Annotated in this window: 50 protein-coding genes and 1 riboswitch (1 of these 51 running past the window's edge); of the genes, 24 read left to right on the plus strand and 26 right to left on the minus strand. The window is 60.5% G+C overall.

All coding sequences use genetic code 11. From position 1 onward, the window contains the following. Positions 1–33: 33 nt before the first annotated feature. On the plus strand, positions 34–258 hold the full coding sequence (locus tag J0909_RS18580; protein ID WP_353616782.1) for a DUF6538 domain-containing protein: 225 nt from the start codon (positions 34–36) through the stop codon (positions 256–258). 1,088 nt (positions 259–1,346) lie between these two features. Further along, entirely contained in the window at positions 1,347–2,942 is a 1,596-nt protein-coding gene (locus tag J0909_RS14260; protein ID WP_502757446.1) for a sensor histidine kinase, read from the plus strand. Positions 2,943–3,046: 104 nt separating this feature from the next. On the opposite strand, the gene J0909_RS14265 is transcribed toward J0909_RS14260, so the two are convergent. Together J0909_RS14265 and J0909_RS14270 are read right to left on the minus strand one after the other, a co-directional pair. Next, a complete protein-coding gene (locus J0909_RS14265) occupies positions 3,047–11,236 on the minus strand; it encodes a hemagglutinin repeat-containing protein (RefSeq protein WP_207263856.1) in 8,190 nt (2,729 codons plus the stop codon). Positions 11,237–11,246: 10 nt separating this feature from the next. Beyond that, positions 11,247–12,992, minus strand: a complete 1,746-nt coding sequence (locus tag J0909_RS14270; protein ID WP_207263858.1) for a ShlB/FhaC/HecB family hemolysin secretion/activation protein — start codon at positions 12,990–12,992, stop codon at positions 11,247–11,249. Between the two features lie 444 nt (positions 12,993–13,436). Between J0909_RS14270 and J0909_RS14275 the strand changes: the two genes are divergently transcribed. From J0909_RS14275 to J0909_RS14280, 3 genes are all read left to right on the plus strand, one after another. After that, the gene (locus tag J0909_RS14275) at positions 13,437–14,063 is read left to right on the plus strand and encodes a response regulator (protein WP_207263860.1); all 627 of its coding nucleotides are present in this window, start codon (positions 13,437–13,439) and stop codon (positions 14,061–14,063) included. A gap of 655 nt (positions 14,064–14,718) precedes the next feature. Next, positions 14,719–14,832, plus strand: a complete 114-nt coding sequence (locus tag J0909_RS18585; RefSeq protein ID WP_353616783.1) for a DUF6538 domain-containing protein — start codon at positions 14,719–14,721, stop codon at positions 14,830–14,832. Positions 14,833–14,858: 26 nt separating this feature from the next. Continuing rightward, a complete protein-coding gene (locus J0909_RS14280) occupies positions 14,859–15,278 on the plus strand; it encodes a hypothetical protein (protein WP_207263862.1) in 420 nt (139 codons plus the stop codon). Here J0909_RS14280 and J0909_RS18590 read toward each other — a convergent pair. Both J0909_RS18590 and metE read right to left on the minus strand, forming a co-directional pair. Beyond that, the gene (locus J0909_RS18590) at positions 15,252–15,623 is read right to left on the minus strand and encodes a methylenetetrahydrofolate reductase (RefSeq protein ID WP_207263864.1); all 372 of its coding nucleotides are present in this window, start codon (positions 15,621–15,623) and stop codon (positions 15,252–15,254) included. The genes J0909_RS14280 and J0909_RS18590 overlap by 27 nt on opposite strands. Before the next feature lie 57 nt (positions 15,624–15,680). Beyond that, a complete protein-coding gene (metE, locus tag J0909_RS14290) occupies positions 15,681–17,951 on the minus strand; it encodes a 5-methyltetrahydropteroyltriglutamate--homocysteine S-methyltransferase (protein ID WP_207263865.1) in 2,271 nt (756 codons plus the stop codon). Positions 17,952–18,068: 117 nt separating this feature from the next. Continuing rightward, positions 18,069–18,254, minus strand: a riboswitch (cobalamin riboswitch). Between the two features lie 572 nt (positions 18,255–18,826). Between metE and J0909_RS14295 the strand changes: the two genes are divergently transcribed. The 9 genes from J0909_RS14295 to J0909_RS14335 are packed head-to-tail and all read left to right on the plus strand — an operon-like array spanning position 18,827 to position 28,140. Beyond that, positions 18,827–21,049, plus strand: coding sequence for a heavy metal translocating P-type ATPase (locus J0909_RS14295; protein ID WP_207263866.1), 2,223 nt, complete (start codon positions 18,827–18,829; stop codon positions 21,047–21,049). Between the two features lie 9 nt (positions 21,050–21,058). Beyond that, entirely contained in the window at positions 21,059–21,373 is a 315-nt protein-coding gene (locus tag J0909_RS14300) for a hypothetical protein (protein ID WP_207263867.1), read from the plus strand. Then, on the plus strand, positions 21,370–21,954 hold the full coding sequence (locus J0909_RS14305; protein ID WP_207263868.1) for a hypothetical protein: 585 nt from the start codon (positions 21,370–21,372) through the stop codon (positions 21,952–21,954). Before J0909_RS14300 ends, J0909_RS14305 begins: the two co-directional genes overlap by 4 nt. 27 nt (positions 21,955–21,981) lie before the next feature. Next, the gene (locus J0909_RS14310; protein WP_207263869.1) at positions 21,982–22,521 is read left to right on the plus strand and encodes a magnetosome protein MamC family protein; all 540 of its coding nucleotides are present in this window, start codon (positions 21,982–21,984) and stop codon (positions 22,519–22,521) included. 21 nt (positions 22,522–22,542) lie between these two features. After that, positions 22,543–22,929 carry a YtxH domain-containing protein gene (locus tag J0909_RS14315; protein WP_207263870.1) on the plus strand — a complete coding sequence of 129 codons (387 nt, stop codon included), beginning with the start codon at positions 22,543–22,545 and terminating at the stop codon, positions 22,927–22,929. A gap of 4 nt (positions 22,930–22,933) precedes the next feature. Next, positions 22,934–23,173, plus strand: a complete 240-nt coding sequence (locus tag J0909_RS14320; RefSeq protein WP_207263872.1) for a hypothetical protein — start codon at positions 22,934–22,936, stop codon at positions 23,171–23,173. Between the two features lie 4 nt (positions 23,174–23,177). After that, positions 23,178–25,316, plus strand: coding sequence for a heavy metal translocating P-type ATPase (locus J0909_RS14325; protein ID WP_207263874.1), 2,139 nt, complete (start codon positions 23,178–23,180; stop codon positions 25,314–25,316). Next, positions 25,316–26,047, plus strand: a complete 732-nt coding sequence (locus J0909_RS14330; RefSeq protein ID WP_207263876.1) for a FeoA family protein — start codon at positions 25,316–25,318, stop codon at positions 26,045–26,047. The genes J0909_RS14325 and J0909_RS14330 overlap by 1 nt, the downstream gene beginning before the upstream one ends. A gap of 5 nt (positions 26,048–26,052) precedes the next feature. Then, positions 26,053–28,140 carry a heavy metal translocating P-type ATPase gene (locus J0909_RS14335; RefSeq protein WP_207263878.1) on the plus strand — a complete coding sequence of 696 codons (2,088 nt, stop codon included), beginning with the start codon at positions 26,053–26,055 and terminating at the stop codon, positions 28,138–28,140. A gap of 101 nt (positions 28,141–28,241) precedes the next feature. Here J0909_RS14335 and J0909_RS14340 read toward each other — a convergent pair whose 3' ends face one another. The 11 genes from J0909_RS14340 to J0909_RS14390 all read right to left on the minus strand — a co-directional run bounded on the left by J0909_RS14340 (position 28,242) and on the right by J0909_RS14390 (position 35,818). Next, entirely contained in the window at positions 28,242–28,478 is a 237-nt protein-coding gene (locus J0909_RS14340; protein WP_207263879.1) for a hypothetical protein, read from the minus strand. A 64-nt stretch (positions 28,479–28,542) separates the two neighbouring features. Continuing rightward, complete coding sequence (locus tag J0909_RS14345; RefSeq protein WP_207263880.1) at positions 28,543–28,890, minus strand: hypothetical protein; 348 nt, start codon at positions 28,888–28,890, stop codon at positions 28,543–28,545. A gap of 555 nt (positions 28,891–29,445) precedes the next feature. Continuing rightward, a complete protein-coding gene (locus tag J0909_RS14350) occupies positions 29,446–29,886 on the minus strand; it encodes a flavodoxin (RefSeq protein WP_207263881.1) in 441 nt (146 codons plus the stop codon). Between the two features lie 145 nt (positions 29,887–30,031). Beyond that, positions 30,032–30,886 (minus strand): DUF4198 domain-containing protein, encoded by an 855-nt coding sequence (locus tag J0909_RS14355; RefSeq protein ID WP_286182047.1) that lies wholly within the window; start codon positions 30,884–30,886, stop codon positions 30,032–30,034. Between the two features lie 2 nt (positions 30,887–30,888). Further along, positions 30,889–31,077 (minus strand): FeoB-associated Cys-rich membrane protein, encoded by a 189-nt coding sequence (locus J0909_RS14360; protein ID WP_207263882.1) that lies wholly within the window; start codon positions 31,075–31,077, stop codon positions 30,889–30,891. 22 nt (positions 31,078–31,099) lie between these two features. Next, positions 31,100–31,489 (minus strand): HD-GYP domain-containing protein, encoded by a 390-nt coding sequence (locus J0909_RS14365; protein ID WP_207263883.1) that lies wholly within the window; start codon positions 31,487–31,489, stop codon positions 31,100–31,102. 91 nt (positions 31,490–31,580) lie between these two features. Then, entirely contained in the window at positions 31,581–32,408 is an 828-nt protein-coding gene (locus J0909_RS14370) for a DUF4198 domain-containing protein (protein WP_207263884.1), read from the minus strand. A 92-nt stretch (positions 32,409–32,500) separates the two neighbouring features. After that, positions 32,501–32,818, minus strand: a complete 318-nt coding sequence (locus J0909_RS14375) for a hypothetical protein (protein ID WP_207263885.1) — start codon at positions 32,816–32,818, stop codon at positions 32,501–32,503. A gap of 13 nt (positions 32,819–32,831) precedes the next feature. Continuing rightward, complete coding sequence (gene feoB, locus J0909_RS14380) at positions 32,832–35,333, minus strand: ferrous iron transport protein B (RefSeq protein WP_207263887.1); 2,502 nt, start codon at positions 35,331–35,333, stop codon at positions 32,832–32,834. Continuing rightward, complete coding sequence (locus J0909_RS14385) at positions 35,333–35,554, minus strand: FeoA family protein (protein ID WP_207263889.1); 222 nt, start codon at positions 35,552–35,554, stop codon at positions 35,333–35,335. The genes feoB and J0909_RS14385 overlap by 1 nt, the downstream gene beginning before the upstream one ends. A gap of 39 nt (positions 35,555–35,593) precedes the next feature. After that, on the minus strand, positions 35,594–35,818 hold the full coding sequence (locus J0909_RS14390; protein WP_207263890.1) for a FeoA family protein: 225 nt from the start codon (positions 35,816–35,818) through the stop codon (positions 35,594–35,596). Positions 35,819–36,020: 202 nt separating this feature from the next. Here J0909_RS14390 and J0909_RS14395 point away from each other — a divergent pair, with 202 nt between their 5' ends. Both J0909_RS14395 and J0909_RS14400 read left to right on the plus strand, forming a co-directional pair. Then, positions 36,021–36,500 (plus strand): Fur family transcriptional regulator, encoded by a 480-nt coding sequence (locus tag J0909_RS14395; protein ID WP_207263892.1) that lies wholly within the window; start codon positions 36,021–36,023, stop codon positions 36,498–36,500. Beyond that, positions 36,497–36,643, plus strand: coding sequence for a hypothetical protein (locus J0909_RS14400; protein WP_207263894.1), 147 nt, complete (start codon positions 36,497–36,499; stop codon positions 36,641–36,643). Before J0909_RS14395 ends, J0909_RS14400 begins: the two co-directional genes overlap by 4 nt. 79 nt (positions 36,644–36,722) lie before the next feature. Here the strand turns inward: J0909_RS14400 and J0909_RS14405 are convergent, their stop codons facing one another. Genes J0909_RS14405 through J0909_RS14440 form a run of 8 tightly spaced genes read right to left on the minus strand, consistent with a single transcriptional unit; the run spans position 36,723 to position 43,253 of the window. Next, complete coding sequence (locus J0909_RS14405; RefSeq protein WP_353616781.1) at positions 36,723–37,160, minus strand: Fur family transcriptional regulator; 438 nt, start codon at positions 37,158–37,160, stop codon at positions 36,723–36,725. 35 nt (positions 37,161–37,195) lie between these two features. Then, a complete protein-coding gene (locus J0909_RS14410) occupies positions 37,196–37,657 on the minus strand; it encodes a hypothetical protein (RefSeq protein ID WP_207263895.1) in 462 nt (153 codons plus the stop codon). Between the two features lie 8 nt (positions 37,658–37,665). After that, entirely contained in the window at positions 37,666–38,973 is a 1,308-nt protein-coding gene (locus J0909_RS14415; RefSeq protein ID WP_207263896.1) for a vWA domain-containing protein, read from the minus strand. Positions 38,974–38,979: 6 nt separating this feature from the next. Continuing rightward, the gene (locus J0909_RS14420) at positions 38,980–39,960 is read right to left on the minus strand and encodes an AAA family ATPase (protein ID WP_207263897.1); all 981 of its coding nucleotides are present in this window, start codon (positions 39,958–39,960) and stop codon (positions 38,980–38,982) included. After that, on the minus strand, positions 39,957–40,355 hold the full coding sequence (locus J0909_RS14425; protein ID WP_207263898.1) for a DUF1987 domain-containing protein: 399 nt from the start codon (positions 40,353–40,355) through the stop codon (positions 39,957–39,959). The genes J0909_RS14420 and J0909_RS14425 overlap by 4 nt, the downstream gene beginning before the upstream one ends. Before the next feature lie 10 nt (positions 40,356–40,365). Then, positions 40,366–40,914, minus strand: a complete 549-nt coding sequence (locus tag J0909_RS14430; RefSeq protein ID WP_286182048.1) for a SiaB family protein kinase — start codon at positions 40,912–40,914, stop codon at positions 40,366–40,368. Between the two features lie 18 nt (positions 40,915–40,932). Beyond that, positions 40,933–42,096: a PP2C family protein-serine/threonine phosphatase gene (locus J0909_RS14435; RefSeq protein ID WP_286182054.1), complete on the minus strand. Its 1,164-nt coding sequence runs from the start codon at positions 42,094–42,096 to the stop codon at positions 40,933–40,935. Positions 42,097–42,101: 5 nt separating this feature from the next. Beyond that, positions 42,102–43,253 carry a GGDEF domain-containing protein gene (locus J0909_RS14440; protein WP_207263902.1) on the minus strand — a complete coding sequence of 384 codons (1,152 nt, stop codon included), beginning with the start codon at positions 43,251–43,253 and terminating at the stop codon, positions 42,102–42,104. A gap of 993 nt (positions 43,254–44,246) precedes the next feature. On the opposite strand from J0909_RS14440, the gene J0909_RS14445 reads away from it, so the two are divergent. Next, a complete protein-coding gene (locus tag J0909_RS14445; protein ID WP_207263904.1) occupies positions 44,247–46,052 on the plus strand; it encodes a methyl-accepting chemotaxis protein in 1,806 nt (601 codons plus the stop codon). A gap of 468 nt (positions 46,053–46,520) precedes the next feature. Here the strand turns inward: J0909_RS14445 and J0909_RS14450 are convergent, their stop codons facing one another. Further along, positions 46,521–47,360, minus strand: a complete 840-nt coding sequence (locus tag J0909_RS14450; RefSeq protein WP_207263905.1) for a class I SAM-dependent methyltransferase — start codon at positions 47,358–47,360, stop codon at positions 46,521–46,523. 289 nt (positions 47,361–47,649) lie between these two features. Between J0909_RS14450 and J0909_RS14455 the strand changes: the two genes are divergently transcribed. From J0909_RS14455 to nhaB, 6 genes are all read left to right on the plus strand, one after another. Continuing rightward, the gene (locus tag J0909_RS14455) at positions 47,650–49,038 is read left to right on the plus strand and encodes a sigma-54 interaction domain-containing protein (protein WP_207263906.1); all 1,389 of its coding nucleotides are present in this window, start codon (positions 47,650–47,652) and stop codon (positions 49,036–49,038) included. 9 nt (positions 49,039–49,047) lie between these two features. Then, positions 49,048–49,386 (plus strand): NifB/NifX family molybdenum-iron cluster-binding protein, encoded by a 339-nt coding sequence (locus tag J0909_RS14460; protein WP_207263907.1) that lies wholly within the window; start codon positions 49,048–49,050, stop codon positions 49,384–49,386. Positions 49,387–49,694: 308 nt separating this feature from the next. Further along, on the plus strand, positions 49,695–50,216 hold the full coding sequence (locus tag J0909_RS14465) for a CBS domain-containing protein (protein ID WP_207263908.1): 522 nt from the start codon (positions 49,695–49,697) through the stop codon (positions 50,214–50,216). Positions 50,217–50,243: 27 nt separating this feature from the next. Further along, entirely contained in the window at positions 50,244–51,719 is a 1,476-nt protein-coding gene (locus J0909_RS14470) for an SLC13 family permease (RefSeq protein WP_207263909.1), read from the plus strand. A gap of 91 nt (positions 51,720–51,810) precedes the next feature. Then, a complete protein-coding gene (locus tag J0909_RS14475; protein ID WP_207263910.1) occupies positions 51,811–53,232 on the plus strand; it encodes a transferase in 1,422 nt (473 codons plus the stop codon). A 51-nt stretch (positions 53,233–53,283) separates the two neighbouring features. After that, entirely contained in the window at positions 53,284–54,906 is a 1,623-nt protein-coding gene (gene nhaB, locus J0909_RS14480; RefSeq protein WP_207263911.1) for a sodium/proton antiporter NhaB, read from the plus strand. A gap of 422 nt (positions 54,907–55,328) precedes the next feature. On the opposite strand, the gene J0909_RS14485 is transcribed toward nhaB, so the two are convergent. Next, a complete protein-coding gene (locus tag J0909_RS14485) occupies positions 55,329–55,697 on the minus strand; it encodes a hypothetical protein (RefSeq protein ID WP_207263912.1) in 369 nt (122 codons plus the stop codon). A 100-nt stretch (positions 55,698–55,797) separates the two neighbouring features. Continuing rightward, positions 55,798–56,100 (minus strand): Dabb family protein, encoded by a 303-nt coding sequence (locus J0909_RS14490; protein ID WP_207263914.1) that lies wholly within the window; start codon positions 56,098–56,100, stop codon positions 55,798–55,800. A 277-nt stretch (positions 56,101–56,377) separates the two neighbouring features. On the opposite strand from J0909_RS14490, the gene J0909_RS14495 reads away from it, so the two are divergent. Then, positions 56,378–57,671, plus strand: the 5' end (the start) of a protein-coding gene (locus J0909_RS14495) for a hybrid sensor histidine kinase/response regulator (protein WP_207263915.1). Its footprint extends 1,361 nt past the window's final position; only the first 1,294 of its 2,655 coding nucleotides appear in the window; the start codon lies at positions 56,378–56,380; its stop codon lies beyond the right edge, outside the window.

The raw sequence follows: 57,671 nt of genomic DNA on the forward strand, positions 1-57,671 counted from the left end.
CAAGTTACGTGATTGTCTTCTTTTCGGCGTGATTTGACCCCGAGGGGTCAAAATGATGGGTCAAAGTACACGGAATCGTCTGCCGCCGGAGACGTCACATGCCGCAAATCGCACGCTCCCCGAACCACCTTTACCGCAGGCTCAATCCATTACTTTCACCACGTCATCCCGCATGACCTGCGGGACTCGTTGGACCGCTCCGAAGTCAGGATGTCTCTCCAGACCGGCTACTTGGCCGAGGCAAGACCCAAATACTGACCAAGATGAGGAACGGTGAACTCCCCATGGATGATTTCGACCAGATAAAAGTGTTCATGACTGACTGGCTCAAGCGTTTCCTGAAGGGAAATGAACTTTCACGCCGTTAACAGGGGTTCAAATCCCCTTGGGGACGCCAAGGAAAAGACCTTACGCCATGCGCGTAAGCGCCTTTTCCTTTTCACGTGCCACCCGCAAGTGTCATTTTTCCAGGATGAGCTTCCGACCGCATCGACCAGGTCCGCATCCAGGGCATCCGCCTGGAATACCTTCAAGCTCTCGTGCCATTCGGCGGTTCGACGCCGGTCTGGCTCACGCACACCTGGTGGAACCATTCGTGTCGGAGGCCGTGCAGGGTGCCCTGGCATCCTTGCCGGTCAGGCCGTGTTTCCCGGCAGCATAGTCCAAGGCGGTACAGCCATTCGCCCCTCATATGATCGGGCATGAGGTTGTCGAGGTCTTTCCGGTTTAAAGGCGTCACATATTTTCTTCATTAATCCAATTCCCTTACGAAAGTTTATTGATAAGGCTCAGTGTCCCTTGTATGGTCGCCATACTGTTGCCCGAACAAGGCTGGCCCCTTTTCCCCCTACATGGGATTGTGAATGAACCGCTTCAAACCGAACCTCCGCCCCGGCCCCCGTCCCGCGGCAGCCTTCCTGATCATTGCCGCGCTGCTCATCCTGGCCGCGTGCGTGCTTTCGGTGCGCCCCACGCCCCAGGCCGAGAGCGGGGTTCTCGACCTGAGTACCTATGACCCGGCCGCCCTCGGCCCGGCCGCCTTGGACGGCCAGTGGGAATTCTACTGGGACCGCCTGCTGAGTCCGAACGACTTCGCACCGAACGGAGATGCTCCCGGTACGACTGGCTACCTCGCCTTTCCGGGGACATGGCAGGGCTTCCGCCTTGACGGCAAAAAGCTGGACGGCACCGGCCAGGCCACCTTCCGCCTGCGTATCAAGCTCTGGCAACACGCCCGGCGGCTGGAGCTNAAAAAGCTGGACGGCACCGGCCAAGCCACCTTCCGCCTGCGTATCAAGCTCTGGCAACACGCCCGGCGGCTGGAGCTGCGTCTGTTCGACATCACCATGGCTTACAAGCTGTGGGCCGACGGCGAGCTCGTCGCGCAAAGCGGCACGGTGGGAACGGACGCGGAAACAGAAATCCCCCGCCGTTCACTGGTGCTGGCCGAGATCGAACCCAAGGGAAGCGACCTGGAGCTGGTGCTTCAGGTCTCCAACCACCATTTCCGCCAAGGCGGCGTGCTCGACAGCATAGAGATCGCCCCCCCCGGCCCGCTGCAAAGGGCTCAAAACCGGCACCGGGCCATATCCTTCCTTTTCGCAGGCTGCCTGATGATCGCGGCCGTGTACCACCTCTTTCTCTATTACAAGAACCGAAAGCTGCCGTCGGCCCTCTACTTCGGGATATACTGCCTGCTCATGTTGGGCTACTGCACCACTTCGAACACCTCGTTATGGGCCGCAAACCTGTTCCTCCCGCCGCTGCCCCCGGCCCTCGCGGAATATTTCCCGCTATTTTGCTATCTCGCCCTTGGCCCATTTCTCTACAGATTCTTCAAATCCCTCTACCCGCAGGAAATCCACACGATAGTCCAGCACATTGTCGATATCCGATTGGCGATCTTCGTCATCCTTCTCCCGTTCGCCCCGGACTACAACATCTCCCAATACATCGCCCTCGCCATGCTGGCGAGCGCACTCTACGGCATCTACTACGTCCAACGTCTCATGGTCTGCGTGTGGCGGGGGCGCAACGGCGCGGGACTGCTGCTCACGGGGTCCGTGGTCTTCCTGCTCACCAGCCTGAACGACACTCTGGCCCACGCCAAAATCATCAACAGCGTGTATCTCCTCGAACCGGGCATGCTCTTTCTTGTCGTCACCCAGTCGCTGGCGCTGGCCAAGCGGTTCACTCACGCCATGGAGGCCGAGGAAAAGCTCTCCGGGGAACTGGAGCGCAAGAACGCCTCGCTGTTAGCCGAAATCGAGAAACGAAACCGGCTGGAGCGCGCAATCGTCAACATTAGCGAGGAGGAACGCCGTCGCTTCAGCGTCGAGCTACATGACGGCCTATGTCAGCAGCTCGTCGGAGCGCGGCTGCACGCATCCATCCTGACCGATCAGCTTTCCGGCACCCAGGAAGGCAAAGCCATGGCCAGCCTGACGGCCATGCTCGAAGAAGCCTCCAACGATGCCTACCGCACCTCGCGCGGGCTCTGGCCCGTGGAGCATGATCCAGCGACGCCCGGTCCCTCGCTGGAGGACTTGGCGCGCACAATCGCCCGGGACACCGGCATTGCCGTGACCTTTGAAAACGACTGCCATTGCACCCAGTGTACCAACCCCAATGTGACCACCCTCTACCGCATCGCCCAGGAGGCATTGTCCAACGCGGTCAAACACGCCCGAGCGGGCGCGATCCGCATGCAGCTGCGCTGCCCCGAACAAGGCGGGATCGCACTCATAGTCCGCGATGACGGCATCGGCCGGGATGAGGCCGCGCGGCAAACACGCTCCAAGGGCGGACTGGGACTCAGCATCATGGCCCACCGTGCGGGCATGATCCAGGCGGACCTGCGGATCGAGGACGAATCGGGCCATGGCACCAAAGTGACCTGCATCGCCCCCTGCGTCGTGGCCGCAGCGCTCGACCAAAAATAAGAAGGCTTGGAAGCAAGCACTTCCAAGCCTTCGCCACAGGCGGGCGGAGAGGACCGACGAATCCGCAGGACAGCGGGTTCGGCCCACTCCGCCGCGCGCCTTTTTTACGGACGAGGGGGAACGGCACCCCCATTTTGCACGTTCTTCATGGATAACGGCGGGACAACCCCTGTCGCCGGAGCCGCTCCGGGCGTCGTCGCTGCGCCTGCGTTGGATTGGTCATATACCGGGACCGTGCTGACGCCCTCGTTCACTGCTGCCGGGCCGGAGTTGCTGTCGACATTCAAGAGCGTCGTGTCCTCCACGGTTCTCCGTTCGATGCCGCCAGCGGCATCGATATTCTCTCCGGAAGCGGCCTCGACGTCCGTGTTGACCAGCGTCGTCTTGCCACCGGCAGTGATGTTCAAGGCGCCATCGGCATTAATGGTCGCCCCCTCATTCCGGGTACTGCTTCCACCGCCTATGCCGACGTAACCGCTCGAAGTATTGTCCGTATCCTCGGCTGTGGATTTGAACACCCCGTTCTCCACCTTCCATTCGCTCGAAGTCACAGACTTGGCCCCGGCCGTACCGATCGACAGACCGTCGCCGGTCAGTTGGTCTGCCGTGCCGGTCTTGACCGCATCCGTCGTCTTGGTCGACGCACCGGCCTGCTTGGACTGCGTGGCGTTCGAAGGCGTCGCCGTCTTGCCCGCCGTCCCGGTCTTGACCGCATCCTTCGTCTTGGTCGACGCACCGGCCTGCTTGGACTGCGTGGCGCTCGACGGCGTCGCCGTCTTGCCCGCCGTCCCGGACTTGACCGCATCCTTCGGCTTGGTCGACGCACCGCCCTGCTTGGACTGCGTGGCGCTCGACGGCGTCGCCGTCTTGCCCGCCGTCCCGGACTTGACCGCATCCTTCGGCTTGGTCGACGCACCGCCCTGCTTGGACTGCGTGGCGCTCGACGGCGTCGCCGTCTTGCCCGCCGTCCCGGACTTGACCGCATCCTTCGGCTTGGTCGACGCACCGCCCTGCTTGGACTGCGTGGCGCTCGACGGCGTCGCCGTCTTGCCCGCCGTCCCGGACTTGACCGCATCCTTCGGCTTGGTCGACGCACCGGCCTGCTTGGACTGCGTGGCGTTCGAAGGCGTCGTCGTCTTGCCCGCCGTCCCGGTCTTGGCCGCATCCGTCGTCTTGGTCGACGCTCCGGCCTGCTTGGACTGCGTGGCGTTCGCAGGCGTCGTCGTCTTGCCCGCCGTCCCGGTCTTGACCGCAGCCTTCGTCTTGGTCGACGCACCGGCCTGCGTGGACTGCGTGGCGTTCGAAGGCGTCGCCGTCTTGCCCGCCGTCCCGGTCTTGACCGCAGCCTTCGTCTTGGTCGACGCACCGGCCTGCGTGGACTGCGTGGCGTTCGAAGGCGTCGCCGTCTTGCCCGCCGTGCCGGTCTTGGCCGCATCCGTCGTCTTGGTCGACGTGCCGGTTTTAGCCGCATCCGTCGTCTTCGCCGTCGTTTGAGACGACTTGGCCGGGATCGGCTTTTCGATTTTCTTGTTGACGGAACCGGCTATCGTTATGCCGAAACCGGATTCTGTATTCTTCGTGGCGGTAATATTCACATCGTCCTTAGCCGCAATACCGACATCGCCCGAGCTGGTCATATTGGTTCCCACCAGGTTCACGTCACCGCCCGAAGCATTGATCTCAATTCCACCGGCTCCCGCAGAAACGCTGCCTGCCTGCTGAACCGTCTGGTTCTTCTTTCGGAACTGAATACCGGCCGTAGCTGCTTCTTCCGTTACCGCAGTGGAAACGGTTGCACCGTCAGCCTGCGCGTTCGGCGACGCAACCGGCGGCGTCGTGGCTTGCCCTTTGTCCGCGCCTGTGCCGCTTACAGCCTGCTTGGCCTTGAGTTGCTGCATCACGGTACCATGCTTATCCTGCCAGGTCGCCAAGTCCTCGTTGCTCTGCGCGCTTCCGTCAGAACCTTGCGTGCCGCCGGTTCCGGTCTTGGCCGCAGGTGTCTGCGGTGTCGTTTTAGTGGTTTTATTTGTTTTTGATGCAGAAGTGGAAAGCGCAACGCCAACGGCCGAGGACTTGGAGGTGCTTTCAGCCGCCTCGAAGTTCACATCGCCCCCGGCATTGATACTGGCTTTATTCCCTGCGGCCAGATCGGTACCTTCAAGGTTGACGTCCTTACCGCTGTTTATGACGAGGTTGCCGCCGGAAGAAAGGCTTCCAGCCGCTGCCGTGGATTCCTCGGCCTTGCTATGACCCACCTCCGCAGTGACATCAACGGATTTGCCATCGGAGGTTCCCTGAGCGTTCGAGGATTTTGACGTCCCGACGCCCAATCCCGCACGGACACTTGTGGATTTGCTCTCGGAGGTACTGTGGGCTGCATTAATGGCGACACCTTCCGCACCGCTGATGGTCGCATCACCGCCGGCCGCCATATTGGTGCCTTCCAGCGTGACGGCTTTGCCTGCGTTCAAAGTCAGGTTGCCTCCAGTTGCGATGCTGCCTGCGGTGGCGGTTACGGAAGAGGCGGTTTCCTTGCTATAGCCACCCGCAACCTTGGCGTCCACGTTCGACTTTCCCGATCCTCCACCTGCGGAATCTCCTACATTAACAGACGCGCTGGCGTCATACGAGGTTGTGCTGGAGCTCGCAGTGTCTTTGGCGGCGTCGAAGGCAATACTGCCACCGGCATCAATGGCTGTGTCGCCTGTGGAGGAAAGATTGGTCCCTTCCAAGCGGGTATCGCCTTTTGTTTTAATAGTAATGTTGCCGCCGGAACTGATGCCGCCGGCAACGGCGGTGGTGGAGTTTGCACTTGTGTCCGTTTTGCTCGTGCCGCCGGAGACGCTTGCCTCAAACCCCTTACCCGAGCCTCGCGTGAGGCCTGCACTCATGGCAGCATTGACGTTACTGTCGGATGAGGACGAGGTTTCAGTATTCTCCGCAGCCTTGAAATCCAGGGAACCCGCTTCAAGTGCCACTCCTTGGCCCCCGCTGAGCTGCGTTCCTTCCAAGGTGGTCTTTCCGGAAGTCACGCTCGTAATCTTTCCGCCGGTCTTGATGGTGGAAACAACAGCCTCGCTGGATGCGGACGCACTCTTGTTGTCGTCTCTGCTGTAGCTGGCCTTGATGCCTGCGCCAACCTTGGCTGTCGCTTTAGCTCCAGCGCCCGCTTCTGCCCCGCCCGCATCTAGACCGACTCCTGCGCTGGCCGTGACGCCCGCATCGGCCTTGGCATATACGCCTATTTTGGCGGTATCGGATGTGCTTGTGCTTGTCTTGTAGCTGGTATTGGCCGCAGCCCGGCTGTCGTAAGTCTTGGCTGTCTGGCTGAAATCGCCGCCCGCTTCGATGGCGGTGCCGACATCGGTGATGCCGTTCTCTGCGGTACGGGCAATGGACCCGGAGCCGGAAGTAATGGAAGACACCCGGGCGGTGGTGCTCCCTTCAGCACTCGTGGTCTTTGAAACCTTTTGTTGTACCCCAACGGACAATTCGGCCTTGACGCTTCCCGAAGCACTCACTCCCGCATTGGCGCCGAGACCAGCATTGGCCGAGGCAGAGGTTTGAGCCTTGGCGCTTGCTTTGCCGTCAATATACAGACCGGAGCTCGTTTTGGTCGTCGAAGAGGTGCTCGTATGGCTATCCTCTGCGGCCAGGAAAGACATATCCTTTGCCGTAATATCCACGCCTGTCTCACCGCTCAGGTCGGAGCCCTGCACGACGAGATCCTTTTTGGAATTGATCGTAAGATTGCCGCCGCTGGCGAGCGTTGTTCCCTTATTGACAATATCGGTCGTCGTGTCCGTCGTGGTCTTGGTACGGAGAAGGTCGATACTCGTGCTGGAGTTCGCGTTGGCGGTTGCCGTAGCATTAGCACCGGCGTTGGCGCTTCCGGTTTTGGCATTTGCGCTGGCTCCGGCCGTCGCCTCGGCATCGGCCGAATTGGTCGTGCTCGCGTAAAGACCAACCTTGACCGTAGTGGTTTTGCTGGTAGCAACGTGGGTGTCTTGTGCCGCAAGGATATTCACGTTTTCGCCGGAGAGATTGGCGTCCCCGCCGGTTGTCACCTCTGCACCCCGCAGCGTGACGTCGCTCTTGCCCGTGAGGGTGAGATTTTTGTTTGCGTTAATCTGAGACGCCACGGCAGTCGTAGATTTATCTAACGAATCCGTGGTCGTGGTTTTCAGCAAATCGATCCCGCCGGCATCATTGGTGGCTGATGTCGAGGCACTCGCCTGGACTTTTCCCGAAGTGTCGACCGAAGCGTCCGTTGATGAGGATTTCGTATCACCGTCTCCACCGGAGAAAGAAAGAATACTGATCTTTTCAATGTGTGTCTTCGTGCTCGCCGTATCGCGAGCTTCCAGAACATTTAGATCCGTCCCGGCAATAGTAACATCGCCTTTGGCGTTCAGCTTGGCGCCCTGAAGCGTGGCCGTTTTTTCGGCGGACAGGTTCATGTCGTTGCCGGTAGAAACGGTCGAACCAACGGCCTTGGTCTGCTGGCGCTCCGTAGTTTTCGTTTCCTTACCATACAAGCCGCCAGAGACAAAAAGACCTGATTTGGTCTTAGTAGTAGCCACTCCCTTGCTGTTGTTACGAGCCAGGATATTGATATCTTCCCCGGCGTCCAGATCCGCGTTGCCGCCAGCCTTGATGGAGGAACCGGCCACGGTGATGTCCTTCTTGGCCGTCACCGTCAAATTGCCTCCGCTGGAAAGCGTGGAGCCTATCTGTTTCGTTCTGGTGTACGTGGTATCGGTGTTTTTGGAATGCGTATGCGCTGCTGCCCCCCGCTGCATGGTATCCAGAACCACGCTATTGCCCGCGGTCAGATCGGCATTGCCCTCAGCGGCAATATTGGCCCCCAAGTTTGTAATATTCTTTGCCGCATCGAGTTTCAGATCTCCGGTGGAAACGATGCTCCCCGTTTTACCCATGGTCGTCGAGCCGGGGTGCATGACCAAGGTCTTGTTGAGGATGCTGCCGTCAGTGGAGGACAGGGCCACATCGTCGCCTGAAATGGTGCCGCTGGTATTGGTGATGTCACCTTTCGTGGTGACGTTCAACGTGTTGGCTGAAATGGAGCCGCCCGTGTTGGTCAGTGACTTCAGGTTGAGATTGGCAGTCGTTGCGGAGATATTTGTCCCGTCGCTCGAGGCGAACATCTGTTTGGTCGAAGCCGCCAGATAGACCACCGGCGCCAGCACTTTCTGACCATCGACAACGGTCTCCACCATCCAGAGCATGTCTTCCGTGAGTAAAGATTGCTGATACGCACTCAGCTTCGTGCCCATTTTCAGACCGAGCGTTCCCGCCTGATTGGCAGCGCTATCCATGAGACCTTGCATCTGCTCTTTTTCGTTGGAATATTCCGGGAGGAGATTGCCACCTGTCTTGGAGGCCAACTGTTGACCTACGAGATATGTCTCATAACCTGCATCGCCCAAACGCTTGAGCACTTCATCGGAATCGAAGTTGTTTTTCGCAAGAAGATACTCACTGCCCAGGAAGTTATCAATATCGGCGTACAAAGGATTGGATTCTACCAGATAACTGGCATTTGAACTCTTATTGGTGACGAACATGCCATTGGGGTTAGTGGGCAGATTCAGCGTCAAGCCGAGAAAAGTCGTTCCTGTTGCCGTCAGAGCGGCAGGAGAGCCGGTGCTTGGCGAACCGCTGTTCGCCAGTGAAACATTGTCAACGTAGAGATTTTCGGCCCTGATGTATGCTTTTTGTATAGTAGTTGGCAGTACCGTGACGTCTTCACTCGCATACTGATCTGGTTTATCATCGTCCTCATAGTCCAATTTGATCTCTTCAGTTCTCTTTCTATTAAGTACTATATCGGTATTGTCGAAGGATGACCCTGAATTCCCAATAATTTTTACGTTATTGCCGGAAATTGAACTTCCTAAATTGAGACCGGAATCAAATCCCTGAATGGTTACCGTTCCTTCGCCTCCGCCATTGATATGCGGTGTAAACGCAGGGGGGCCTCCAAGAAAATATTCAGATACATAGAATACTATACGATAATAATCGGCATGATCCTTATTATAAAGAAATGTGCTTGTACGATCCTCTTGATAATTATTGTAAGACCGTATAGCGCCATTCTGGACCTGATTCTTGAATTTTTTCGCTGTAATTGTAATGTTATTTGCCGCATCAATGTAGCTGCTATTAATAAAACTGTTAGCAGTAATTGTTGTATCATGTCCAGAACCAATGGTTGCAAGAGGTGTTTGCGGTGTGGAATCATTATTGAATGTTTGGCTTGCTGAAGCTATCAGATCGTTCCCGGCATACAGTGCTCCTGCGTTTGTTAGGCTGCCTTGCGAACTGGCGATCAAATTATGCGCAGCAGAGATACCTCCGGTAGACTCGTTTTGGAAAAAACGGGCCTGTATATCAAGATCATAGCCGGAATAAAGCATGCCATAGTTAATAAAATTAGAAGAGACAACGATATTACCTGCACCCGACCCCGAAGTGGCGGCCAAAATACGTGAAGTCGAATCCCCCGTTCCACCAACAGTCAGCCCGGACGTCACCGTCACGTCCATGTCCCCGGTACTTTCCATGGAACCGCCGTCGGTGACTCTCAGCTTTCCGGTTCCCATGTGCATAGAACCGCTCAACAGGTTGCCCGTATTGTCGACGGATCCGCTGTTTGCGGTCGTCTTGCCTCCGACATCAAGCAAACCGTAGGCGTGCATGGAGCCGCTGTTACGGAAGTCACCGTCAACACGCACGAGGATATCGCCGGCGTCTGCCGTCATAATTCCTGCGTTGATCAGATCGGTGCCGGCAAAGAGGCTGATATCTCCTGCGGCGCTCTGTACGCCCTGCCTGACTCCTGCGTCGAAGGTCATGCTCCCGGTGGCTGCTGTCAGGTCCATATTGCCCGTAGACTTGAGTGCGGCGTTACCGAAAAAGAGGTCTCCGCCCGTGGCGGTCACTCCCATGGAACCGCCTGAATTCAGGGTGGACAGAGAGGAAGCGCCGACAGCAAGACTCTGGGTGAGCAGGGAAAAAACGGAACCTGCGCCATAGTAGACACCGTCAAGATTCCATGCGGCGGAACCGATGAGACTGACCGCGTAGCCGTACCGTTTGTTGGCATCGGTAATATCTGCCGTAGCGGACGCCGTGTCGGTCAATGTCCCAAGATTGTAAATGAGACCACTCTCGGCCTTGATACCACCGCCAGTAAGCATGGCACCGCCGTTGGTGGCTGTCAGGCTGAGGTTGTGTCCGGCGGAAAGGTTGGCGTCAATCGCCTTTACGGCATCAGCCCCGGCATCTGTACTGGTGATGCTCAAATCACGCTTGGCCGAAAGCCGGCTGGCGATCTCGATCTTGCCGGAGGATGTAATGACAAAATCCTGGGCCGTGGCTGCAGCCTCACCCTGCATGCGGACGCCAACGCCCGTCTCAGTGGCCTTCATGTTGATGAGGTTCGCATACATGCCGCCCAACGCGCTGGAATCAATGGCCCAAGTCGGGGCTGCTTCCGCTGCATCGGAGGCGATGGCACGGGTCTCGCCGGTCTCATGATTCCAATGATTCGAACCCGCCACCATGTTCAGGGTCTGCGCATTGACCTGTCCCTGAACGGCGATCTTGCGGGAAACGAGATTGAGAACCTGCTGAGCGCTCGCGTTGATGCCGGTACCCGTAATGAGGATATCCCCGCCGCGCACGTCGAAGCCGTTGAGCACGCCGCCCGTCATGTCGGGCGTCCCGGTAACGAGGCTGGCCTTATCCGTATTGAGGAAGCCGCCGCCGCTGCTGGTGATGCCGAAGGGGTTGGCGATGATGACATCGGCCTTGCCACCCAGGACTTCGGTAAAACCGTTCAGGTAGGTGCGGCTGTTCCCTGTCACTTCATTAAGGATGATGCGCGCCTGATGGCCAGCGGCAAGATTCGCGTTGCCCGCGACCTGCCCGGCCAGCTGGGACCGTCGATAGGCCTGGCTCATGTCTCCGTTATTCAGCACCAGCCCATGTGCATCGACGTTATAGCTCGTGAAGGCGTTATGCGACAAGCCGGAGCTGTTAGGCGCGGCGATGTTGACCACGGGCACGCCGTTCCCTGCAGGCGTGACAGTCGTATTCGTCGCCCCGGAGGGAACCGGGTCCGCCGCCAGGACCATCTGAGGCGGGCACAGGAGCAGGAGACACAAGAGCCAGACCAGTGATCTGAATCCGAGTTCCATGCACTGTTCACCCATCTTGCGCGTCATGATTTTTCGCATTGTAGCGTGCCGCATCGTCGTAAACATAAGAGGCTCCTTAAAAGCTCACGGTTATAGCCGCAGAGAATTGCACCGGTTCCCGCTCAATGGCGGTCGGGACGGCTATGGACTTCGCAGCGGACAACTCGCCCGACAGGTATTTGCCGGCAAAACGAATTCCGAGCGCCGCACCCGAAAGTTCGGCGTCGTTGGTGGTCTTGAATTGTTCTATCCGGCCCATGTCGAAGCCGATGTACGGCCTCAGCGTGACGCCGATGTACGGGAGCGGGGGCAACGACGTGGAGATTTCGTTGCGGACGTACAGGGCGCGATCACCTGACAGGCTGTTCCGGTTGAAGCCGCGCACGGTGTAGAAACTACCGACCGTCAATTGCTCCGACCCATACAACGGCACCAGCGCGTACTGCCCGAAAAGCTGGCTGCTGAAGACAAGGTCCTGGGTCAGAACCTCGAAAGGGACGGTCACACCGGCGGAATATCTGAATTTTGCTCCTTGAGCTCGCGGCGAGGAGGTCGGCGCATCGCCTTGGTCCCTGAGCGCGCCGAATTCCATGAGTCCCTTGCTCCATCCCAGCCCGCCGTTGAGGATGAACCCGGAAAAGCGGGAAAACCAATTGACGTCCACATCCAGAGTGGCCAGCTTGCGGCTTGAAATCTTCAAAAACTCACCATCGAGATAGTTCCTTGAGTTCTTGGTATTAAGGGCGACGAGCGTGGACAGTTTCTGGTTCTGATCGCGGTAGGCGACCCAATCCAGTTCACCCCGAAAGGTCTCGTTCGTACCTCTGGCGACGAGGGTCCTGGAGCTGGTTTTTACGGGAGAGCGGTAGCTGGAGTTGCTGTAGAAAAGCTGGACCCCGTAATAGCCGAACGGCACGGAGTAGTAGAGGCTGTCGGAATTGGAATCACGGAACCTCGCATCCTCGAAAAGCGTTTCCCGGTGCGTATAGTTCAGGTAATCATTGAGGAATAGCGGATGGTCCACGCCTGCGGTCACGGCTCCCTGATGGCGACCCGTCGAAAGACCGCCCAGATTGTCCAGGGTGCCAGAGATAAACAGGGGCAGAGATGGGGTGTTGGTGATGGTGACGACGCTGGCGCCCGCTTCCGCTCCAGGGCTTATTTCCATGGTGGCGCTGTTGGATTGCAGACGGTTGATCTGATCCAACCCCTGCTCGATATCCCTCAAATTGAGCGGCTTCCCCGGAACAAACGGAAACGCCGTGGAGAGATTCACGCTCCTTTTGTCGCCGTCCTTGAGGATGAGCCGCTCGACCTTGCCTTCGACGATGAGGATCTCAAGCCGCCCATTGGTCAGGTCCTGCGCCTGCACATACGGCCGCACGGCAATATACCCGCGATCCATGTAGGCCTTCAGTATCTCACTAAGGAGCTTCTCTATATCTTCCACGTAGAGGCATTTGTTCAGGTAGGGAGCCGTCAAGGACTTGGTGACGCTCTCCGGCAGAAGCGTAACCCCGGTAAGCTCTATTTCCTGAATATCCCTGCACATGCCGCTCTTTTGCAGGCTCGGAGCCGGGACCTCCGGTACCGCCTGAGGCGTCGTTTCCTTCCCGCGATTGGAATCCTTAAGCAGTTGCTGCTTCATGCGCTCCTGCTGTTCGTTCTGAATGCGCTGGGCCTCGCGGTTGGCGGCCTCAATCTCGGCCGGAGTAACGGACCAGGCCGGAGCGGCAAGCGACATCACGCAGCAGACAAGCAGGGCCGCAACAGACGCATTTCCAGACAACCTGCTGAAACAAATAGAGAGAAACTTGAACATATAGTGGCACCCGCGCAGGACAAAACGTGTTGAATGGCTTCGAATAAAAACGGATAGAGCCTTTTCGAAACATTAATGTCTGCATATAACCGATGACAGGTTTCAGGTCTGTAAGGGGATTCCCCTACAAGGTACACTTTTTTTACAACAATCCGGTTTTATTCATGAATTCATCGACCAAGGCCACCTTGCAATCCCGATGCTTCGATGCTAACTGCTCAAGCCGGTTCTGTTTAAACAGTCCGTGTCGAGAGTTGACGAAGCGCATCAATGCCTTTTCGTCCCCTGCCCTTCACCAACGTTCCAACAGCGGACCGGGTCATTCCCTGTGCCGGGCGAGGGGTGCGCGATTTCTTGACTGAAGCCGCGCGGAGAGGCTGAACGGGTCTGCTGGACAACACCCCTTGTGATACCAACATCCATTTAATATAATGAGATAAAACCATGATTCCTACACCGGTTCGGGGGATGCGTATTTTCCTGGTGGATGACCACCCCTCCATTCTTGATGCGCTGCAGACCATTTTCATGCGGAACAACCATGAGGTGGGCACGGCAACCAGCCTGGAAAAGACCGAGGAAGCCCTGGCCACTTTCGAGCCGGACCTGGTCGTGGTGGATTTGAGCCTGTGCGGAGAGAGCGGCCTGGATCTTATCGCGCCGCTGGTGGAGAGGGACGTTCCGGTCCTCATCTACTCCATGCACGAGGACGCGGCGACTTTGCGAAGAGCCTTGCAGGCGGGGGCAAGCGGGTATGTCTCCAAGCGCGAGCCCATGTCTGTATTGCTTGAAGCCGTGGATCATATCTTCGCGAGTAGGCAGTATATCAGCCCCCTGGTCTCGCTCAACCTCGAATCTTCCTTTTTTACCCAGCCCCAGCACGCGCTCAGCGAGCGGGAAAGGCAAATACTCGCCTTGCTGGCGAAAGGGGAAACCAATGCCGAAATCGCTGAATCACTCAATATCAGCATCCGCACGGTGGAATCGTACTTTACCCGCATGATCAGCAAACTGGATTTGCCGGGGATGAAGGATCTGCGCAAATACGCCATAGCCGATGGGCGATCATAACGCCTCCGGGCCGACGCCCCCCTCGAAGCGCCCTTAGGCAGGATGCCGGACTTAAGCCGGTCCCGGAGCTTGTCGGCAGCCCCTCCACCGCCACGGCATTCCAGCCGTCGGGACCGTACCGAGCATACATTTCTCGTAGCTACGTTCGTAGCCTACCGCTAAAACGTACCGGAATGTATTTTCCACGTTTCTCCCCCATCACCACCGCACCCGCCCAGTTTACGGATTCTCCTATTAATTCGATGGCACGCCCGCCCTGAAGCCCAAGCGCAACCGCCTGACAGAATAATTGCAGTGAAGACGCTGCGGACAACCGCCACGCAAGCTCCGGCGGCAGGGTTTCTGTCCCCCCGCCGTTTTTTTCACGAGCATGACGCAAACAGCCGTCAGGGAAACCAAGCCCTTCGGGCGGACGCTTCGCGATCCGGCCTTGCCCCGACGACTTTGCTTGTGTCGTCATCCGCTCAGGCGACGACGAGAGGGATGACGGTTTCGACTCCGACTCAAGAGATGGCGGAAGGACCGGCTATGGACTCTAAAAGCCACAGAGCCCATGCACCTGTCCACCTCAGTTTTGCCGCTAATTGGTCCAAATAAGTGAACCCACTTCCGCCGCAAATCGCGCGTTCCCCGAACCACCTTTACCGCAGGCTCAATCCAGTACTTTCGCCACGTCATCCCGCATGACCTGCGGGACTCGTTGGGCCGCTCCGAAGTCTGGATGTCTTTCCAGACCGGCTACTTGGCCGAGGCAAGACCCAAATACTGACCAAGATGAGGAACGGTGAACTCCCCATGGATGATTTCGATCAGGTGAAAATGTTCATGAATGACTGGCTCAAGCGCTTCCTGAAGGGAAATGAACACATTGCCAGCAACAACCTCGCCACGCCCAGCCCCCACACGCAGTATGTGCCGGGATACACCGCAAAGGGGATCGGCCGGCTCAAGGATCTGATGGTATCCAAGGACTATGCCACTATGCGGAATTGCATACTCATGGCGGCTGAAGACGGGGCTTTCGGTCCACCGGATTCGCTCCCCTGCCCGGCGAGTTCGCGCACGAATGCATCAAGACACTTATTATCTACTATCGCATCATCAGCCACCGTGCCGAAGGCGATTCCGCATTTGAAAAAACCGTTCTGCCGCCTGAACCTGAGACTTCATAGCCACAGGAACCCAAGCTCAAATCCTGCTTTCCGAAGCCCCTGAACGATACAAAGCGGACAGGATCGCCGCCAAACGCTGGAGCGAAGTCCGAGTCCGCGTTGAACTTGTGGCAGGTCCAGCAAAGGCCGTCGTCGATGGACGGGGATTCCGGGTGGGCGTCGGGATAGCAGGCAGTGGCCACGCCCATATTGGCTCCCCTTCCCTTACGAATTCCACCAGATCCGAGGCGTAGTGAAAGCCCCGCCAGATATCCGCCGGGTCCCGGTCCGCCATGTCGCCGCGCAGGGTCAGAATATTGTCTATGCCCGCGTCCCGCAGTCGGTCCAGATGATCGGCGGGGCCCAGCCTTTCCGCCCCGACGCAGGTCAGGTGGGCCATGATTTTCATTAAATATACTTTGTTACGGGGCGGGCCTTGAGGCCCGCCCCGGTAAATCGTTTCGGATCAGGCGCGTTCCCGGCGCAGCCTTTCGGCCGCCCGGACCATGTTACCGAGCGAGGCGATAGTTTCGGGCCAGGCGCGGGTCTTGAGGCCGCAGTCCGGGTTAACCCAGAGCCGTTCAGCGGGGATGACCGCGAGCGCCTTGTGCAGGAGCGAGTAGATCTCCTCCTCGTCCGGCACGCGCGGGCTGTGGATGTCGTAGACGCCGGGGCCGATCTCCGCCGGATAGTCGTACTGGTTGAAGGCGTCGAGCAGCTCCATGTTGCTGCGGCTCGCCTCAATGCTGATGACGTCCGCGTCCATCTCGGCAATGGCCCCCATGATGGCGTTGAATTCGCTGTAGCACATGTGGGAATGGATCTGGGTCTCGTCCCGCACTCCGGCCGCGGTCAGCCGGAAGCAGTCCACGGCCCAGCGCAGGTACGTCGCCTGGTCCGCCTTACGGATCGGCATGCCCTCACGGAGAGCGGCCTCGTCGATCTGGATAATCTTTATGCCCGCCGACTCCAGGTCCAAGACCTCGTCGCGCATGGCCAGGGCGATCTGGCGACAGACAATGTCTCGGGAAAGATCGTTGCGCACGAAGCTCCAGCAGAGGATGGTCACCGGCCCGGTGAGCATGCCCTTCATGGGCTTATCCGTGAGGGACTGGGCGTACAGCGCCCAATCCACGGTCATCTTCTCGGGGCGGGACACGTCGCCGTAAATGATCGGCGGCTTCACGCATCGGCTGCCGTAGCTCTGGACCCAGCCGTTCTGCGTGAAGCAGAACCCGTTGAGCTGCTGGCCGAAGTATTCGACCATGTCGTTGCGCTCCGGCTCACCGTGAACCAGCACGTCCAACCCCAACGCCTCCTGGCGCGCGACCACTTCGGCGATGTGGCCCTGCATGGCCTTGACGTAGTCCGCCTCGGACATCTCGCCCTTCTTGAACTGCAACCGCTGTTTCCGGATCTCGGCGGTCTGGGGATAGGACCCAATGGTCGTGGTCGGGAACAGCGGGAGATCGAGCAGGCCCCGCTGCACGGCGGCCCGCTCGGCAAAGGGCGAGGCGCGATCATACATGTCAGGCGTGACCGCTACCGCGCGTTCCCGCACCCGCGCGTCCCTCACGTCGCGGTGCGCCCCCCGGGCCAACAGGGAGGCCTTGTTCTCGATGAACAGGTCGGGCTTGTCGCCGGTAGAGGAAGCCTGCTTCAGGACCGCGATCTCCGCGCACTTCTGTACGGCGAAGGCCATCCACTGCTTCAGTTCCGGGTCCAGCGCGGTCTCGCCTTCAACGTCCATGGGGGAATGGAGCAAAGAGCAGCTCGAACCGATCATGATCTGAGCAGGCTTTGTCCGCTGGCAGGCTGCGTTCACTTTTCGCAGGGCGGTCTCCAACTCGGTCTTCCAGACGTTGCGTCCGTCCACCAGCCCCAGGGAGAGGGTCAGATGCGACGGCAGCTTGTCGAGGATCTCACCGAGTTGGCCGGGCCCCCGGACCAGGTCCACGTGCATCCCGTTCACCGGCAGGGACAAGGCCAGATCGAGGTTGTCACCCAGGGTGCCAAAATACGTGGCTAGCAGCAGGCGCGAACTGACGGCGGCCGCCCTGAGGCGGGAGTAGGCCGCGCCAAACGCCCGCTTCGCCTCCTCCGAAAGATCGGTGCACAGGATCGGCTCGTCCAACTGAATCCAGGTGCAGGTCCCGTCGAGTTCGGCGATGATCCGGCAATAGGCCTCAACCAGCCCGTCGAGGTGAGCCCACCGGTTGCAACCGCCGGTTTCCTTGGCCAGCATGAGGAAGGTGATAGGGCCGACCAGAACCGGTTTGGGGGAATGCCCCAGTTTGCGGGCAGACTCGACGGCGTCGAACAGCCTTGAGCCGGTCTTGGCAAAGGTCGTGTCAGGGGCCAGCTCCGGGACGATGTAGTGGTAGTTGGTGTCGAACCACTTGGTCATTTCCATGGCCGGGATGCCCTTTTCGGCATTGCCCCTTGCCATGTTGAAATACGTGGTCAAATCGATTTCGCCTCCGGACCAGCCGAAACGCGGCGGGACCGCGCCCAGCATGGCCACAGTGTCGAGGACGTGGTCGTACAGGGAAAAGTCGCCGACCGGGACGAGGTCGAGCCCGGCATCGGCCTGGATGGCCCAGTGACGATCCCTGAGCCCGTCGGCGGTGGCGACCAGTTCGGTCTCCCCGATCTCGCCCCGCCAGAATTGTTCCAGGGCCCATTTCAGTTCCCTGTTTGCCCCCATGCGGGGAAAACCCAAAACGTGCGCGTGCATGTCTACTCCATGGTTGAGAGTGAAAGACAAGGAGCGCATCCCGGCAACGGGCGATGAGCCGAAACGACATCATGCCGTCCTCTTTGCTCTGCAACACCAGCCCGCTCGCGAGTCCGTTCGCGCTCCGGCAAGACGTCTTCTGGCTTCCGGCCCCATCATGTTGAATCCCTTCCCGAATCCGGTGGTCATCAACGGGTATTGCCGGTTACAGCGGCGCGTCCGCAGCGGCTTCTCACCGCTTTCCGTTTCTTGCCAAATCCATATATCAAGATATTTTGATATATACTCTTGCCGGGCTTTGCAAACCTTTTCCCGCCTCGTCAGAGAAAACACGAACGGACGATCTCCGATTGCCCATATCTTTTGCCCGTCAACCACAAGACGTTCGCATTGCACCTACCCGATACACCGCGTTCCCCCCCTTGGCGCCCCTGTCATCGACTCGAACACAGCCTTCCGCCTGGTTTTTCAGACTTTCAAGCTGTACCCGGGACATTGAAGCCTCATTATGAACGCCAAGAAAAACACGCGCTCACTGTGCGACAAAATCTGTTGCCGCCAGGGCCTCCCTTTCGCTCGCCCCTATTCCCGTCAGGTCCCTGTTCGGCTGTGGGGCAAGGCCAACCACGGCTCAAGGCTCACTCGCATCCCCCTTGTCCCGGAGCGCGGCGAGTCGGAGATCAATCCACTATTTTTTCGTGACATTGATAGTAACTTTCAATATCAAGCAGAAGGCACGGCGGTTCGATACGGCTGATTCATAAGTGGAACCGTTAATTGTGAAAAGAATGTCTCCAACAGCCCGGCGCAGATATTCGTTATCAGAATCATGATTTGTGTATTTCAGACGCTACGCATAACCCACTGGTACAGCCATGACCGAAACAATCGAAATACGCCACGCCATCCCCGGCCGTATCCGCTACAGGATCAACGGACTACGACGCAACCAGGACCTGGCCCGGCAAATGACGGACAGCCTGCTCCGGCTCGATTTCATCGAGACGGTCAGGCCGAACCTCAAGTGCGCGAGCCTGGTGGTCTCGTTCACGCCCGACGAAACGCTGCCGCTCCGGATCTTGGACGCCCTCCGCGAAGTCCTGGGGATCACCCCAGCCCTGCGCGAACTGCCTATGGCCGGGGTGCCGGACTGCGCCTCCCCGCTCTGCGAATGCCGGGCCTGCCAGGCTACCCGCACCGGCTGCAATCCGGTCAAGGGAGCGTTCAGACGATTCGCCGTCATCAGCACGGTTATGGGTGTGGTGGGCGTGCGCTCGCTCCTTTTCGGCTTCTCCGTGACCCAGACCGCCTTCAGCCCGCTGGGACTGATCGCGGTGGGATTCTCCCTGCCCCTGTTCAAACAGGCATGGGAGCAGATCCGCTCCAAAAGGTTCACCCTCGAAGCATTCCTGGGCGTGAGCTGCGTGGCCGCCGTGGCTGCGGGCGAGGCCCTGACCGCCTTCGAGGTGCTCTGGATCAACTCCGGAGCCGAACTGATCAAGGCGTGGATCACCGAACGCTCGCGCAAATCCATCAGCCGCATTCTTTCCGTCTCTTCGCACCACACCTTCGTGCTGGTGGACGGCATTGAAGTGGAGAAGGAGGTCTCCGACCTGGTTCCCGGCGACGTGGTCGTCCTGCACACCAGCGAAAAGGTCTGCGTGGACGGCGAGATCGTGGACGGCGGCGCGCTCATGGACGAAGCGCCGATCACCGGGAGGTCCGACTTCGTTGCCCGTCAGGCGGGCGACCGGGTGATGGCCGGAACCTTTGTCCGCCAGGGCGTCATCTACGTAGAGGCCCAGGAAGTCGGCGACCGCACCTATCTCGCCCGGATTCTCAGGATGGTCGAGGATTCACTGGAGAACCGCGCCCCCATCGAGGGCGTGGCCGACCGCCTGGCCGCCAACCTGGTCAAAATCGGTTTCGTCGTCACCGGCGGCACCCTGCTGCTCACCGGCTCGTTGTGGCGGGCGTTTACGGTCATGCTGGTCATGGCCTGCCCCTGCGCCACGGTGCTGGCGGCGTCCACCGCCGTGTCCGCCGCCCTGAACGCGGCAGCCCGTCGAAACATCCTCATCAAGGGCGGCAGGTACCTTGAAGAAATCGGAACCACAGACACCATTTGCTTCGACAAGACCGGCACCCTGACCACCAATGAGCCGGTCCTGGCCCGCATCGTTCCGCTGCCCGACGCCACCGAGGAGTACATCCTGGGCCGGGCCGTGTCCGTGGAGATGCACAACCATCACCCGCTGGCCCAGGCCGTCAAGGCCGAAGCCGACAGGCGGGGGATGGAAGCCGAGGCCCATACGGTCTGCGAATACTTCCTGGGCATGGGCATGCGCGCCGAGGTCGGCGGCAGCGAGATACTGGTCGGCAATTCCAAGCTCATGGAAATGCACGGGGTGAACGTGGAACCCGCCCGCCGCAAGGCGGCCCCCCTGCGCCGCCAGGGCAGGACCGTACTCTTCCTGGCCGAGGACAAGAAAGTGCTCGGTCTGCTGGCCTTCGACAACATGATCCGCCCCGAGGGGCGGGAGGTGGTTCGCCGACTGCGCAGGGGCGGAGCCGACGACATCGTGCTCATCACCGGCGACGAACCGAACACCGCGGCCGACCTGGCCCGTCGGCTGGGCATCGCCACGGTCCACGCCTCGGTCATGCCGGAAGACAAGGCCGATATCGTGGACACGCTGCAACGCGACGGCGCTTCGGTCATGATGGTCGGCGACGGGGTCAACGACGCCCTGGCCCTGGCCCATGCCGACGTGGGCGTAGCCATGGGCGCGGGCGGCAGCGAAGTGGCCATCGAGGCCGCCGACATCGCCCTGGTCGACGACGACCTCGGCGGACTGGTCTATGTCCAGTCGCTGAGCCGGGCCACGCTCAAAGTGGTCAACCAGAATTTCTGGATAGCCACCGGTTCCAACCTGTTCGGCGTGGCCCTTGGAGCCACGGGTCTGCTTTCCCCGGTCATGGCGGGCCTGCTGCACATCGTCCACTCCCTCGGGGTGCTGGCGAACTCGGCCCGACTGATGCGCTACGAGCCCCCCGCCATCGAGACGGCCCCCCTGAACGACAGCCCGCACGCATAGGACCCGACCATGGATTTCAACACCCTCATGGGACTGCGCCGCTACCTGAGCATTCAACACCACGTTCCCGGCCGCATCCGCATCAAATTCTCCCTCAAGCTTCTGGCCGACCCGCGCGCCCAGGCGCTCAAAGAGGAAAAGGAAGGCCGTACGCAGCCTTCATGGATTCGCCAGACCAAGGTCAACATGTTCACGCGCAACGTCATCATCGAATACGACCCGCAAGTGGTCCAACCGGAAAAACTGCATGAGGCTCTGATCACGAAGGACGAGGCGCGGTTCAGCGAACTGGCCGCCGAGTTCAAGGCGATCCTGGAATCATGACACCAAATAGAGGAGAAAACCGCATGGATTACATGAATCTTCCCCAAGGAACTCCCCAGTTCGAACAGAACCAGGGCAATCCCGGCCAGCAGTCCCAACCACAGCCGGACGGCTACTACCAATTCCAGCCGGGACTCGGCTTCGTCCAGGTGCAGGTCCCGCAGGGCGACCCGGGCCAGCCCGTGGGTGGCCAGACGCAACAACCTCTGGGCGAAGCCGCTCAGCAGGCGGCGTATCAGGCGGCACAGGCGCAACAGGCGGCACAGGCAGAGCAGGCAGGCATGTTCGGACAGGGAACGCCGGAAGGCGCGCAACCCAAGTTCGACCAGCAGCGGCTCGGCAAGATGTATTCCACCGTCAGCGACGTCATGAACGGCGAAGCCGATCCCTCCTCGCTCATCGGCCTTTTCGCCGAGAACAGCGGTGATTTCTGGAAGGGGGCGTTGGTGGGCGCAGCGGCTGCGGTCCTGCTCAACAACGACGCGGTCAAGGGCGCGCTCGGCGGGCTCGTCGGCTCGGTGGGCGCCATGTTCGGCGACAAGGATCCGGATGGAGAACAAGTCACGGTGGGCGGCGAGTAGCCCCGGAGAACAAGGAAGGACAAACACATGACCAACAAAATCAACACGAAAACCAAATACGTACCCGTCCTCGGCACGGCGATGGGCGCGGCCTTGTTCGGCGCCGTTATCGGCGGTACCGCCGCAGCGGCCAAGGGTATGCGCGAAGTCAAGGCGGGCCGGGCCACCGGTCAGGAAGTGGGCGCGAGCATCGCCCGTGAAGCCGGTTCCACGGCCGTCGCCGTGGGCGCGGCCACCGCCGTGGTCGGCGCGCTCAGCCTCGGCCCGTTCCTGTCCACCCTGGGCATCGCGGCCCTGGCAACCGGAAGCAAGTACGCCATGGACTCCCTGCTTCAGGGGAAGAAGCCTGAACCGGCGTTGGCCGGTCCGGCTCAGAGCCAGACCGCTGCATCCGCTGTCAAGGCGGACACCGGGAAAAAAGCCGCGGCTAGGAAAACCGCCGCAAAGAAGTCTCCCGCGAAAAAGGCCGCCACCAAGAAGGCCGCCCCCAAAAAGACCACTTCGTCCAAGACGGCCAAGGCCAAGACAGGGAAATCCACGCCAAAAACCGAAACCGACAAGGCATAACCCCCTCGAAAGGAGCAGACCATGAGCGATTACTACGTGAACCAACCGCAGCCCGGCGCATCCTCCCAGGAGGGAGCCTACATGAAAAATCCGCAGCAGCCGTCCTACTATTACCAGGACGCCAATCAATACGGCGCCGCCAATGCCCAGGCCGCAGGCATGAACCCCGTTACGGCACCTTCAACCAGCCAGACCGGCGCGATGACCTCCTGGTTCAATTTCACTTCGTCGGACTACCTCAAGGGCCTGGCCCTGGGCGCGGGCGTGGCCCTGGTGGCCACCAATCCCACGGTCCAGAAGGCTGTGGTTTCGGGTGCCGTCAAGGTGTGGGCCGCCCTGCAGGGCGGCGTCGAGGAACTCAAGGAACAGGTCCAGGACGCCAAGGCGGAACTGAGCCAACAGGACTAGCGCCATGGCCGACACCAACACCGCAAAGCCCCCTTTGCTGCCAGCCATGGACACCCGGACCCAGCGGACAGTCGCCAAGGCGGCCATGGCCGCATCCCTGGGCGTCCTGGTGGCCACCGGGTTGATGGAAACCAACCACACCCCGACCCTGAAGAAGGTCCACATGTGGTCCGGGTTCGCCCTGGTCGGGTTTTCCTATTGGCACTACTCGCTGTACAACAAGAAATCCGGCGGCGGAGCGTAGGAGAATGACCGCAACCACGGCAAGACGACACCCGTTCACCATCGTCCACGAAGTCCCCGGACGGCTTCGGCTGCGAAGCCGGAGGCTCTTCGATCCCGCCCTCGATCTCAAGTATCTGGAGGCCCTGGCCGGATCGCTTCCCGGCGTGGATTCCGTGCGCACCAACAAGTGGGGCTCATCCATAGTCATCGACTACGATGCGGACCCGAAAAACAGAACGCGGATACTCAACCTCCTGGAAAACATTCCCACGGAGGCGTATCTGTCCGGGGGCATGCGGGGCGACCCGATGTCCCCCGCAGTGGTCGCCGGCCAGGGCACGGCCGCCGCGCTGACGCCATTCCTGCCGTGGCAGGCCAAAGCCCCCCTGAGCTGGCTGCTCGGCCTGCCGACCATCCTCAAGGGGCTGCACACCCTGCTCTACGACGGCGTCAAGCTGGAGGTGCTCGATGCCTCGGCCGTGGGCTTCTCCCTGCTCCGGCAGGACTACTTCACGGCCAACGCCATCGTGGCCCTGCTCGGATTGGGCTCGTTCCTGGAAGACTGGACCGAACGCAAATCAGACGATTTGCTCAAAAGTCTGCTCAAGCCCCAGGTGGAAACGGTTTCCGTGGAACGAGAGGCCCTTGAGATACGCATTCCGTTCGGCGATTTGATGGTAGGCGACCTGGTCCTCTGCGGTTCCGGCGAACTGGTGCCCGTGGACGGAGTGGTCGTCGATGGGGACGCGGCCCTGAACCAGAGTTCCATCACCGGAGAATCGCTGCCCGTGCACGTGTCGGAGGGTGACGATGTTCTCTCCGGGGCCGTGGTCGAGGACGGGCGCATCAAGATAGCGGCCCGCAACGTGGGCGGCGAGACGTCCATGGCCCGCATCGGCCGGTTCCTGGAAAACTCTCTGCGCACCCAGTCCGCCTCCCAGAAGAAATCCGACGAGTTGGCCGACAAACTGGTGCCGGTGACCTTCGGCCTCGGCCTGGGCCTGTTCGCCCTGACCCGCGACGTCAGCCGCGCGGCTTCGGTCCTGACCGTGGACTACTCCTGCGCCATCAAACTGGCCTCGCCCGTGGCCGTCAAGACCGGCATGCACACGGCCGGGCATTGCGGCGTTCTCCTCAAGGGCGCGCAGGCCCTGGACAACCTGGCGCGCATCGACACCCTGGTCTTCGACAAAACCGGCACCCTGACCCGAGGCGACCTCATGGTGACCGACGTCGAGCCACTGAACGGGCTGGGGCCGGAAGAACTGCTCGCCCTGGCCGCCGGAGCGGAGGAGCACTACGCCCACCCCGTGGCCCGCGCCGTGGTGTCCGAAGCCCGGACGCGCGGCCTCCCCTTCCCGCCCATCAGCCAGGTCGACTTCATCGTGGCGCACGGCGTGTCGGCCCACGTGGACGGCAAACGCGTGCTGGTGGGCAGCAGGCATTTCCTGGAGGACGACGAAGGCGTGGATTGCTCCCCTGTCCGCCTGCTGGCCCGCCGGCTGCGCGGCGAAGGCAAATCCATCCTCTATGTGGCCCGTTCCGGGGAACTCCTCGGAATCATCGCCCTGCGCGACGAGCTTCGGCCGGAGGCCGCCGAGGCCATGGCCATGCTCAAAGAACGCGGCATTACCAAAATCGTCATGCTCACCGGCGACCACCAGGACACCGCCAGGGCCATCGCGAACGAGCTGGGCTGCATCGACGAGGTCCACTGGGAACTCAAGCCGGAGGACAAGGCGAGCCTAGTCAGGGAACTTCAGATGGCCGGACATGTCCTCGCCTTTGCCGGGGACGGCGTGAACGACGCGCCCGCCCTGGTCTCGGCCGAGGTGGGCATCTGCATGCCCGGCGGCGCGGACCTGGCCCGGGAATCGGCCCAAGTGGTCCTGCTGGAAGACGACCTGCGCATCCTGGCCGTGGCCCGCGATGTGGCGATAAATGTCCACCGGGTTCTCAGGCGGACTTTCGGGGCGGCCGTCGCCATCAACTCTGCCGTGCTTCTGGCCGCGGCTGCGGGCAGGCTGACCCCGGTGGCGTCGGCCTTCCTGCACAACGCCTCCACCGTGGGCATCCTCGGGTACGCAGCCGCAGCAGCCCGCAAAAAACCGAAACTGGCCCAGATGATCGAGTCCGGAACGGTTTCCGGAAAGGAGTGTTGATGTATTCCAGCCTGACACACGCCCCGGCGGGCGTCCCTCTGACCATCTCGCGCATCGGCGACGGCGACCTCGCCTCGCGCATGGTCCGCATGGGGCTGTTCGTGGGCGGCGTCATCACCCGCCTGGACGAGGACGTGGCCCTGACCACAGTGCGCCTGCGCGGCCCCAAGGGCGAAGTCGTCCTCGGCAGCGGCATGGGCGGCAAGGTGCTGGCCCACCTCGATGACGGACGCATGCTCCCGTTGGTGGAGATGCGGCCCAGCGAGAAAGGACACGTGGAGTGCGTCAACGGCGGAGACGCCTTGCGCGAGGGCATGGCCGCCCTCGGCCTTGAAGACGACGACCCCATCGAGTTGATCCGGGTCCTGCCGCCCATGGAGTTCACCGCCCTGGTCACTGGGCGCGGGCGCATCCGGCTGGCCGAGGGCATGGCCGCCAAGATCCTCGGCCGCATGGGCAAGGTGCGCTGCCAGTTCGCCAACGCCCAGGCTGGCGCGGACTTCACGGTCGAACAGATCATCGGCGGCAGCCGGGCGAAGCGGGCCATCGAGTCCCTGGACATCCACCCCGGCACGATCCTGCGGCTGGAGACCGTGGGCAAGGCCCCCAGCTACCAGATGGCCGCGCGAAACCGGTGCGTCGTCACCAGCCCCTCCGGGCTGCGCCTGTTCCTGCGCCAGGACCAGGCGGACCTGGTTGTGGTCTCCTACAAGGACGAGGCAGGAGTCTGAACCCCGTGAGCACCGCAGCACCCCCGCATATCGTCCATGAGACGGACAACCGCATCCGCTTCCGGTGGAACCGGCTCCTTGATCCGGGGCTCAGGCCGGAATACCTGGAAGCGTGGCTCTGCAACCTGCGAGGGGTGACCAACGCACGGGTCAACCCCCAGGGGCGCTCCTTCGTTGTTGAGCACGACGGCGATCCGGCCAGCCGCGACACGCTTTTGAAGACCCTTCCGTCCATCCCGGCAGAGGCCTTCGGCGGCCTGAAGCCGCCGGAAACGCGGCGACGGTTGATCGACGTCCTGGCGGCCGGTAACGGCGCGCTGCTCCTGCCCCTGCTGCCCCTTCCGGCCCAGGCAGCCGTGGCCACGGCCATGGGGCTACAGCATATCCTGCGCGGAGTGGACACCCTGGTGAACGAGGGGCTGAAGGTGCGCGTCCTGGACATGACCACCATCGGGGCCAGCCTGCTGCGCGCCGACTACGCCACCGCCGCCTCCATCTCGGCCATGGTCGTGCTGGGCGAATATCTCAAGACCCTGTCCGACGACAAATCCAACGCCCTGCTGAAACGGCTCATCGCCGCCCCTGTGGATTCCATCTGGGTGGAACGCGACGGGCAGGAAGTGTCCGTGGGCTTCGACGAAGTTGCGACAGGCGAAATCGTGGTCTGCGGCTCGGGAGAGCTGGTCGGAGTGGACGGCGAGATCGTCCGGGGCAAGGCTTTGGTGGACAACAGCTCCATCACCGGCGAGTCAGCCCCCAGGCTCCTGGACGCAGGGGACCGGGTTTCCTCCGGCAGCGTGGTGGTGGAAGGTACAATCCGGATCAGGGCGCAACGGACGGGCCGGGAAACCGACATGGCCCGCATCGCCGAACTGATGACCCGGGCCGTGTCCGAGCAGTCGGAACGGGAGATCCAGTCGAGCCGGCTGGCCGACAGGCTGGCCCCCATCACGCTGGGGCTGGGCGCGGGGCTGTACCTGGCAACGAACGACCTGCGCCGCGCCCTGTCCGTGTTGACCGTCGACTTCGCCTGCGCTGTGAAATTTCCCGCCCCGCTGGTCGTCAAGACCTCCATGCACGCGGCGGCCAAGCAGGGCGTGGTCATCAAGTCGGGCCGGGGCCTGGAGGCCCTGGGCGAGGCGGACTGCTTCGTCTTCGACAAGACCGGCACCCTGACCCTGGGCGAGCTGGACGTGACCGACATCTTCACCGGCGATGGGACCGACGAAGCCGACCTGCTGTGCTCGGCGGCCGCCGTGGAGGACCGCTACGGCCATCCCATGGGGCGCGCCCTGATCCGGGAGACCACACGGCGAAGACTCACCCCGCCCAAGGCCCGATCCGTGGACCTGTCCGTGGCCCACGGCGTCAGCGGCATGGTCGGCGATTCGCTGATCCGGGTGGGCAGCCACCACTTCATTCAGGACGACTGCGGCGTGGACTGCTCCCTGGCGGACGCACAGGCCAAACGGCTTCGGGCCGAAGGCAAATCCCTGGTCTTCATTTCACGCGACGACGTACTCCTGGGCATGATCGCCCTCATGGACACCATCCGCCCAGAGGCGGCGGATGTGGTGGCAGGGCTGCGGGAAAACGGCGCGCGGCGGGTTGTCCTCCTGACCGGCGACCATAAAGGCACGGCAAAAGCGTTCGCCGAGCGCTTTCCCCACGTGGATTCGGTGCACGCCGGGCTGACCCCGGAGGACAAGGCCCGCATCGTGGAAGAACTTCGGGAGTCGGGACACAAAGTGGCCATGGTCGGCGACGGCGTCAATGACGCCCCGGCCTTCACCGCCGCGGATGTTGGTGTGTGCATGTCGCGGGCCACAGGATTGGCCAGAGACTCGGCCCAGATAGTCCTGAACGAGGATTCCCTGTCCGGCCTGGCCACGGCCTTTCTTGTGGCCCGGCGGGCGCACCTCATCCTGCGCAACTGCTTCAACGCGGGCGTGGGCGTGAACTCCGCCCTGCTGCTCGCCGCCGGTGCGGGACTGGTCTCCCCCATCCAGGCGGCGGCCATCCACAACGGCAACACCTTCGCCATCCTCGGCGCGGCCGCCTGGGCCGCCTCGCGGGAAATCGGACAACAATAAAAAGCGGCCCCTTTCCGAAGAAAGAGGCCGTCTTCAACCACGCAGGCGCACCGCTATCAACGGCGGCCGCCGTCCGGGGAGCCTGTCGGCAGGACGCCGAATCAGGCGTCCTGGACTTCAGGGACGTCCGTGCCGCCCTTGCGTGCTTCCTTGGCCATGGAGGCCACTTCGTCCTTGGCTTTCTTGTAAGTATCGACCGTCCATTCCTTGGCCTTCAGTCCGGCCTTGATGGTCGACTTGGTGGCCTTCTTAACGGTCTTGGATCTGGTGGCCGCGTACCCGATGACGCCGCCGACAACGGCTCCGGCCGCGAATATGGCTACTTTACCGAAACTCATATGATCCTCCTTGTTCCGCCAGGCTTCCGCCTGGACGCGTTTCCGGCCACGGGCATGGCCGCCGTCATTGGCGGCAAACCGTAAGATCGATGTCGCAAGCATCCGCCAGCCGGTTGGCGGATGCCTCGAATTCCTCGTCACTCCCGCCGGAAAACAGCCGATGCGGCAGCTCCGGTTCGATGACGATCCTGTCGTACTCCATGGCCATGCTCCGGGGCAGCGGATTGAACCGGGTCCGCTTTACGCCGGGAAAAAATTCTCCGCGCGGCGGGCCGAACCCGTTTACCCGAACATATTCCACGGCCTTCGGATCGGCCAGGGCGACCAGGCCCGTCTTGAGCCTGCCCGACACAGGACTGCCGATGCCAATGTGGCTGCGGATGCCCAACAGGAGATCCAGGTTCGACATCATATCCTTTTCCAACACACGGGCAAAAAATGTCCGTCCTCTTCGCGGACCCGTCCAACGGGGCCGCTCTGGTATCCCTATGCACCATCCGCCGGAAGGCGTACAGCCGCGAGTCTGAATTCCATTCTCAAAGGACGAGAGGCTGCTCCGGAAGCCGGGCCAACGGTTGCCCAGGCTGGTGTACAAGAGCAAACCACCAAGGCAGGCCATGGCTACCCCGGCCAGGGATAGAAAGGCTGAGGCCAAATCTCCCGCCCTGCGGTTTTGGCCGGAAACGGCGAGGACTCCGGTCCAGAGGATGTCGCGGCCTATGGAGAAAAATACGGCCGACACCCTGCCGACGGTGCCGGGACGCATCCGGATGTCTTCCGGCCCGGGACAGACGATAATTTCGTCCCCCCAGACATGTGGGTGCCCCCGCACCGGACAAGCGAAAAGGAGGAGGAAAAGTTCCGCCAGGACGGTTCGAGACGCTGTTCCGACCATCATTGGCCCTACCATATCTCGGCGTAAAAACGTCCGCATGCACAGAGGGACCGTCCCGGCGGGGAGGGAATGTTACATGGAGGCCAAAACCGACTCGACCCAAGAGGCCACTTCGCCGGAATCCGGATCGCCGTCGATCTTCAGGGAATCACCGAGCAGCACCGCACCCAGCTGCTCCGCCTTCTCCTCGATGGCGTCCACAGCGCCGCAGAAGTGCGTGTAGGAGGAATCCCCGCACCCGAAAACAGCCACGCGCTTGCCGCTCAGCCCCGCCCTTTCGAGATTCTCGAACACGGGGACGAAGTCATCCTGTAATTCGATGTCATCGTCGCCCCAGGTGGAACTGCCGAGAAACACGCAATCGTAGCCCTCGGCCATATTCTCCACGGTGACACTGGCCGCGTTTACGACGGTCACGTTGTGACCGTTCTTTTCAAGTATCTTGGCGATGTCGTCGCCGACGGTTTCGGTGTTGCCGGTGGTGGATCCAAAAACAATCAGAGTCTTGCTCACGGTTACCTCGTGGTTTTCTGTGGTTCTCACGGGCGGCGCAGGGCCGCCTGCCGGGCCCGCTACGCTGCGGGCCGGATACAGCCGAAGAGGAACCGTCTATCAAGCGTGGGCATGTCTTCTCCTGGACGGTCCGGCCGAAACCGGATCAATGGTGGTCAGGCCGGGGCCGCCTGCGTTCGTTCGGAACCAGGATGACCAGCGTGGCCGTACGCTTCTGTTGCAAATAATCACCCTTCGCCCCCTGGGGGGCCGGGGTTTTGACATAGTATCGGATGAACCACCGCCCCGGCTGGTCCAGGGAGAGGGTCACCGTGTCGCCGGAGGTCTCGCTGACAGGAAGGTAGAGATCCTCGGCCTCGGTGGAATAGCCGTCGTAGGTGGCGTCGATGTGGCCCGGCCCGAAATACCGCTGGCCGTCCATAAATATCTTCAAGGTCAGGACATCGCCGGGCTTCAGCGCGGTCGGATCTTGGACCGGGACGAGTTCGAGGGGCAGCCCCACGCGGGCCTGGAACATGCCGTCCGCCTCGCCGCAACGCACGTACGTCTTGGCGCACTGTTTGGAATACAGGGCCGTGACAACGGACGAGGCCTGATCCTTGATGGCGCTCATTGGCTTGACGGTGTTCCTGTTCCGGCCCTTCTTGTCGACCCACTTAGTGTAATAGCCGGGGGTGGTCTCGGCGGTCAGGACGTAGACGCCGGGCTTCGCGTATTCCACCATCCGGGATTGCAGGCCGGTCTCCTTGCGCGGACCGAACCGCGTGACCGCGCCGTCGGGCGCATGCACCGACACCGACGCGAGCTTGGCCGCGCGCACCCCGTCATCCACCGGGAAATGGTGCCCGTAGCAGAAGAACAGGGGCGACTTCTTGCCCTCGCTCACCCGGTGACGCCCGGACAGGATGTACAGGGAATGGGCCGAGGCCAGATCCGGAACCGCCAGGAGGACAAGCAATGCCGCCATCCCCAGAAGGCCTCTGAACTCTCTTGATTGCATGACTACGTCTCCTTGTCGCAAGAGCAGGACCCGCCGCAGGAGCCGGAGGAGTCCTCAGCCTTGCCGCCGGAGCCGCCGGAGCATCCGCACCCGCCCCCGCACCCGCCCTTGGCCGTTGCTTGCCTATAGATTTTTCTGCCAACGAAAAACGCGGCGATCAGAATGACGATGACGGCAATGACTGTGTCCATGTCGATACCTCCGGTTATCTGTTCAAAGCGACGGCCAGGCACGAGAGGTTCTCCCAAACCAGCCCACCAGGGCGTGCAGCGGGTCCGCCCCGCCGCGTCCACCGGGAGAACGGGTCAGCGGGCCGGGCTTCTTGAGAATGGCGTCCCCGACGCCCACCTTGCCGATGTCGTGCAGATGCCCGCCCACATGCAGCAGGTCTGCCTGCTTGGCGCTCAACCCGAGCTTCAGGCCGATACCCCGGGCAACGAGGGCGACCTTCTCCGAGTGACGATTGGTGCAATGGTCCTTGACGTCGATGCTGCAAATCAAGAACTCAGCGAACTGGTGCATGGTCATCCGCACCGCATCGCAGACCTTGAACTTGCATATCTCGTCGGGTCCCACGCTTCTCGTATCCGGATTCCTACTCATGGCACCGCCTTGAAACCTTACGGTGCGGCGGCATCGCGCCGCCGCACCTCTGGGAGGATTTCTCCGCAAAGGGAGAGTGTTGCGGAGTGGGTTATTTCATGTCCACGGCCTTGACCCAGATGACGGCGTCCTGGCTCATTTCCTTGCCGTCATGCTGAGTCTCGGGACCGACGCCCAGGGCCGCAAAGCCCCACCATCCGGCCTTGGGAACGCCGAAGGTGATGTAGCCGCCGGCATCCGAGAAGATGGTCTGGGTTATCAGGCTGTCGTGGGGGTATTCGACGCTGGACTTCTCGGGCAGGGAGTTGGTCTTCAGGTCGGGCATGTGGCTCAGGTACTCCACTTCGACCTCGGCACCGGCCACGGGCTTGCCCTCGGACAGGACCTGGGCCTTGAAGACGTTGCCGGTCCAGAGGCCGTAGGGCTTGATCAGCGGTACGATCTCGCAGGGCAGGCCGACGGGCTCGGCCCAGTTGCCCGGAAGCCCTCCGACGTTGAGGATCAGCTTGGTGATCTGCTGCATGTACACGCCCTCTTCCTTCTCGAAGTAGTAGCCCGGCTTCATGACGAAGATGTAATCGCCCATGGAGCGCACTTCTTTCTTGGGAATGACGGCGGAATAGGCCTTATTGGAGGACCCGGGGTTCTTCCAAGTAATCTCCTTGACGTAGGACATCAGATCCACTTTCTTGGGGGCGGCGTCGCCGCGCTGCTTCACGACGTAGAACTCCTGCACTCCGCCCATGTCCATGGTGTGGCCCGCCTCGGCGGGATGGGTGAAGACGATGCGCATATCCAGATCCTTGCCTTCAGACAACGCTATCTCCGGGGTGTAGACCATCATGAAGTGGGCCATGGCGGTCCCGGTGATCATCAGCACGCCCAAGGCGGCCAGCAGGCAGGTCAGTTTCCTTTTCATCAAAAACTCCTCTCTTTTGAAATTGATTGTTATTCTCTCCAGTATCCTCAAAAAAAAGCGCAGTTGGACGGGTACCCGCCTGCGCATACCTCCTATTCGACGATATCGGTGCCGTTGACCTCAACGGTGTGGCCTTCGCCGCCGTCAAAAATGACCATGTACCCAGCTGCGGGTTTCTTGAAGGTGACCTCGCTGTCCTGATTCATGTTCGTCTCGATCAGGGATTTGCCGCTGCCGTCCGTGACATGAATCTTCACACCGGAGGCGGACGAGCCATCGGAGAACCCGCCTTCGCAGGTGACGGTTCCGTCGCCGTTATCGAAGCAGCTCATGAGCGGGCTGTGGGCAAAAGCCTGTCCGGCGAATGCCAGCAGGGAGGCCAGGGTCAGGACAATCATCAGTTTTTTCATTATTCGCTCCTCCTTAAGAGCAGTGGTTTTTGCATGTTGTGGTTATGACGGGGGATGCCTCCGCTTCCTCGGGCGTGGGGATCAGCCCCAGACCCAGCGTGACGGCCACGCACAGGCCGTAGAAGGCCCACATGGCCTGGAATCCGCTCAGCCCGAGCAGCGTCCCACCGGTAAAGACCAGGCTGGCCACGAACAGGCCGAGCAGAGTCTGGTAGCCGATGGAGAAGAGCATCCACTTGGTCGAGTTCGACTGATGGCGGACCATGATCGAGGTCGGGACGCAAGGCGGGTACAGGGCCATGAACAGCATCAGGGCGAGGGCGTGCAGGGCGGTGAAGCCGGATTCGCCCGCCTTCATGGACTCCTGCACGGACTGGGAACCGTCGAGGCCGTAGATGGAGCCGAGGGTGGCCGCCGAGTTTTCCTTGGCCGCAAAGGCCGACAGCAGCGCGATGTTGATGCGCCAGTTGAACCCGGCCCATTGGGTGACCGGCTCAAGCGCACGCCCCGCGATGCCCAGGAAGCTGGTCTCGAACCGCTCCGCGCGGGCCTCGCGGCGCACCTGCTTGCGCACTTTGTCGACCTTCTTTATGGCCCGGTTCAAAGCCTTGCCGTCGCTCCCCACGCGCTTGACCACGGCGTAGTAGACCGGGTTCCGGGCCTCGAAGCTCTGGTTGATGACGTTCGACTTATCCTGGTCCGTGACCCCCTGCTTGGCGCGTCTGAGCGCCTCGTTGAAGAGGATGATCGAGAGAACGTCGTCACGGAGGATCTGTCCCTGATAGCCTGTCTTCTCCACGGCGGCCATGAAGCCGTCCACCGCCTTGGTCTCGATCTCGGCGAAATGGACCTTCCGCGCGTCGGTCAGGCCGGGGTAGTTGATCAGGACGAAGACCACCACGGCCACAGCGGCGACTACGGTGACAATCTTCTTCAGGAAGAGCCAGACTCGTTCCACGGCGCGGCGCAGCACGCCGGACACCGTGGGGATGTGGTAGGGCGGCATCTCCATGATGAACGGTGCGCTCGAATGCTTCTTGAACACGGTCAGGGTCAGCAGCTTGGCCACGGGCAGGGCCATAAACAGAGTCACCGTGGCGATGAAGAACATGGCGAACCCGCCCACATCGGCGAAGTAGGCGCCGATGAGGATGAGGTACAGCGGCACCTTGGCCAGGCAGTTCATCATGGGCACGATCATGATCGTGGCCAGGCGCGCCCGCTCGTCCGGGATGGCCTTGGTGGCCATGACGCCGGGAATAGCGCAGCCGCCCACGTAGACGCCTCCCAGGATCATAGGCAGCGTGGACTGGCCATGCAGCCCGAAACGGCGAAAGAGCCGGTCCAAGATGAAGGCCATGCGCGGCATGTACCCGCTATCCTCCAGTATGGCGATCAGGGAGAACAACAGGAAGAAGATGGGCAGGTAGTTCAGGATGGCTGTGGTGGACTTGACCACCCACAGCCCGAGGGACCGGAGTAGCGGGTCGTCCATGAACCCGGCGGCAGGCAAGACATCGGCGGCAAAATCCTCCAGCGCCCCCCACGCGGGCCAGACCTGCAGGGCGAGCCAATTGCCGAACACGATGGCCACTTGGTATAGGACCATCAGGATGGCCACCAGAATGACCGGCCCGAGGTATCGGTTGCAGATGTATCTATCGGCCCGGTCGGAGAGGCTCCGCTTTTTCTCGACAGGCATGGTCACGACTTTGCGGCCGATGGCCGCGCCGGTCGCGTGGCGCGTGAAGGCGATGTGCCGTTCGACTTCGTTGCCCTCCTCGGCCGCGAATTTCCTGCGCGATTCTTCGGTCGCTTCGAGAATCCGCTCCGCGTCGGGATGGTTGCGCCTGAGCAGGTCGATCGCTTCGGCATCATTTTCAAGGAGCTTCACGGCCAGCCAACGCAGGGGATACTGCACACTGAGGATCGGCTCCTCCTTGAGCCGCTCCAGCAGTGCAAGGATATAGGGCTCCATGGGGCCGTAATCAACGTGAAAGGTCGACTCGCGGGTCGTACCAGCCGCTCCGGCTATGGCCTCCCGGAGCTGTTCCCGCCCCACCCCTTTCTTGGCCGTGGTGGGGACCACCGGAATGCCCAGGATCTCCTCCAGCCCGGAAATGTCGATCTTCTGCCCGCGTCGCTCGGCCACGTCCATCATGTTCAGGTTGAGGATGGTCGGGACCTCCATCTCAATCAGCTGGAGGGTCAGGTAGAGATTGCGCTTGAGGTTGGAGGCATCGGCCACGTCCAGCACAACGCCGGGGTTGTCGCCCAACAGGAAGTCGCGGGCCACCCTTTCCTCCAAGGAGTAGGACGTCAGACTGTAGGTGCCGGGCAGGTCAACCAGTTCGACCCTGGTTTGGCCGATGGAGAAGGAACCCGTCTTCTTCTCCACGGTGACGCCGGGGTAATTGGCCACGTGCTGGCGAGCGCCCGTCAGCAGGTTGAACACCGTTGATTTGCCGCAGTTCGGCTGCCCCGCAAGGGCAACGAGGATAGGTGCAGAAGTCATCAGATCTCCACCTCAATATGCCGCGCCTCGTTGTGACGGATGGAGACATGATACCCATCCAGATGGAGTTCCACGGGATCGACCAGCGGCGCATTGCGCACAATCGCTATGGCCGCGCCGGGGTAAAACCCCAGGTCCATGAGACGCTGTCCGAGCGCACCCGAGGCTGTCAGCCCGGTCATCTTGCAGGAGATTCCCGGCTGGAGTTCGTCAAGAGTCATACTACCCCCTTAATGAATTGAAAAAAATCGAGCGGGCGATCAGGCCACGATGACCTTTTCAGCGATGCCGCGCTCCACCATGACGCGCCCCTCCCCCACGGAAATGAGCATGGGCCCTCCGCCGTTGGCGACCACGTCCACTAGCACGCCGGGGATGATCCCCATGGATTCAAGACGGGTCCTGGCCCTGGAACCGGCCGCTATGGCAACGACCACTGCGTTGCCCCCCGGCCCTACGGATTTAAGCGTTTTCTCCGAAGACATATCTTCCCTCTATGTTCCACCTTTTTATTGCCATTGATAATGAAATTCGCTATCAAAGATATGCTTGAGACAACCAAGGGTCAACAAAAACAACCAATTGGAGATGAGTTTCAACTATGGTCGGAAACACTCGGGAAAAGCCGAAGCAACTGAGAACGAGTGTCAATACAATCTGTGCCAGGAATGCACAGGCGGGAAAACCATGCAGGAATCACTAAAATCATTTCGCAAGTACCTGAGCAGCAACAACCTCAAACTGACGCAACAGCGGATGCTCATTTTCAGGGCGTTCATGAGCGGTCAGGACAAGGTCAGCCCCGACGACCTGCTGGGCATTGTCCAGGACATGGACGACAACATAAGCCGGTCGACCATATACCGAACGGTCAAACACCTGCGCAACGCGGGGATAGCCCGCTGCATTCACCGGGGGGACGGCATCACCTACTACGAGCCCATGGGCGACCAGTCCTGCCGGATGATCTGCGAACGTTGCGGGAAAAACATCCCGATCCGAAACCCGTACCTGGAATGCATACAGCAGGAGACGGCCCGGCAGCAGGGATTCACCCTCTTCCGCTACCAATGCGTCATCCACGGGCTGTGTTCCGAGTGTATCGCGAAGGAACATCCGGTACCGCCGGGAAAAAACACGCTCCCCAAACAAAGGAAAGAAGCATGATGGAACCCCGAGGCATAAACAGCAAGCACGACCCCAAGGAATTTCTGAAGCGCGGTTTCAAGTCCATGTTCAGCAACTACGACGCGGAAAAAACCACCCCACCGCCGGTGAACACCAAACCCGCCGGGAAACCGCAAAAATAGCAAGCCCTCCTCCATGAGAAAGCCCCCGCCGCGTTCAACGCGATGGGGGCTTTCACCGTCTGGCGCGAGCCGTTCCGTGTCACTCGGTCTCCCGGCAATCGCGGCACTCGCCGTAAAGATACATGCGGTGCCGGATGAGATTGAAGCCGTGCATTGAAGCCAGGGCCTCCTGGCGCTTCTCGATTACCGGGTCCTGCACCTCCACCTTTCGTCCGCACTTCCGGCAAACGAGATGATCATGGTGCTCGTGGCCATAACCGTGTTCGTACAGGACCACCCCGTCGCCGGGGTCGATGGCCTCGGCCAGCCCGGAGTCCACCAAAAGCTTCAACGTCCGGTAGATGGTCGCCTGGCCGAGGTTGGGCAGGATCAGCCTGACCAGTTCGCACAGCCTCTCGGCGGAAAAGTGTCCTTCGGTTTGAAGAAATATCTCCGCTATGCACCTGCGCTGCGGGGTGAGGGGCAGCTTGTTCTCTTTGAGGTATTCGATGAAAACCTGTTCCGCTGATTTCAACATGGGGAGGATTCTCCGATGATTCGGTTTGCTGCGGCCTAAAAGCCGACCGCCGCCAGGATCTTGGCCCTGGCCACACTGCTGACGATGTAATCGCGGGTCACTTCGGACAGGTCCAAGGATTCCACCAAGTCCAGGGGCGCGCTGTCGTGCGCGGACTTGAGGGCCGCCTCAAACGACTGCCGCAGCAGTTCGAAGGCGGCGGTCACGTCCGCGAACCGATTGCCCGGCTCCCGCCAGGCCAGGGTCAGTTTCGCCTCGACTTTGCCGTCCTTGTGCGACGGGGTCATCAGCCGATACCAGTCCAGCTCCGCGCCCGCCCGTTCGTCCTCGCCTGGATAGCAATACGAACGCCAGGCGGACGGCGGCTTGGAAATGGCCGAGTCGAGCACAACCCTGGGCACGGCCAGTTCCCGTTCGAACGGCTCCAGTTCGAGGGTGTAGTTCAGAACCGGGCGGTGGTTGCCGCGCTTCTTGGCGATTTCCCAATGGATCTTCATGGTTCCTCCTAGGATATTTCGATGATCTCTCCGAACGGCGGGGTCTTTTCCCCCTGCCCCACCCTGGCCCAGAGAACCGGATAATCCGGTTCCCGCTCCGGGAACTGGAGGCATTCCAGGTCGGTCAGATAGATCAGGCAGCCGGGGTCCAGCCCCTCCTGCTCCACCCACCGAAAGGCAGGGCGAAAGTCCGTGCCCCCGCCCCCGACCGGAGTCAGATCGAGGGGCAGGTCGCCCCGGGAGAACGAGTCTGTCCCGGCCACGGCCGAGTCGCAGTAGACCACATGAACCGTGGTATCGAACTCTTCGAGAATGCCGGTAAGTTCGGCGGCAAATTGATCCATCTCCGCCCCGGCGACGCTGCCCGAGGTGTCCATGGCCAGGACAATCTCAGGGAGCCGCCGGTGCGACAGTGACGGAAGGATCAAATCGAGATGCAAAAAGCGCTTGTTGGGCGGGGTCCAGCTGTAATCGTCCCTGGCCCGCTCGCAGATGTACCGTGAAAGCAGATCACGCCAGTCCGCCGTCGGGTTGAGCACGTCGTTGATCAGCCGCTCCAGGCCGCCGGGCAGATCACCGATCTCGCGGGCCGCCTGGGCCGCCTGGGCCAGTGCCAGCTCCCAAGACTCATCCGTGGCCGGATCGCCGGCTCCGCCGCCGTCGTTTTGGTCCTCACCGTCCCGAACCTCCCCGGAACCGCCGGGGTCGCCGGTGGCTTCGACATCGTCCCCGCCGGGTTCGTCCCCGGCCGAGCCGTCGTCCATGCCGCCGTCGCCGTCCGCTTCACCGCCGGAGCCGTCGTCTTGACCGTCACCGTCCTGAGCGCTTCCCTCTGCGGACTCGGCCTCCTCGGTCTCCATTTCCTCATCGGAGTCGTTGTTTCCCTCGGTCAGGACCGGCCGGTTCTCCTCGGATCGGAGGGTGTGCAACTGGACGTAAATCTCCTCGGCGGTCAGGCCGTGATAGGCGGGATTGTCCAGGTACTTGGGCGGCAAGCTGATGCCCGCGTCCATCAGAATCCAGTTGATGGCGTGATCGCAGGCGGTGTTCCACATGGCGTGGTCACGCTGCCCCCGGCGGACGTGATGCTGGCAGGCGGGGTGCATGACCGTGTGGGCCATCAGCCCCTGGACCTGCTCATCCTTGAGGGACGCGACAAAGATCGGGTTGTAGGCCAGGGTGCGTCCGTCGGTCCATGCCGTGGCGCAGGTCGGGTCCGGTCTCGGCTCCATGCGCAGGCACAGGGAGCCGAAAAACGGCTGCTCCAGCAGCAGCGCAGTACGCGCCTTGGCCAATTTCCTACGGGCTGCGTCCATGGCCGCCTACAAAAGCACGGCCGAGTTGGCCTCGGCCCAACGCCCGAACGATGGGGTGTCGACCACCTCACGGTGCTGCTTGACCGCATCCCTGACCAGCAGAACGCCGAACTCCGAAGGCAGGCGCAAAGCGTATTCGACGATGTTCTCCGCCGTGTCCTTCCCGGCCTTGCGGGCCAGAGCCTCGCACAAGGCATAGAGGGTGGCTGGCTCTTCGGGAATAACCGCCGTCAAGGGTTTCCTAATGACCGCGTCCGGGTCGGGCAGTTGGCGGAACATGCGCAGGAACCCGGCGAACTCCACGGCTGCGCCCGGTCCCACTGTCCCCTTGAGCAACCCCAGCTCCACCTCCGGGTCGGGTTTGGCGGCCAGAATACGGGCCGCGAACTCCCAGGACCTCGGCGAAGGGAACGCCTTCTCGTTCCGCCTAGGGTCAAAGGCGTGCAGCAGATTGGGCCTGAAGCGGATAAAATCGAGCACCTCGCGGCCCAGCCCGGCCTGTTCGGCCCAAGCCAGCCAGTCGTTGACATCCACGGAAAAATCCAGATGCACAAATCGGTTGGCCAGGGCCGAGGGCATGCGGTGCGTCACCGCGCGGTCGGTCTCACGGTTTCCGGCGGCCACCACTGACCACCCTTCGGGCAGCTCGTACTCTCCCACCCGGCGATCAAGCACCAGTTGGTAGCAGGCGGCCTGCACCAGCGGGGGGGCCGCGTTCAGCTCGTCCAGGAAAAGCACGCCAGTGCCCTCACGGGGCAGGAATGCGGGAGGATTCCAACGGGCCACCGGACCATCCACCGAGGGCAGCCCCCGCAGATCGACCGGATCGAGGAGTACGGCCCGGATGTCTATCAGCTCCCGGCCCAGTTCCTCGGCGGCCTGGGCCACCACCTGACTCTTGCCCACTCCGGGCGCGCCCCAAAGAAACACGGGCTGGCCGAGCGGGATCAGGCTGCGCAGCGATGTCTTGATGTGCGCCGGGTTCATGAGGTCACCGTGTCGCTGTATTCGACCAGGTTGAACCGGATGCCGTCCACGTCTTCCATGAACTCCTCGCCGCACTCCATAGCCGACTCGTTCTCCTCGTGATAGCGCCAATTGACCACGATATTCTTGCCCGCCGAAGCCTGCTCGTCGAGCATCTCGAAGAAGTCCATGAACGTCTTGGACGAAGACGAATTGAAATAGATGATCTCCATGTCGATCTCCACGGGAGTGCCGTTGATACCGCCCAGGAACTCCCTGAACCAGTCAAACATGGGGGAATAGAACGCCCAGCAATTTTCCGGGTACGATTCGCCCCGGATCTCGAAGAACATCTTGTCCGGGTCGAAATTGATATAGGGCGACGAAGAGGTCGCCTGAACCTGATATTTCTTCATGCCGATTCTCCTACTGGGTCACCACTTTCATGGAAAAAAACGAGGTGGAGGCATCCACCGGGACAATATCGTAATCCAGAGGGCGCGATGCCTTGCGAGCCATCTCCACCAAGCCCAGCCCCGCGCCCTTGAGGGTCCCGGCGCCGTGCAGCTTCCGCTGCTCCCTGTAGTACGCCTTCAGCTCTTCCTTGGTCATGCCCTGCAACCGCCGAAGATACCTGACCAAGCTGCGGGAGTCGTCCGTCAGCATCCTGTTGCCGCACGCCACGAAGAACCGGCCGTCTTTTTCCCGGCCGACCACAACCTGGCCGTGGGCCATCTCGCCCAGCTGCTCCAGGCTGTCCGTCCGCTGCTCCAAGGAATAGCGGACGATGTTCTGCATCTGCTCCACCAGCACGGCGAACACACGCTGAGCCGAACCCAGGCCCGTGTCCTCGGCGCGCATCTTGGTGCGCATCAGCCCGGCTATGGATTCCACCATGTGCTGGGAGACGGGGCCGTTGAAGTACAGAATCACCCCTTCACCTTGCATCTCTTCGTAGTATTTGAACAAACTCATTCTCATAACTCGCATTCCTTACAATTCAAAACCGATGATCGTGATGTCGTCCCGCCGTTTCTCCTGGCCCTGGTACCGCCTGAGCTCCTCGGCCAGGTCGAGGCCCTGGGCCGCGATGGGTGAGTTTTTCCCCTTGTCGAGGAACTCCTCGAGCCGGGTCCTGCCATAGGGGAAGCCACGCTCGCCGCCCACCTGGTCCACCAGGCCGTCGGAAGCGAGATAGAAACGCATGCCCCTCTCAACCTGGATATCGTGCTCGTTGAATTCAAAATCCCTGGGGGAGCGGACATAGCCCAGCCCGCAGCGGTCTCCCTTGACAACCTCCACCCCGTCTCCGTCCATGAAATAGAGCGGCGTATTGGCCCCGGCAAAGGTCAAGCGCCCTTTACTGCGGTCCACATGACACAGGGCGCAGTCCATGCCGTGGTCGGAGCGGGCATCCCTGCCGTTCTGGCGCAGGGCGTCCTTGATCAGCACATTCATCCGGGCCAGGACCTGGGCCGGACTTTCGGTGTCTTCGGTCGCCTTCCGGAGCAGCGAGGTCACGATCAGCGTCATGAACGCGCCCGGCACGCCGTGGCCGGTGCAGTCGATGACCCCGAGCAGGAAGCCGGTCCGGGTGGCCTGGAACCAATAGGCGTCACCGCCCACCACGTCCCGCTGCTCCCAGATCAGGAAGTGATCGGGGATGTAGTCGAAAAGCCCCTCCCTCTTGGGCAGGAACGAGGTCTGGATCAGGCTGGCGCAGTCGAGGCTCTCCCCGATCTGGCGCTGGGCCCGGGAGAGGTCTGCCATGGCCCGCCGCAGACGGATCTCGCGGGTGGCGAGGGTGTAGCCCATCCAGTGCATGTTCCACTTGAGTTTCTGGAAATCGTGGCCCTCGCCGCTGCCCCTGGGCAGCCCGATGTCATCATACCCCCCGTCCTTGAGGCGCTGGCACTGGTCGTTGAGTTCACGGATGGCCCGCAGGGCGAGGAAGTGGCTCATCCACTTGGCGAACGGCACCAGCAGGATAATGGAGGCGACGATAAGGGCGATGAGCGCATTGGTGGCCTGCCCCTTCCCCCCCGATTGCAGGATGATGAAAATGGTCAGTGGGGACAGCACCATGGTCACCAGCAAGACGAAGCTCAGCTTGCGCTCGACACTCAGGTTTCGAACGGTTTCGGACAGGCTCGTCATCGCGCTCACAGCAGCTCACCCCACTGGCCGCCGGGGCTTGAGGAGGGGCCGCACCCGCTCTCCGGGCAACTTTCCCGGCGGTAGCATTCCGACCGGTCGCGGCCCTTCTTCTTGGCCGCGTACAGAGCGATGTCCGCGAACTTGAGCAGGGCGTCCAAGTCGTCCTCGACCATCATGGAGGTAAGGCCTATGGAGGCAGTCAGATGGAGTCGCACGGCACCGCAGTCGACCGGTTCAGAACGCAGATTGTGCAGGATGCGTTCTGCCACGGAGCAGGCGGCGCTGGTATCGGCGTCTGGCAGCAGGACCACGAATTCTTCGCCGCCGTATCGCCCGACGACGTCTATCTCGCGGACCGAGGCGCGCATGCGACCGACGGTCTCAATCAACGCCCTGTCGCCCACGTCGTGGCCGTGGGTGTCGTTGACACCTTTAAAATAATCCAGGTCCAGAATGAGCAGGGACAGGCCGGTCCCGTTGCGGCGGCTTCTGGCCGCTTCGCGGTTCGCCAGCTCCATGAAGTATGCCCTGTTCCACAGGCCTGTGAGGCTGTCGGTGCGGGCCAGGCGGCACATCTCCTCGAGCATATAGCGCCGCTCGGTGACGTCGGTCATAACGCCGACCACGGTGTCTTCCCCGTCCTCCGCGCTGCCCATCAGACTGGCGCTGAGTTCCACCCACAATTCGTTCCCGCCCTCCGGAGCGGCTCGAACCTCCCGGCGGCGGACCGTTTGGGAGGCAAGGACCTTGCGGTACTGGGCGTAGTCCTCCTCCGCCGCGAAAAGCAGCCGGATGTTGGGCAGTCTTTCGAGAAAGTCCTCCACGCGGGAAAAACCGAACATGCACGCTAGCGACGGGTTGACCTCTATGAAGTTCCCGTCCCTGCCGCAGCGGTAGATGCCTTCCGTGACGTTCTCGAACACGCCCCGATACTTGGACTCGCTGTCCGCCAGCTCCCGGTTGAGACTGTTGAGGGAGTTCTGCATCCTGTCGCCCATGGTCACCATCCGTTCGCTTTGCCGCAACAGCTTGGCATACCCGTCGACAAGCGCCCGGAAGGCCCTTTCCGCATTGCGGTCCAGCCCCATGACGGTTTCCAACGCGGCCCGCGCCTGGTCCAGGGCGGTCGCTTCCTTGTAGAAGATGTCCTTACTCATGAAATTATTAGTCCGTAGGCCGGATCTTCGTCCCGACCGCCGCTTCGGGCGGCGAGCAGGTAAATGGTCGCAGTCTCCAGCGTCAGCAAGGCGACCCCGGCACCGACGGCAATCGCCGACATGTTGCGAAGTTCCTTGCGCTCACGCCATCTGACCTGCACCTCAAACTCTCCACGGTGAAATTCGCCATCACTCCCGCAGCAGTTCATTCCGGCCCCGCCTTATTATGAAATTGAAAATCGTTTTCAGTGATTATTTAGACTTTCGGCTTTTGTCAACACCCTTTCTCGGCACCATGGCGATTGATTCCGAGATGATAATCAGGCCAAAACGACACACGCGTTCAAGCCTCTTTGCCCCAAGGGTCTCCACGCACTCCCCCTCTGCAATCGAGCCTTTCTCGCAGGTGTCACTTGCAACGATAACGATGGGGTCCGTTATGAATTGGCGTTTTCAACCAACTGGCATAACGAAGGCAAGCGGCCGTCGTATTGATTGCTTACGACCTTTCACATCATTGGTAATAAATACAAAGTCGGCCTCATCACAGGTCGAGACATCAAGGAATATTGCAAAAACATAACAACTCTCCCTTGCTGGGGCCGAGTCAAAATGCCAGGTCATGCTTCATGTCTAGAGGGCAGCCAGAAACAAAATAGAAAAACGAAATCAAAGCATTGCCGTGACACCAGGAAGTGAGACTTTCCGAGCCTTCTCTTCGGCACCAGATAAAAACAAGGGCCACGACCGACAAAGCCGCGGTCTTTTCTCCGTTCCCCGCATGGCACGGCGATGGACAGCCGACGGCAATTCGGCTACATCCGCCACACTGTCTCCGGTAGGCATTGCTCCCGAGGCCAAGGCACGAACCGACGCCGGCACCCCGCCCGTCCAGGTTCATTTTCTTTACGAAATGCCACCTTTGATCATATAGTATTATACCGAAGGGGACGATACGCTGTCGTCTAAAGATTCAACTAAGTTGAGGGTTCAATGTTCACGAATTTGAGCTTGAAGGTCAAAGTGTTGGCCCTGGCCCTGCTCGGGCCGGTCATTGTCGCCGTGGTGCTGTCCGTCCACCAGGCCATCCAAATCCGCAACGACGCCGAGGCAGGCATCGTTCAACAGAGCCGGGCGCTCATCCTCATGGCCGAGGCCGCCCGGACCGAAATGGCCAAGAAGCTCAACATGGGCATCATCGTGCCCTTCGACCAGCTCGACACCCAGGAAAAACTCCTCGAATCCATTCCGGTCATCACCGCCATCAACATGGCCAAACAACAGGCCAAGAAGCTGAACTACAATTTCCGGGTCCCCAAGGTCGCGCCGCGCAACCCGGTGAACAAACCCACGCCCTTCGAAGAAAAGGTGCTGGCCGAACTCAAGTCCACGGACCTGAAGGAAAAGGTCATCATCCAAGACAACGCCATCCACTATTTCCGCCCCATTCGCCTGACCAAGGAATGCCTGTACTGCCACGGGGACAACAAGGGCGACCGGGACCCCGTCGGCGGCGTCAAGGAAGGCTGGAAGGAAGGCGAAATCCACGGCGCGTTCGAAATCACGACCACCCTTGAGGAAGTCAACGCCAGTGTGTTCAAGGCCGAACTCTACGCCGCCCTCGAAACCGTGGCCGTGCTCCTGGCCGTGGGCGCCCTCGTCTGGATCCTGGTCAAGCTGATCATAGTCGGTCCGCTCTTCCGCATCCGCACCTACGCCAAGGCCGTGGCCGACGGCGACATCGAAGCCAAGCCCGAAGGCAACTTCGCCGCCGAACTGGGCGTCGTCAAGGAAGCCATCCAGACCATGGTCGGCAACCTCAAGGCCAAGATGTTCGAAGCCGCCCAGAAGCAGGACGAGGCCGAACACGCCAAGGGCCGCGCCGAAAAGGCTATGGAAGAAGCCCGGGCCCAGGAAGCCAAAACCAACGCCCTGCTGACCACCATGCAGCGCATCGCGGGCGAAGCATCGCTCATCGCCGAACAGGTCACCTCGGCCGCCGACGAACTCTCCGCCCAGGCCGAACAGGTCAGCCAGGGCGCGGAGGTTCAACGCGACCGGACCACCCAGACCGCCACGGCCATGGAAGAAATGAATGCCACGGTCCTCGAAGTGGCCCGCAACTCGTCCAACTCCGCCGAGTCCGCGGCCAACGCCCGGACCCAGGCCCAGGAAGGCGCCAAGGTCGTGCGCGAGGCCACCAACGCCATCCGCGAAGTCCACGACCTGACCGCCACCCTCAAGCAGTCCATGGGCCAACTCGGCAAGCAGACCACCGACATCGGTCAGATCATGAACGTCATCGAGGACATCGCCGACCAAACCAACCTCCTGGCCCTGAACGCCGCCATCGAGGCCGCCCGCGCGGGCGAGGCGGGACGCGGCTTCGCCGTGGTCGCCGACGAGGTCCGCAAGCTGGCCGAAAAGACCATGGCCGCCACCAAGGAGGTCGGCGACGCCATCCAGGTCATCCAGGATGCCGCCGCAACCAACATCCGGAGCGTGGACCACGCGGCCAAGGCCGTGGGACAGGCCACCGAACTGGCCAACCGCTCCGGCGAGGCCCTCGACTCCATTGTCGAGTACGCCGACGACACCTCCGGCCAGGTGCAGTCCATCGCTACCGCTGCCGAGGAGCAGTCCGCCGCGTCCGAGGAAATCAACCGCGCCGTGGACGACATCAATCTCATCGCCAGCGAAACCGCCGAAGGGATGAACCAGTCCGCCGAAGCAGTCAACGAACTGGCCCGGCTCTCCAACCAGCTCCGCAAGCTCATTGAGGAAATGAACGCCCACTAGAGCGAACGGACAACGAAAAAACGACCGAGGCCCGGGGCAAAACCCGGGCCTCGTTTTTTTAGGATTCATCTTCCCTGTCCAAAGGGGATCAAAAAGGTGAGGGCTACGGCGGGCCGCCATACTCTCGGTGAAGATTACACAAACCGAGCCGAAGGAGAGCCGGACCGAGCCAATGGACGCACAACGGGCAAATCGCCTCTGAAACGATCCTGAACGCCGCGAAGGGTCATATCGGGAACGGCATGCAAAGCGTGGAAAAAAGGGCGACTCGTCCTTAACCGCCCTGCTCCGAAAGTTTTTTTGGGGAGCCATTCCCCCACCAGTCTCCCCGCCGCGCCGATTAGCTGGAATCCGCAGCCCCAAGCAAGAAAGGTTTCTCGCGGTCGAGGGCTTCCGTCACCAGGGAGCGAGAATAATTCGGGTTGAAACTGCCATGATCCCGCAGTTGGCCCTGTTCACGAAATCTCGTTACACCTTTACGACATGTACTGTGTCAAGATTCCTGTCGCATGTATTGCTATAGTATTTTATATCAAATCTATTCAAATCCACATCAGATTCTATTTTTTCAAGAGCCGGAGTATACATAAAACGCCCGCCCTCTTTTAAGCTCTCCAATATCTCATGATATTTTTGTGCATATATTGATTGCTTCGCACTACCCAAAAATATTTGCCGCGCAAAATGATTAGAAAACGACATGTGCGCAATAATAGCACCAAATGTGCCCTTTTTAAATTTAAGATCAAGCCAATTACCACAAATAATCGACCTATCTGAATTCGCATATTGATCTACACCAAATACATCTACATATCCTGCCAGTCTTAGTTGTTTGACAAGATGATTCTTTTCGCCACAGCCTACATCAAGAATTGGTTCAATTAATTTCTGTTCATCCAGCCTGAGAATCTGCCATTGAAAATCACCTGAATATTCACTGCACAAGGCGTGCTGTATTTTATAGTCATCTGCTTGTACACAGAGTTTCAATTCCGCAATCAGCTTGGCCCGATGATCAATCACGATTTTTTCCACCTCTGCAATTGAGCTTCGTAAGTTGAGTCTTGCAATGGTGCGGAAAAGATCATCGTATATGCTTTTTATATGACGTATTGCTAAATCTGTGAACGATATATATTGGTTATTATGAACGCATTGTGAAATAAAATAATTATACGAATGAGCTGCTGCGCTTCGCATTTTATCCACATTTTCAAAAATATGATATTGAACTCTGTTTGACCATATCAACTCAACTATTGAATTTCTTGTTTTTTCGCTTTGTAAATATTCTACTATATTCATAACATTACCAATCACCGTATGATTAATCGCCTAAGCGCTCTTGGCTGTGATGTTGTTATCGTCAAGCAACTTATATTATGATAAAATCAAGCAAGACCAGATGTAAAGTCCCCGGAAATCAAATCCATTATCTAACCGCAAGAGAAAGGGCTTACCCCCCGGTCCACCGACCTGCGCTTCATGGACTCTCGGGTTTATCTCCCACGCCGTCCGGCCCCGCTTGTCATCGCCGGGCTGTTTCATTATGGTTCACGGATTGCCGAACAGACATCCAACGCGAGGAAAGTCCATGGACATAGCCGACCCGGCTGCGTTGATACGGAGTTTATCGAACAAGCAGGGACTTGCGGCCCTGCTGGACGTGTTGCCTCTGGGCGTGGCGATCATGGATCGGGACGGAACCTTGTTGGCGGTGAACCGGAACTACGAGTCGCTGACCGGCGTGACGGGCGAGCAGGTGCGAGGCATCCGCTGCCTGCATGCCCTGCGCTCGGACTACTGCATGCGCAACTGCCCCGTGCTGGACGGCTGGACGGACAAGCGCACGCGGACGTTGGAGGCGAACATCATCAACCGCGAGCGGGAGAAGGTCAGCATACACCTGACCTTGGCCCCGCTAGTGGCGGAGGACGGTTCCATCCGGGGAGTCATTGAAACCCTGATGCCCGCGTCCGTGCATGCCCTGGATGAAATCGTCAGCGGGGTTTCGGGCCTGGGCGAACTGGTGGGGCGCAGTCCGGAAGTTCGCAAGATTTTCGCCATGACCCCATCCATCGCCCAGACGGATTCGCCGGTGCTGATCACGGGCGAGACGGGCACGGGCAAGGACATGCTGGCCGAGGAGATCCACAAGGAATCGGACCGGGACGGCCCGTTCGTCAAGGTCAACTGCGGCGCGCTGCCTGTGCCCCTGCTGGAATCCGAGCTGTTCGGACACGCCAAGAACGCCCTGCCCGGGGCGGACCACGCCAAGCCGGGCCGGCTACGCATGGCCCACGGGGGATCGCTGTTCATCACCGAGATCGGGGACCTGCCCCTGCCTTTGCAGACCAAGCTGCTGGCATACATGGACGACCATGCCGTGCGCCCCATCGGATCCACCAAGGTGGTCCACACGGACGTACGCATCATGGCGGCCAGCCATTACGACCTGGAGGACATGGTCCGGCGCAAGCGATTCCGGCGGGACCTGCTCTACCGGCTGAACGTCATCCGCCTGCACCTGCCGCCCCTGCGCGAACGGGGCGAAGACCTGCTCCTGCTCCAGGACCATTTCCTGAAGATGTTCCAGGTGCGCTACGGCAAGAAGGTGGACCGCTTCTCCAAAAATGTGGAGACGCTGCTGCGCTCCTACGAATTTCCGGGAAACATCCGGGAGCTGCGCAACCTGATCGAATACGCCGTCAATTTCTGCGACAGCAACGTCATCCGCATGCGCCACCTGCCGGGGTACATGCTCCACGGGCCCAACCTGCCCGAGAACCTGTCCGTGCCGCCCCGGGCCATGGAGACGGGCGCGGTCCGGGCGGCTCCGCCCGAGCGATGGGAGGATGTGCAGCGCAAGATGATCCTGGAAGCCCTGGTCAAGACCGGCGGCCGCAAGTCCAAGGCGGCCGAACTGCTCGGTTGGGGCCGGTCCACTCTGTGGCGCAAGATGAAACACTTCGGCATTGAATAGGCGGATCCCATGGAAAACATCCTCATCCCGCTCATGGACAACGAGCTGTCCCCCCGTTTCGACCTCGCCCCGGAGGTGTTGATCGTCTCCATCACCCGCGAAACCAGCGCCATGGGCACCCTCAGCGAACGGGTCGTCACCTTCGAGACTCCGTCGGCCGAGGCCATGTACCGCCTGGTCATGGCCGAGAACATCCAGACCATCATCTGCTCGGGCATGGAAAAAGAGGTCTTCGAATTCCTCAAGCGCAAGGGAATCAACGTCCTGGACAACGTCTGCGGTCCGGTGGACCCCATTCTCGAAGCCTATCTGGCCGGTCAACTCTCGCCCGGCCAAAATTATTTCTAGCCCGCCCCCTTGTGCCGTTTTGTTTTATTGTGAAACATAGCCATGTTCCAAAATAGTCCCATTTTGTTTCATTTCGTCCTTGAGCAAAGTTTCACATAATACTCTTGACGCAAAGAACCAATTGCTATCTATAGAAACCCGGACCTGTTGATCGTTCCAGGCCGCGAACTTCGTTCGGGCCGCATCGATGGGGGTCGGTGCCGGTCAACCTCGTCCGAGGCCGTGTTTCACAACGGGGCGTGCCGTTTTCCTGCGAAACGGGCGTCCCACCCATGTGCAAACAGTACTTCTTGGGAGGAAGGATTAGCATGAAAGTCAAAGAATTGATGATTCCGGTGGACGACTACCTGACGCTGGGCAAGGATGCCTCGCTCGGCGACGTGGCCGCCACGCTCAAAAACGGCGGACACCGGGATGTTCTCATCCTAGATGACCAGGGCGCCTTTGCCGGGGTCCTGAGCATGTCCGACATGATCACCGCGCTGGAGCCGAATTACAAAAAACTCTTCAAGAAAGATCTGATCAGCGACACGCTTTCCAACCGCTACGTCGCCGAGCAGTTCAAGGAATTCAATCTCTGGGCAGACACCCTGACCAACATCTGTGCCCGAGGCGTCAGGATCAAGGTCACGGACGCCATGCATGTCCCCGCGGAGGACCATTACATAGAGGAAGACAGCGACATCGAACACGGCGTGCACATGTACATGGTCGGCACGCCTCAGCCGTTAATCGTCCGCAACAACGGCCAGGTCACCGGCGTGCTGCGCATGTCGGACGTCTTCAACGAAATAGTCGGCCGCATGAACACCTGCGCCCTGACCGACTAGCCCATCCGGTCCAACGAGGAGATCCATATGGAGACCGCACGCACCGTAAAATCCAACTTTGACTGGAAACGCCTGGTGTTCATGCTCACAGGCGTCCTGCTTTTCACCATCGTCTATTTCAGCTCCCCCTGGCCCGACGCCATCGACCCCATGGGCGAGCATTTTCCCCTGTCCCTCCAGGCCAAGGGCGCCATCGCCGTGTTCCTGCTGGCCGGCACATGGTGGGTCTTCGAAGTCGTGCCCATCGGCGTCACTTCGCTGATGATCGGCATTCTCCAGGTCATGTTCCTGATCCGTCCGGCCAAGGTGGCCTTCAAGGATTTCATGGACCCGTCGGTCCTGTTCATCTTCGCCTCCATCATGATCGGACTGGTCTTCACCAAGACCGGCCTGACCAAACGGCTGGCCTACAAGATGCTCGACATCGTGGGCGAACGCACCTCGATGATCTATCTCGGCGTGTTCGTGGTCACCGCCGCCCTGACCCACATCATGGCCCACACCGCCGTGGCCGCGACCATCTACCCGCTGCTGCTGGCCATCTACGCCCTATACGGCGAAGGCGACCGGCCGACCAAATTCGGCAAGGGGCTGTTCATCGGCATGGCCTATGTGGCCGGCGCGGGCTCCATCGTCACCCTGCTCGGCGCGGCGCGCGGCGCGGTGGCCCTCGGCTTCTTCAAGGAAATCGTGGGCGTGGACGTGGGCTTCTTCCAACTGACCTACTACATGGCCCCCATCGGCTGGGGTATGACCTTCCTGCTGTGGGGCTTCTTCATGATCGTCTGCAAACCCGAGAAGGACCGCATTCCCGGATTGCGCGAAAAAGCCCGCGAACTCAACGCCAAGATGGGCAGCCTGACCCGCGAGGAGATCCTGGCCGCCGTCATCGTCGCCTCGGTCATCATCATCATGTCCCTGCGGGCCTTCATCCCGGCGCTCAAAGCCGTGGACAAGACCGCCATCATCCTCTGTTCCTCGGTCCTCTTCTTCATCTTCAAGATCCTGGACCTCAAGGACCTCGAAGACATCCCCTGGAACATCATCCTGCTCTTCGCGGGAGCCATGTCCATCGGCTTCTGTCTGTGGGAGACCGGCGCGGCCAAGTGGATGGCCGTCAACTGGCTGGTCATGTTCCAGGAGGCCAACTGGTTCATCTTCGTCATGTCCATAGCCTTCTTCGTGATGATCATGACCAACTTCATCATGAACGTGGCGGCGATCGCCATATCCCTTCCAGTGGCCCTGGTCATCGCCCCCTACCTGGGCGTGGCCCCCGAAGTCATCCTGTACGCTTCCCTGGTCATGGCGGGCATGCCCTTCCTGCTCCTGGTGGGCGCGGCGCCCAACGCCATCGCCTACGACTCCGGACAGTTCACCACCGGTGAGTTCTTCGGACTGGGCATCCCGGCATCCCTGCTGCTCATGATCCTGGTCGGCCTGGCCGTCCTGGTCATCTGGCCGATCATGGGCATGCCCATCACCCTCCCCGCCGGAGGTTAGCGATCAGGATTACGGCGAGAATATCACGACGGCTGCCGCGCCCGCGCGCGGCGGCCGTTTGTGTCACCAAAACCAAAGCATGGTGAGCCACATGGAAAAACTCGAAGAACTGTTCGATCACATAGCGTCCAGGGTAAACGTCAATCTCAAGCCCATGGGCGTTGACGTCCGCACCATCCTCCAAAACTCCATTCCGCGAGAACGCCATCTCCTGTACTACGCGTTCTATGCCCTGACCGAGGACCACCCCATCAGCTTCAAATTCAAAAACTCCAACCTCGCCGGGACCTACTTCCTGGGCCGGACCCTGGTGGACAGCTCGGTCCTCTACAAATCCAACGTGCGCGGCGACGAACTCAAGCGCAAGGGCGACGTGGTCGAGTTCAACGGAGTCAAGACCAAGCTTTTCTATGACGAGGTCATTCGAATCATCAATTCCTACCTGGTCAAAACCCTGGTCCACAACAACTCCAAAAACCCCGAAACGCCCGAAGTCTTCCGCATCCTCAACTCGGCGGCCATGCACTACTCCAACATCCACGGGACCACGCTCGAAGGCGTCTATCTCGGGGCCTTCGCCACCGCCGACCTGTCCATCATGCACAACTGCGTCATCGGCGACTTCGCCTACGTCCAGGCGGGTGACCTCTCCAGGCTGACCGTGGAGCCCGGCCGGGTCTGGATCAAATCCGGCGACCTGTTCGAATTCAACTACCTCTACCCCGAAGGGGTCATCGAGCAGTACGTCAAGCTGGACCAGAACGGCCACCTGACCGGCAAATTCGTGGACTACGTGGACGAATTCAAGGAGGACTTCGTGCCCATCTACTCCACGGCCCGGCCCGAAAACGACCACATCGTGCCGGAAACCGCCTACGTCTCCCCCTACGCGGTCCTCAAGGGCCGATGCGAGGTGGGCGAGAACGCGCTCATCGTGCAGCGCGCCCACGTGGAGGACTCCTTCATCGGCAAGGGGTCCAACGCCCAGGAGAACTGCTATATCAAAAACTCGGTCTACGAAGGCAACAACGTCACCGCGCACGGCGGCAAGGTCATCTGGACCACGGTGGGCAAAAACGTCTTCGTGGGCTTCAATTCCTTCATCCATGGGCGGCAGGACTGCCCCATCACCATTGGCCGCGACTCCATCGTCATGCCTCATACCATCATCGACGCCGAGGAGTGCATCGAAATACCCGACAACTCGGCCATCTGGGGATACGTCACCAAGCAGGCCGACCTCAAGACCCAGTGCATCGACCTGGACGAACTGGCCAAGGCCGGGGACCTCACCCTGGGCAACGCCACCTTCAAGGGCAACGGAAAGGCTTTCGTTGATGCGTTCAGACATCGCATCGACCATATACGTGAAGAAAACGGCGCATACTTCGACGGGTCCGACAATACCCGCGGACATGCCCAAAAGACTCGGGATGCCGCCTTCAATATCCTTCAGCCCTTCCAATCGGGCAAGGATGCTGGCATGTATCCGACAATGACCATCGGGGATTAAATCTTGCCTTCGAGACAATCCCGGCAATCCAATCATCAGGAGTAACCGAACATGCCTCAGACACTGACCCAGGCCTTTAGCAAAAACTTCCTCGGCAGCGCGCCCAGCTGGTACAAAATGGCCATTATCGCCTTTTTGGTGATAAACCCCATCCTCATGATAACGGCCGGGCCGTTCATCTCGGGCTGGGTGTTGATCGCGGAATTCATCTTCACCCTGGCCATGGCGCTCAAATGCTATCCCCTGCCGGCGGGCGGCTTGCTGGCCATCGAGGCCGTCATCATGGGGATGACCTCGCCCAGGACCGTTTACCAGGAGGCCCTGACCAACTTCCCGGTCATCCTGCTCCTGATCTTCATGGTCGCGGGCATCTACTTCATGAAGGACTTCCTGCAGTACACCTTCACCCGAATCCTCACCCGCGTGCAGTCCAAGACCATTATCTCGCTGCTCTTCTGCTTCGCAGGCGCGTTCCTGTCCGCCTTCCTGGACGCCCTGACCGTCACGGCCGTGATCATCGCCGTGGCCTATGGGTTCTACAACGTGTACCACCGCTTCGCCTCGGGCAAGCCCATGAACTGCGACCACGACCTCTGCTCCGACGAGACCGTCAAGGAGCAGAACCGGGCGGACCTCCGGGAATTCCGTGCCTTCCTGCGCAACCTGATGATGCACGGCGCCGTCGGCACCGCGCTGGGCGGCGTCTGCACCCTGGTGGGCGAGCCCCAGAACCTGCTCATCGGCGAGGTTATGGGCTGGCACTTCGTGCCCTTTTTCCTCAACGTGGCCCACGTCTCCATGCCGGTCCTGGCCGTAGGTATGCTGACCTGTGTGCTCGTGGAACAGTTCCACATCTTCGGCTACGGCGCGAAACTGCCGGGCAACATCCGCTCCCACCTGCTCGAGACCGCCATGGAAATGGAATCCAAGCGCGGCCTTCAGGGCAAGGCCCAACTCGTGGTCCAAGCCCTGATCGGCATCTGGCTGATCTCCGCCCTGGCCTTCCACTTGGCCGAAGTCGGCATCATCGGCCTGTCCGTCATCGTCCTGCTGACCGCCTTCAACGGATTCACCGACGAGCACCAGCTCGGCCCCGCCTTCGAGGAGGCCCTGCCCTTCACCGCCCTGCTCGTGGTCTTCTTCGCCATCGTCGGCGTCATCCACGACCAGCACCTGTTCGCCCCGGTCATGCACTTCGTCCTCGGGCTGGAAGGCCAGACCCAGCTCGCCGCGTACTACGCGGCCAACGGCCTGCTCTCCATGATCTCGGACAATGTCTTCGTGGCCACGGTGTACATCTCCGAGACCAAGATGCACTTCGTCCAGCTCCTGGGCACTGTCCCCGGCGTGGCCGACGCCGCCGCTCTGATGGACAAGCTGACCGATCCGCACCTGGTGCGCACCGACGTCATCGCCTCCCTGCCCGCAGGCATCCAGGACCAGGTCGCCAAGATGATGACCCACTTCGACCATCTGGCCGTGGCCATCAACACCGGCACGAACATCCCGTCCGTGGCCACCCCCAACGGCCAGGCCGCCTTCCTGTTCCTTCTGACCTCGGCGCTGGCTCCGGTCATCCGTCTGTCTTACGGACGCATGGTTGTCCTGGCCCTGCCCTACACCATCACCATGTCCATCACCGGTCTGGCCGCCACCTACTTCTTCTCCTGGTAGCCTCCGGCACAACGAGCAACCCCCAAGGCCCCCGCGCATTGCGCGGGGGCCTTTCTCGTGCGGGCCCATCCCCCCCTCTTCGCGTTGCGTCGTCCGCGGAAAACGGCGGGAGTGGAATTGTTTTGCGCGCCTGTTGCCTGATCTGGCAACTTCCGGCAACCATTGCGTATTGTTGCGCATTTCTTGCGCGGAATGCGCAAGCGCTCATCCCGCAAAGCGGCATGAAGCCCGGCCCCTGGCATCCTCTTTTCGCTCTTTCGGCGCGGTCCTTTTCCGCTCCACGCCTTTTCGCCCTCCCAAAACGAATCGACTTATATAAGACCAAAAAAGGCGCACCCGCTTTTTGCGGGTGCGCCGAGTTGTCCGTTTTCCCGGACTCGAACGGCCGACCGGACCATCATGGCCCGGGGCGACCGGAAGTTCTAGGCGTCCAGTTTGGACGAACTATTCAAATGGTCCTTGCACAACCAGACGATGGACTGGCTCTTGGTGTCGAAGTGGGGGCTAACCCCGTGAGTCGTGCCGCATTTCGCGCATCTGTATTCATTCTCGCACTTCGGATAGCATTCGATGGAATTGAGCATCTGGTTAAAACGGCTGATGGTCGGGAACATGGGATGATCCGCATGCCGTTTGCGATCTTTGCTGTTCAGCTTGCCGTTGTCGTTCACCTTGACGGTAATCATCCGAGACCGATTGATGAACCCTTCCTTCTTATTCATGACCACTTTGATGGGTTCTTCCCAGCGGCAGATGATCCGCTTTCGCTCCTGATCAAAACGCACGGACATGGCATCCTCCTTGGTGCGGCCGTCCTTCCTTATCGAACCGCGTGAGTTCGGATTTACCCCTCTTGCGACGGCCCGGCCAAACGCCCCGGGCCGAGGCAGCTCAAATTACGTAATCCACGACCTTGCGGCCGGAAGCCACCTTCTTCACGAAGGCGACACAGGCTTGATGTTCGGGGTGATCCTGGTAATGGTTCAGGGCATCCACATCGTCGTGCTCGGAGCACAGGATGACGTGGCACTCGGGATCGGCGGCCACGATCTCCGTACTGACCTCGATATGCCGGAGCCCCTCGATACGCCCCTTGAGGGCTTCCAGGATATCCTTCATCTTCGCGCCATTTTCGATTGCCGTCTTACCTTCGACCTCATCCTTCAACGTCCACATGACGATATGTCTGACCACTGAACTCTCCTTGCAACGGTAACAATTTTAACTAAATCAACAAAACATCGTGCAATAGACACTGGTTTTCACAAAATAGAATAAACACGGTTTGTCGTTTTGTCACCCCACTGCGCGGGAATATATCATTCCCTTGCCCGCATTTTCGGCGGAAGGTGACAGTGCGCGGAGCGCGTCGCCTTGACTTCGACAGGCAAAGGCCCATCCTTTGCATACGTCTCGACGTCGCCGTTTTGCCAGACTTTTCCTTGCACAAGAAATGCCAAAAAGAGCTACCATGCGTAAAATACTCTGTCTGATCCTGTTGCTGTCCTGCCTCTGCGCCCTGCATGTCCCGCCTGCGCTCGGCGCGGTCGAGAAACCCAAGAAAAGCGTGCTGTGCCTGAATTCCTACCATCACGGCTACCAGTGGTCGGACGCCATCATGCGCGGCATCCGCTCGGTCCTGGAGAACAGCCACTATAAGATCGACCTCCAGATCGAATACATGGACGCGAAGCGTTACAACTACGAAGATGTGACCCGCATGCTCCTGCGGCTCTACAAGGAAAAATTCAAGAACGAAAAGTTCGACATGATCATGACGTCGGACAACGACGCCTACTCGTTCGTCACCCAGTACAAAGACATTCTCTTCCCGGACGTGCCGTTGGTTTACTGCGGCGTTAATTTCCTGAACACCGACGACACGGACTCGGACGATGCCACGGGCGTCATCGAAAGCTTCGACCTGTCCAAGACCTTGGACGTGGCCCTACGCCTGCACAAGGGCAAAAAACGCATCATCGTTGTCGGCGACTCGTCCACGGCCGGTGCAGCCATCAAGCGTCAGGTCCAGGACCAGTTGGCACGCTACAAGGTGCCGCTCATCGCCGAATACTGGACCGACATGTCGCTGAAAAACGTCCTGGAGCGTGTCGCCAACCTGCCCGCCGACTCCTTCCTCTTCTTCATCCCCTACTACCAGGTTATCGACGGCCGCTTCCTGACTGCCGAGGAGGCCATGCAGGCCATCTACGCGCGGTCGAGCATGCCCATCTACACGGCCTGGGAATTCCTGGCGGGCACCGGCGCCGTGGGCGGAAACATGCTTTCGGGCTATCTGCACGGACGGCGGGCCGCGAAAATCGCCATGGAAATCCTGGACGGCAAAAGCCCGGACGACATCCCGGTGTCCCGCGAAACCACCGGAGAATACATCTTCGACTACAAGGTCATGAAGCGGCTCAAGCTGGACATGAACCTGCTGCCCAAGGGAAGCCGCATACTCAATGCCCCCAAGGCATTCTACGAACTCTCCAAGGAAGTGTTCTGGACCATTATGGTCAGCTTCGTCTTGCTGGTCCTCGTGCTCATCTTCCTGACCCTGACCATGCTCGAACGGCGCAAGGTCGAACGAAAGATCAAGGACCAGTTGGCCTTCCAGGAGACGCTGATGGACACGGTTCCGCAACTGGTGTCCTGGAAGGACGCCGACGGGCGGTACCTGGGCACCAACCGGGCCTTTTCGGAATTCTTCGGTCTGGAACACGGGGCGGGTATCGTCAACCGGGTCATCAACGAGGTCGTCA

The sequence above is a fragment of the Desulfovibrio sp. Huiquan2017 genome, from assembly GCF_017351175.1.
Taxonomy (GTDB): domain Bacteria; phylum Desulfobacterota; class Desulfovibrionia; order Desulfovibrionales; family Desulfovibrionaceae; genus Pseudodesulfovibrio.

Excerpts from the sequence above, each read along its gene's own strand:
- J0909_RS14400 (WP_207263894.1), top strand. The coding sequence starts at position 36,497 with ATGATGGAACCCCGAGGCATAAACAGCAAGCACGACCCCAAGGAATTT.
- J0909_RS14455 (WP_207263906.1), top strand. The coding sequence starts at position 47,650 with ATGGACATAGCCGACCCGGCTGCGTTGATACGGAGTTTATCGAACAAG.
- J0909_RS14355 (WP_286182047.1), bottom strand. The coding sequence starts at position 30,886 with ATGCAATCAAGAGAGTTCAGAGGCCTTCTGGGGATGGCGGCATTGCTT.
- J0909_RS14330 (WP_207263876.1), top strand. The coding sequence starts at position 25,316 with ATGTATTCCAGCCTGACACACGCCCCGGCGGGCGTCCCTCTGACCATC.
- metE (WP_207263865.1), bottom strand. The coding sequence starts at position 17,951 with ATGCACGCGCACGTTTTGGGTTTTCCCCGCATGGGGGCAAACAGGGAA.
- J0909_RS14360 (WP_207263882.1), bottom strand. The coding sequence starts at position 31,077 with ATGGACACAGTCATTGCCGTCATCGTCATTCTGATCGCCGCGTTTTTC.
- J0909_RS14275 (WP_207263860.1), top strand. The coding sequence starts at position 13,437 with ATGATTCCTACACCGGTTCGGGGGATGCGTATTTTCCTGGTGGATGAC.
- J0909_RS14435 (WP_286182054.1), bottom strand. The coding sequence starts at position 42,096 with ATGACGAGCCTGTCCGAAACCGTTCGAAACCTGAGTGTCGAGCGCAAG.
- J0909_RS14365 (WP_207263883.1), bottom strand. The coding sequence starts at position 31,489 with ATGAGTAGGAATCCGGATACGAGAAGCGTGGGACCCGACGAGATATGC.
- J0909_RS14445 (WP_207263904.1), top strand. The coding sequence starts at position 44,247 with ATGTTCACGAATTTGAGCTTGAAGGTCAAAGTGTTGGCCCTGGCCCTG.
- J0909_RS14405 (WP_353616781.1), bottom strand. The coding sequence starts at position 37,160 with ATGTTGAAATCAGCGGAACAGGTTTTCATCGAATACCTCAAAGAGAAC.
- J0909_RS14270 (WP_207263858.1), bottom strand. The coding sequence starts at position 12,992 with ATGTTCAAGTTTCTCTCTATTTGTTTCAGCAGGTTGTCTGGAAATGCG.
- J0909_RS14450 (WP_207263905.1), bottom strand. The coding sequence starts at position 47,360 with ATGAATATAGTAGAATATTTACAAAGCGAAAAAACAAGAAATTCAATA.
- J0909_RS14295 (WP_207263866.1), top strand. The coding sequence starts at position 18,827 with ATGACCGAAACAATCGAAATACGCCACGCCATCCCCGGCCGTATCCGC.
- J0909_RS14265 (WP_207263856.1), bottom strand. The coding sequence starts at position 11,236 with ATGTTTACGACGATGCGGCACGCTACAATGCGAAAAATCATGACGCGC.
- J0909_RS14425 (WP_207263898.1), bottom strand. The coding sequence starts at position 40,355 with ATGAAGAAATATCAGGTTCAGGCGACCTCTTCGTCGCCCTATATCAAT.
- J0909_RS14280 (WP_207263862.1), top strand. The coding sequence starts at position 14,859 with ATGGATGATTTCGATCAGGTGAAAATGTTCATGAATGACTGGCTCAAG.
- J0909_RS14410 (WP_207263895.1), bottom strand. The coding sequence starts at position 37,657 with ATGAAGATCCATTGGGAAATCGCCAAGAAGCGCGGCAACCACCGCCCG.
- nhaB (WP_207263911.1), top strand. The coding sequence starts at position 53,284 with ATGCCTCAGACACTGACCCAGGCCTTTAGCAAAAACTTCCTCGGCAGC.
- J0909_RS14475 (WP_207263910.1), top strand. The coding sequence starts at position 51,811 with ATGGAAAAACTCGAAGAACTGTTCGATCACATAGCGTCCAGGGTAAAC.
- J0909_RS14370 (WP_207263884.1), bottom strand. The coding sequence starts at position 32,408 with ATGAAAAGGAAACTGACCTGCCTGCTGGCCGCCTTGGGCGTGCTGATG.
- J0909_RS14300 (WP_207263867.1), top strand. The coding sequence starts at position 21,059 with ATGGATTTCAACACCCTCATGGGACTGCGCCGCTACCTGAGCATTCAA.
- J0909_RS14465 (WP_207263908.1), top strand. The coding sequence starts at position 49,695 with ATGAAAGTCAAAGAATTGATGATTCCGGTGGACGACTACCTGACGCTG.
- J0909_RS14470 (WP_207263909.1), top strand. The coding sequence starts at position 50,244 with ATGGAGACCGCACGCACCGTAAAATCCAACTTTGACTGGAAACGCCTG.
- J0909_RS14310 (WP_207263869.1), top strand. The coding sequence starts at position 21,982 with ATGACCAACAAAATCAACACGAAAACCAAATACGTACCCGTCCTCGGC.
- J0909_RS14305 (WP_207263868.1), top strand. The coding sequence starts at position 21,370 with ATGACACCAAATAGAGGAGAAAACCGCATGGATTACATGAATCTTCCC.
- J0909_RS14415 (WP_207263896.1), bottom strand. The coding sequence starts at position 38,973 with ATGGACGCAGCCCGTAGGAAATTGGCCAAGGCGCGTACTGCGCTGCTG.
- J0909_RS14430 (WP_286182048.1), bottom strand. The coding sequence starts at position 40,914 with ATGAGTTTGTTCAAATACTACGAAGAGATGCAAGGTGAAGGGGTGATT.
- J0909_RS14390 (WP_207263890.1), bottom strand. The coding sequence starts at position 35,818 with ATGTCTTCGGAGAAAACGCTTAAATCCGTAGGGCCGGGGGGCAACGCA.
- J0909_RS14325 (WP_207263874.1), top strand. The coding sequence starts at position 23,178 with ATGACCGCAACCACGGCAAGACGACACCCGTTCACCATCGTCCACGAA.
- J0909_RS14345 (WP_207263880.1), bottom strand. The coding sequence starts at position 28,890 with ATGATGTCGAACCTGGATCTCCTGTTGGGCATCCGCAGCCACATTGGC.
- J0909_RS14385 (WP_207263889.1), bottom strand. The coding sequence starts at position 35,554 with ATGACTCTTGACGAACTCCAGCCGGGAATCTCCTGCAAGATGACCGGG.
- J0909_RS14440 (WP_207263902.1), bottom strand. The coding sequence starts at position 43,253 with ATGAGTAAGGACATCTTCTACAAGGAAGCGACCGCCCTGGACCAGGCG.
- J0909_RS14375 (WP_207263885.1), bottom strand. The coding sequence starts at position 32,818 with ATGAAAAAACTGATGATTGTCCTGACCCTGGCCTCCCTGCTGGCATTC.
- J0909_RS14460 (WP_207263907.1), top strand. The coding sequence starts at position 49,048 with ATGGAAAACATCCTCATCCCGCTCATGGACAACGAGCTGTCCCCCCGT.
- J0909_RS14395 (WP_207263892.1), top strand. The coding sequence starts at position 36,021 with ATGCAGGAATCACTAAAATCATTTCGCAAGTACCTGAGCAGCAACAAC.
- feoB (WP_207263887.1), bottom strand. The coding sequence starts at position 35,333 with ATGACTTCTGCACCTATCCTCGTTGCCCTTGCGGGGCAGCCGAACTGC.
- J0909_RS14420 (WP_207263897.1), bottom strand. The coding sequence starts at position 39,960 with ATGAACCCGGCGCACATCAAGACATCGCTGCGCAGCCTGATCCCGCTC.
- J0909_RS14315 (WP_207263870.1), top strand. The coding sequence starts at position 22,543 with ATGAGCGATTACTACGTGAACCAACCGCAGCCCGGCGCATCCTCCCAG.
- J0909_RS14485 (WP_207263912.1), bottom strand. The coding sequence starts at position 55,697 with ATGTCCGTGCGTTTTGATCAGGAGCGAAAGCGGATCATCTGCCGCTGG.
- J0909_RS18590 (WP_207263864.1), bottom strand. The coding sequence starts at position 15,623 with ATGAAAATCATGGCCCACCTGACCTGCGTCGGGGCGGAAAGGCTGGGC.
- J0909_RS14260 (WP_502757446.1), top strand. The coding sequence starts at position 1,347 with ATGGCTTACAAGCTGTGGGCCGACGGCGAGCTCGTCGCGCAAAGCGGC.
- J0909_RS14320 (WP_207263872.1), top strand. The coding sequence starts at position 22,934 with ATGGCCGACACCAACACCGCAAAGCCCCCTTTGCTGCCAGCCATGGAC.
- J0909_RS14340 (WP_207263879.1), bottom strand. The coding sequence starts at position 28,478 with ATGAGTTTCGGTAAAGTAGCCATATTCGCGGCCGGAGCCGTTGTCGGC.